The organism is Lyngbya sp. CCAP 1446/10 (genome assembly GCF_026130175.1).
Taxonomy (GTDB): domain Bacteria; phylum Cyanobacteriota; class Cyanobacteriia; order Cyanobacteriales; family Microcoleaceae; genus Microcoleus.
Map to the genome: position 1 here is coordinate 1 of NZ_JAIGNI010000043.1, position 52,673 is coordinate 52,673.

The window sequence follows — 52,673 nt, forward strand, 5'->3', positions numbered from 1 at the left end:
TTATCTGTTTTTGTTGTGAATTATTGGCTAAACCCGCCCCTACAGAATCGGGTGGGTTTAGATTGCATAGTTGACTGGTTATTTGTTCGACATAACGGCGTAAAATCGGAGACAAATAAGCATCGACAACCGCAGTATCTCCCCGCGAAACTAATTTCATTAAAGGGCTGACTTCGTGAGATACTGAAATTTGAGTAAAGCCAATTTTTTTCGCTATTTGAGCAACTTGTTTTTCGTGTTCCGAGTAGCGGTAGCCGTGCATAAAGACGATCGCACAACTGCGAATTCCCTCATCGTAGGCTTGCTGCAAAGATGGGATAAAATCCAAATTCACAGCCATTAACTCCTCACCTCTGGCGCTGTAGCGTTCCGCAACTTCGATCGCGCGATCGTACAGCATTTCTGGTAAAATAACGTGACGGGCAAAGATATTCGGGCGGTTTTGATAGCCAATTCTCAGCGCATCGCCGAAACCTTTGGTAATTAGCAGAATAGTGCGATCGCCCTTACGTTCCAGCAAAGCATTTGTCGCCACCGTCGTACCCATTTTAATCGCTGCAATCTCCCCCGCCGGGATCGCTGTGTCGGCGGAAATCCCCAAAATATCGCGAATTCCTTGCACTGCTGCGTCGGTGTAGCGATCGGGATTTTCCGACAGCAGCTTGTGAATTACGAGCTTACCATCGGGATTTTGGGCTACTATATCGGTAAAAGTACCGCCGCGATCGATCCAGAATTGCCAGGAAGTGCGATCGGGAAAATCAGCATTCAGATTTTTATGATGGATGTTTTGCATGAATTTTTGATAGATAAGTCAACCGCAGATGAAAGGCAGATGGACACAGATTAACGCAGATAATTTTAAGTTAAATAAAACTACTATCTAATGTTTTTAATCGCCTCAACCAAACCCCGACAAACACCCGCAAGAAAATCCAAATCCAAAGTCTCAATCTTATCACTCGCTTGATGATAATGCGGATTCCGCATATTAGCCGTATCCGTCACCATAATAGCCGGATAACCATTATCCCAAAAAGGAGCGTGATCGCTGCGGCGAGTATCCGGTACAATTAAACCTCGATTCGGCACCGGCAACCACTCGCAAGGCTGACCAGATTTGCGAATATTCCCGCTCAAAGTAATCATATCGCGAACAGTCCGCAAGTTCCCAATTAAAGCAATAAAATTGCCAATATTCGGATAAAAATATTTTAGTCCCGCCGGGTAGCTTTGGGAGTTGGGAGTGCGATCGCAATAACCCAACATTTCCAAAGAAATCATCAACCGAATTGACTGTTTCTGTTGCTTGCATTTAGCTGTATAATGCTTGCTTCCCCAACAACCAGCTTCTTCCATATCGAAGGCAACTAATTGTACTGGATATTGTAGCGGTTGAAGTGCGATCGCCCTAGCGAGTTCCAGCAAAACAGCAACACCCGTAGCATTATCATCAGCCCCAGCCGTCCCCGGCACTGTATCATAATGAGCGCCTATTATAATCGGCAGCAACCCCTGCTTCGTCCTCTTTTCGGAGGGGGGTAAATCCAAAATAAAATTGTGATGAATTCGCCCGCGCACCGCAAAATCGTCAATTTCTACAGTTCCCCACTGTCCCAATTGTTCGCGGATGTATTGCTGGACATAGAAATGCCCTGCGGATGCCAAGTAAGGATTGCGATCGCGTACAATTTGAATTAGGTGGCCATGCAGGCGTTCTTTGAGCTCCATGCGATCGCAGATACAATGAGTACACTCAAATTATATGAGATTGAATTATGATTGGAGAAGTCAGAATCCAAAATTACAAGTCTATTCAAAAGCTGAAGCTGGAATTAGGACGAGTCACCGTATTGATTGGGGAAAATGGCTGCGGTAAGAGCAATATTTTGGAGGCGATCGCCCTGGCTTCTGCGGCGGCGAGTGATAAACTTGATAACGAGTTCCTAGCTGCACGGGGGGTTCGGGTGACAGAACCTCGATTTATGCGATCGGCTTTTGAAAAGGATAATCTTACTAAAGATATCAGCATTGAATTAAAAGGGAATCAGGAACAACCATTCAGTTGTATTTTAAAAAATGATAATTCTCCCTATTCTCAGTGGGTTAGTCAAACCTTTTTTGGCAAGAATGAAACCTCTCTCAAGAAGGCTGCTAACCTGGTTGTTCAAAAATATGGGGGAGTAGAAAAATTAAAATCTCTATTAGAAGAAACTGACTCACAACAAGTATTTTTAAGCTTCAAAAAAGATGCCGAATCATTTATTCCCATATTTCACTTAAATAAATTTATAATTTACTCACCAGAAAACCCAGCCTTACGAACTTTTGAAAAAGAAGGGCAAATTCAACCATTAGGCATTAATGGCGAAGGCTTATTTAAACTTATAAATGTCTTGAATGCAGATAACCCAGATAAACTCAATCAAATCAAAGAAAAGCTCCGATTGATAGATTGGTTTAAAGATTTTGAAGTTCCTAAAAATTTAGCAGCAATGCAAACTTCTATCCAAATCCAAGATAGGTACTTAGATGCAGATTTAAGTTATTTCGACCAAAGAAGTTCTAATGAAGGCTTTTTGTTTTTACTTTTTTACTTTACCTTGTTCATCAGCGAACTCACACCTAATTTTTTTGCAATTGATAACATTGACGCTTCTCTCAACCCCAGATTGTGCCGCCGGTTAATCCAAGAATTAGTCGAACTAGCAAAAAAACACGATAAACAAGTCATCTTTACAACTCACAACCCGGCAGTTTTGGACGGTTTGAATTTAGATGATGACGAACAGCGGCTGCTTGTAATTTCCCGCAACCAATTAGGTTATACTAAAGCTAAACGCATTCTCAAACCTCAACCTTTGGAGGGACAAGAACCTGTGAAATTATCAGAGGCATTTTTGAGAGGCTATATCGGCGCACTTCCTAAGAATTTTTAAGATGATTAGTTTTGGATTGATTACAGAGGGACTTACCGATCAGATTGTGATTGAGAATATTTTAGCTGGATATTTCAATAGTCCTGATCTAGATGTCCAACCACTGCAACCAGAAAGAGATAAAGACAATCAGAATAAATCTCAATACGGCGGTTGGACTCTAGTTTTTGATTATTGCAAGTCAAAAGATTTTCGAGAATCATTTCAATTTATTGACTATATCATTATTCAAATAGATACTGATGTTTCAAAAGATTATAATATCGCTCATCAAGATGAAAATGGTGAGTTTACTCCTCAGCAGTTGATTGCAAAAGTTATTGAGAAATTTAGAGGCGCGATAGGTGAGGATTTTTACAATACAAATCAACAGAAGATAATTTTTGCAATTTCTGTACATTCTCTTGAGTGTTGGTTACTCCCACTGTATTATGCAGAGAAAAAGAAAAAAGCTAAATGCAAAGAATGTCTCAAGAAATTAAATGAGCAGCTTTTGAAGAAACACAAGTTTACAATTGACAAGAATGCTAAAAAACCTGATTATTATCGAGAGATTTCCAAACAATATGGCAAGCATAAAGTTTTGATGAAGCATTACCAAGATAATCCTAGTTTACAAACTTTTATAGAAGAGATTCAAGGTAGAAATATTCAAATTGTTGAAGAGGATGAGTGGTAACGATCAAGATTTTTATGTCGTATAATAGAGACAAAAATTAGGAGATTAGTATGCAAGTATACAAACTTAGAGGTAAAATCGATGCCACTGGCAACTTGGTACCTTTCGAGCCACTGGATATGCCGCCCGGAGATGTGGAAATCATCGTTTGGCCGGTGGCTGATGCTGTTAAACTGGCTAGCGAGTCGAAAAGTGCGATACCTGAGACACCTCAGACAAAGTTTAAAACTAGAGTGAAGGCATTTCAAGCCTGGTTTGAGAATACTGAGCCTGTCCCGCCTGACTTCGATGCAGACGAAGCTAGATGGGAAGCTTTGAAGGAGAAACACAACTTGTGAAAGTCCTCATGAATACTCATGATTTAAGACTTAACGAATTCTTGCCACAGCAATTATAAATCGAATAAAATATGGACACGGCAGTGCCGTTTCCCTACCCGAAAAGGGCTATAAATTTCTCTGAAATACAGGACACGGAAGTGCCGTGTCCCTACCTGAAAACGGCTATAAATTTCCCAAAACCCTAAACTTCCGACTCCAATTCTGTAGCCCGCACTTGCACTGGAAATTCAACTTTCTTCAACTCAGACGACTCTAATAACTGCACTTTTTCCTCAGAATTAGCTTCACCATTCCGCCCTTTTCCCAACTTCTCCGCCAAAGTATCCCGCTGGTTGATTAAATAAATACTTACCAACGTCAGCCCGACTCCCATCGATTGCAGCGGATTCAATACCTCACCCAAGAACAAATTGCCGAACAGCAAAGCAAAAACTGGGGTAAGAAAGGTAAGAGAACTTAAACTTGTCAGACTGCCACTTGAAGCAAAATAAAAGAATAAACCGTAGGCGATCGCACTTCCGAACACTGTAGAATAACCTAAAGCCATCCAACCCGAAAAATCGATATTCACAAACTGCTCGGACTCAGTAGCCGCCGACATCGCCAACAACGGCAAACCGCCTAAAATCATGTGCCAGCCCGTCGCCACAATCGGGTCAACATAGCGACAAACCCAGCGCACCAAAACCGTACCCACAGCCATCGACAAAGCCGCCAACAGCATCAACCATTCCCCGCCCTCAAACACACTTTCGATACCCGCAGAAACCTGCGCGCTTTCAGGATGAAACAGCCCTAAAATAAAGCCATCCGGCAACCCAATTAAACTAATCCCAACTACACCGATTGCTAGTCCCAACCAGCCCCAAAAACCAATTTTTTCTTGAAACAGCCACAAACACAAAATCGCCACTGCTAGCGGTTGAGAATCAATCATCACCGAGCCCAAACCCGCACCGGTTCTCGCCAAACCTTCGGCTAAAAAGCCTTGAAACAAAGTACCGTCAACTAACGCAAACAACGAAATCCACAGCCAAGCTTTCCAACCCTGCGGTTGCTGTTTTCCCATCAGCGCCGCCGCCAGCAACACCAACACGCCCGCAGGTAATAAACGCACGAATGCCACAAACAGCGGTGTCGTGTGCGGCATGACTCCTTTCATCGCTACCATCGCGGTTCCCCACAGGAAAAACGGCGCGATTAGCAACAGCGGCGCAAAGGGCAGTTTAGAATCGGTAATTTTTAGCTGCATGGCGGGACTCCAAATAATTGATGAGAGTGGCTCTCACGGGAATGATGTAGATTTGTTAAGCAATTTTTACAATTATAGATCGAAGGTGGGTTAAGTGCGATCGACCGATCGGCAAGAAACCGGGTTTTTTCACCCAGATATTCGCTTCAAACCCTGAATCTCTGCAAAAAACCCGGTTTCTTCAGTCTCATCGAGTAGCCTTCTTCCCTCTTCCCTCTTCCCTCTGACAACTGTCAACTGTCAACTGTCAACTCTTCCTTCAGATGAGTCACACTATAAGTTAGCTACAAAAAATCGTAACATTGCCTGTAAACTGCCCATGATTTGGCCATTAAAGCCCCGCTACCGCAAACAAATCGCCCGCATCGAAGTCACCGGAGCCATTGCCGGAGAAACGCGCAAACGAGTTCTGGAAGCTCTCAAAACCGTTGAAGAGCGCAAATTTCCCGCCTTGCTGCTGCGGATAGACAGCCCTGGCGGCACAGTCGGCGATTCCCAGGAAATTTACAGCGCGCTCAAGCGTTTGCAAGAAAAAATCAAAATAGTCGCCAGTTTCGGCAATATTTCAGCTTCTGGCGGAGTCTATATCGGCATGGGAGCTCACCATATCGTTTCCAATCCCGGTACAATTACCGGCAGCATTGGCGTGATTATCCGCGGCAACAATATAGAAAAGCTGCTAGAAAAAGTCGGCGTTTCTTTTCAGGTGATTAAATCGGGGCCGTATAAAGATATCTTGGCATTTGATCGACAATTGACCGATCCAGAACAGCAAATTCTGCAAGACTTAATCGACACCACATACCAGCAATTCGTCGAAACCGTCGCCGAAGCGCGGAAACTCCCAGTTGAAAAAGTCAAAACCTTTGCCGACGGTCGCATTTTTAGCGGTCAGCAAGCCTTAGAATTGGGTTTAGTCGATCGACTGGGAACCGAAGAGGACGCTCGCCGCTGGACAGCCGAACTCGCAGGTCTCGACCCCGAAAAAACCGAATGCTGCACGCTAGAAAAAGCCAAACCTTTCCTAAATCGGGTATTGGGGAGTAGTCTGGATACATCCGGGCTTTCAGCTTACAAAAACTTGCTGGAATTCGAGCTTTCTACTAGCGGTTTACCGCTGTGGCTGTATCGCCCGTGATTTAATAGTCAGTTGGCAGTTGGCGGTTGGCAGTAGTCAGTTGGCAGTTGGCAGTTGGCAGTTGGCAGTTGGCAGTTGGCAGTGGTAATTGGTAATTGGTAATTGCAACTAACAACTAACAACTAACAACTAACAACCAACAACTAACAACTAACAACTAACAACTGACAACTGACAACTAGCAACTGACAACTGACAAAAAAATGGAGAATATTTGCGTGGAATGGCAAGTGCGGGCGATTCGCGGGGCAACAACTGCCAGCGAGAATTCGGTAGAAGCAATTCGAGAATCGGTGAGAGAATTGTTAGATGAATTAGAAACAAGAAATAATTTAGAGCCGGAATTAATGATTAGTGCTACGTTTTCAGTCACCCGCGATTTGGATGCTGTCTTTCCGGCCGCGATCGCCCGCGAACGTCCCCGCTGGTGCAATGTTCCTTTGTTGGATGTCCAACAAATGCACGTTAAGGGTTCTTTAGAACGCTGCATCCGTTTTTTAATTCACATCAATTGGCCGGCACATACCGAAATTTATCATCCTTATTTGCGCGGAGCTCAAAATTTGCGCCCCGATTGGAATTTAGCCGTCGCGCTTGCCGCAGAAAAATAAGAAAATCACTTTTTGATTGATTCAAGAGTTAACCCACCAGCAACGGTGGGTTTATTTTTAACTGAGTTAGCCCACTTTTCAGAAATGGGAAACGATACAGACGCTCTTCCGTTTCTCTACAAACGCTCCTCTATAAACTTTATAAAAATTAACCCAAAAGAAATAAAATTGAGTCAATTTTATGGTATAATTAGTGTTTAAAATTAGTAATTAAATCATTAAATAACCATGATAGCTGAACTTATGGTACAACCTTCCTACTGGATTGATAGTGACATATCAATTCAGAAAGTCAGAAATCTTTGCTTATTCAAATTTACCGAAAATCTGCAAGCTAGATTGGAAGAACTGGCCGAGGGAAAAAAGGCTAATGTTTTAAATTCAGAAGAGGTTGTAGAACTAGCAAGCCTACTAGAACTGGATCGGATTTTTACCTTAATTAACGCTAAAGTTATAGCAGCCTCATGTCCATAAACCGTGCTACTCGAAATTTAGTAAGAAGTAGGGCTAGTTTTTTTTGTGAATATTGCCATTCTGCCGAAGAAAGTAGCTCTACTTTATTTACGATAGATCATATTTTACCTCGATCAATTGGTGGTAGTGATGAACTCGAAAACTTAGCTTTAGCTTGTCATCGCTGTAATAATAATCGCTATAACTTTATTACTGGTACTGATCCAGCAACTGAACAGGAAGTAACTTTATTTAATCCACGTCAACAGCAATGGTTAGATCATTTTATATGGTCTGTAGATGGTTTAGAAATAATCGGTATTACTCCAACAGGTAGGGGGACTTGCGATCGATTAGACCTTAACGATCGATATCATAATGAAAGAGCGATTATCAAAGCTCGTCGTTTATGGATTAGTGCAGGGTGGCATCCTCCTAAGCGCGATCCTCGCCAAAATTAATAAGATCGATCTTATATCCATAGCGTATTGCGCCATAGTAAGCGGTAGGGTGCGTCAGAAACATTAATTCTCAATCATTACTCCTAATCTAATTCGCTCCGCACCATCTATTCCAGAGGTGCGTCAGTTGTGAGATTGTGAGGAAAGTCACGAAAATTTAATTCTTCCCTCTTCCTTCTTCCTTCTTCCTTCTTCCCTGTTCCTTCGCAAAAAAACCGGCTTCTCAAAGAAACCGGATTTTTCGTCAATCATTAGCCTTCTTGTGATGCAGCCTAATCCCTAAAAAGATGTCATATATAAAACTCCAAAAATCCTTTTTACCTTCCAATATTCCCAGACTTTGAGGAGAACCCTTTTCATCTAATAGCGGCTTCACAGCTTCGTAAGCTGGCTGGTAATTGTACCAAGGAATTGAAGGCCACAAATGATGAATCAGGTGATAGTTCTGCCCCAAAATTAAAATATTCAGAATTGGACTTGGATATACTCTGGCATTTTTCCAGCGATCGCGCTCGTGAAACGGACGGTGCGGCAAATAATCAAAAAATAACCCCAAGGCTAATCCCACCACCAAAGCAGGAGAAAACCAGAAATTCAGCACGTAACCCAAATGGTCGTATTGAATTGAGATATAAACCACTCCGATTACAAACAAGCGGCTAAAAAACCATTCCCAAAGTTCGTATTTCCGCCACAGTTTACGCTTAAAGAAGAAAATCTCGTGGTAAAAGAACCTTGCAGCAATCAACCACAGAGGCCCGCCAGTAGAGACATAATGGTCTGGATCGTTTTCTGGGTCATTGACGTGGGCGTGATGCTGCATATGTACCCGCGTAAATACGGGGTAAGCAAAGCCCAACATCAGCGCGCTACCATGTCCCAAAATAGCGTTAATTGTGCGATCGCGATGCGCTGAATGGTGAGACGCATCGTGAATGACTGTTCCGGCCATATGCAAGGCCAGCACGTTCAGCGAAAAACAACACCAATCTGGCCAGTTTCCGTACCAGTAACCCACAAAGGAAATCGCGATAATCGCTAATGCACTCAAAAACAACAGCAGCGTCGGATTCAAGTCACCCGGAGGACTCAGAAACTCTTTCGGCACTGTCAGTGGCCGTCCTGCCTCCGACATCTTTGTTAACACTCCTTAATATTTCACCCTTGCGTAGTATAAGATATCAAGTCTCCAAATAGTAAAGTTTGGTAAAAAAACTGAGTTGGCTCAGAAGACACTAGCGCCTGCACCACAAGCAAAGTATTGCTGCTCGGAAACCATACCAATGCTAGATTAGTCAAAGGGCAGAGCAGCCCAACTCAAATAAATGGGTATATCTGTATTTATGTCAAGCCTGGAATCGGAAATATTTTCAAAAAAGGGCGATCGCCAAGAAAAGATTACCGATCGGTAAAAAGTCAGATATTGTATATATTGGTCAATGCCTGCTGTTTTGACCACTATCAAAATTTTTAAGACTTGAGACTAGCGTCATTCCTTGTAGTAAAAGATGAAACGTTAGCCGAAATTTAAACAAGAAATCCTCCAGCCACCCCATCTCAATTCATGCAACCGTCAAAAGCCCTACGCCGAACTAAAATTGTCGCCACCATTGGCCCAGCCACATCCAACCCACAAGTGCTGCGGAACCTCATAGAAGCTGGTGCGACAACTTTGCGACTCAACTTTTCCCACGGAACAGAAGAAGACCACCAGCGCAGCATTCGCTTAATCCGGCAAACCTCCTTTGAACTCAACCAGCCGGTCGCCATCCTCCAGGATCTCCAAGGCCCAAAAATTCGTTTAGGGCGCTTTGAAACAGGCTCTATAGTTGTCAAAAACGGCGATCCTTTCATTTTGACCAGCCGCCCGGTTGTCGGCACAGAGCTCATTTCTTCCGTCACCTACGAAACCCTAGCTTCGGAAGTCCCAGAGGGAGCCACGATTCTGCTCGACGACGGGAAAGTGGAAATGCGCGTCGAAAAAGTAGACCGTGGCGCGGGAGAACTCTACTGCCGCGTTGTCGTTGGTGGGCCGCTTTCCAACAACAAAGGCGTGAATTTTCCGGGAGTATACCTGTCAATTAAGGCGCTGACTGATAAAGACCGCAAAGATTTAATGTTCGGCCTCGACCAAGGTGTCGATTGGGTAGCCCTGAGTTTCGTGCGGAATCCCCAGGATATGCTCGAAATTAAAGAACTGATTGCCAGTGCGGGTAAGCAAGTACCGGTGATTGCTAAGATCGAAAAGCACGAGGCGATCGAACAAATGGAAGAAATTCTCGCCCTTTGCAACGGCGTGATGGTCGCCCGCGGCGATTTGGGCGTGGAACTACCCGCCGAAGACGTGCCGATTTTGCAAAAGCGGCTGATTGCGACTTCCAACCGCATGGGGATTCCGGTAATTACCGCTACCCAGATGCTCGACAGCATGGTCAACAATCCCCGTCCTACCCGCGCCGAGATTTCCGACGTGGCTAACGCCATTCTGGACGGAACTGATGCGGTAATGCTCTCCAATGAAACCGCTGTCGGCAACTTTCCTGTCGAAGCGGTGGCGACGATGGCGAGAATTGCCGTCCGCATCGAGAGGGAAGGAATTAGGGGCAATATTAGAAATGTAGAAGATGTTGGTCGATCGATCACCAACGGCATCAGCCAAGCAGTCAGCCAAATCGCCGAACAGTTAAACGCCGCAGCGATTATGACGCTGACCAAAACCGGCTCTACAGCCCGCAATGTCTCCAAATTTCGACCAAAAACTCCAATTTTGGCAATTACTCCCCACGTAGACGTAGCCCGACAACTGCAATTAGTCTGGGGAGTAAAACCCCTGTTGGTGCTAGATTTGCCCTCCACAGGCCAGACATTTCAATCTGCGATCAATGTCGCCCAAGAAAAAGAATTATTGTCCGACGGAGATTTAGTGGTGATGACCGCCGGTACTCTGCAAGGGGTTGCCGGATCGACGGATTTGATCAAAGTTGAAGTAGTGACAGCGGTTTTAGGCAAAGGCACCGGTGTCGGTTTGGGCTCGGTAAGCGGGATGGCCAGGGTTGCTCGCACTGCTACGGATGTGGCGAATTTCCGCGCTGGCGACATTTTGGTAGTGGAGCGCACCAGCGCCGATTTTGTGGAGATGATTCGCAAAGCCGCTGGTGTGGTGACGGAGGAGGAAAGTTTGACTTCTCACGCTGCGATTATCGGTTTGCGCTTGGGCGTGCCGGTGATGGTGGGTGTGGAGAATGCGATGCGAATAATTCGGGACGGCACTATGCTGACGCTGGATATGCAGCGGGGTTTGGTTTATTCCGGGGCCAGAGCCGGCTCAAATGACGGGGAACTGGTTGTTTAACAAGTTCTGAGTTAGGAGTTGTGGAGTTTTGAATTTAATTCTACAGCTTCTTGCTTTTTTATCGAAGTTATGCTATAGTCAAAAGTTGTTTGTGCCGATGTAGCTCAGGGGTAGAGTATTCGATTCGTAATCGAACGGTCGTGGGTTCAAATCCCACCATCGGCTTTAAAAAATTTCGACCTTTGGGTATTCTGGGGGTTAGCTGTTCCGCGAGGCGCTGGATCTGGATTTTGACGGGTAAGTTTGTTGTGTCGGTGTGGTTGGATGTGATTTATGGGCGATCGCGTGAGAGAGTAAAGAAGTAGGGTGCGATCGCTCCAAATGGTAAAGTTTGATAGGTCGAGGGCGATCGTATGACTGAAAACAGGTGAGCCTGTGATTCCGGTATGGTTATATCGGATACAGCATTTGGCAAGTAGGTTAGCAGGGGAGAACGAGAGTGCTATTGCCTGTGTTGGGAGTGCTATTGCCTCTGTTGGAATAGTGCGCCTTGTCAGAGATACAAGGCTAGAGATACCAGAAAAAAAATTTAGCTTTTAAGCCTTTTTTAGGTTAAGATTAAGAAACAATAAAAGCCACTATATAGAAAAATGTCTCTCGCACAACCCCCAGAAGCAAAAGCCACTATCCGCTTGATGGGTCAGGAAATGGAGAATTGTGAAGTCCCCATCGAAATTTTAGTGCGTGTTCTAGGTGGATTGCAACAAATTATTTACCTACTCGCTACTGTCGAAGAAAAAGAGACAGTGAAACAACGATTTAAAGTGCCTTTGGAAATGCAGCAGCGTTATGCTTTACGTGCTAGCATTCCTCAACCTGGAAGCTATACCCTTCCTGTTGTGCTGAACTCAGGTTTTAATAGTCACGTGGGCAATTATACAGCAATTATGGACAAACTGGAGGAATTTTTTTCCAGTTTAATCCATTCAAACTTTAACCAAGTTCAGGATATTTTCCCCGATTCTAAACTCAGGAATAGAGCTTTATTAGAAAGTAAAAGAATCCTACCAAAAGCCGGAGAAAATTGGAGTTTAGGATTTTCACTAGCTGATAGACCTGAATTAAATCTCACCAACGAATCTACCGCTTATATCAATGATTGGCTCAATCAAGAATCCTCTGAAGATACTGTAATGACAGTCACAGGAGAACTAATTCGCATTGACTTTGATAAACACACGGTAGTTTTAAAGTATCCACCTACTCATCAGGAAATCGAATGTTTTTACCTGGAAGAGTTAGAAGATTCAATGATTAAAAATCGTCGCCTGCCAATCCAGGTAACAGGTCAGTTTACTTTGGATGCTGAGGGTCATCCTACTAAACTAACAGATGTTACCAGAATAGAACCTGTAGAACTATCTCCCATTATTCTGCGAGAAATTTCCTGGTTAGATAGAAAGCTTATTTGCAAAAATCCCCTAAGACTGACCCCTAAAATGGATGAAGATACCAGTCAATTATTTGTTGTTGAAGAACCTAACATAGGGATTGACGTTTTTGCTTATACTCGTAATGATTTAATTAATGAAATTAATGAACAAATTGTGATGATGTGGGATGAATATGCCAAAGCGAGTGTTGAGGATCTAGCCTCAGATGCTCAACATTTAAGAAAGCAGTTACTCAACCAAATTGAAGAGGTCTAGAATGCCACGCCCGAAATCAAAAGTTGAGTCTGGATTATTAAAAAAGGGATTTCAAGAGTCAGAAGGAGATCATCATTATTTCATTTACTTTACCCGAGACGGCAAAAAAACAGCAGTAAAAACTAAAACAAGCCATACAAAGAAGATGAAAGATATTCCTGATAATCTTTTGGGTCAAATGGCGAAACAGTGTTTTTTAGCAAAGCAACAATTTTTAGATTTGATTGATTGTCCACTGACTCGAGAAGACTATGAAAAAATTCTCCAAGTCAAAGAAATTATAAATACTTCTGATACTTCACCATTTCCCCAAACTCCAGAAAACAATGCTGACACTGGCCATCCACCCAAAGGGCCGACACCTTAAACCGCGCCCCACAATGAGGACACTCCGATCGCAACCTTAACCCATGCCTCCCACAGCCCTGCATCCCCTTAAACTGCCACTCAATCTTCTGACAAGGCGACTCCCCATAACAAGCCCCACATAACTCGGCTCTATTACTTCGGAGGGCGAGGGACGCGAGAACTCAGCGGGCTGAGGATTTGATTCAGGGCTCGCAATTGTTCAGCAGTACCCAAACAAATCAGCATATCTCCTCCTTCGATCGCAGTTTCTCCAGTTGGCCCCACAATCAAATGGCCGTCAGCCCGCCGCACTGCTAAAACTAAGGCCCCGGATTGCGATCGCAATTTGGCATTTCTCAAAGTTTCTCCGACGTAAACACAACTATTCGGATCTACCAGAAATTCTTCCATGTAAAAAGAACTATCGGTTCCCGTCAGAACCCCATCTAAAAAATCCATCACTTGAGGGCGCAAAGCAGCCGCCGCCATGCGTTTTCCGCCCGTAATGTAGGGGGATACGACGGCATCGGCGCCGCCACGCTGCAACTTCTTTACAGCTTCTTCTGTGGTGGCGCGGGCGATCGCCCTTACCTTCGGATTCAGAGTTTTCGCCGACAGCACAGTGTATAAATTCTCAGCATCCGATGGCAAAGCTGCTACGATACAAATTGCGCGATCGATCCCCACATTCAGCAAAATTTCGTCCAGCGTCGCGTCTCCCTGCACCGCCTTGTACCCCAGCGCCAAGGCAGCCTCGATCGAATGTATCGCCAAATCTACCACCACAAAAGGGATTTTTTCTGCTTCAAATTCCAAGGCAATCTGCCGGCCGGTGCGCCCAAAACCGCAGAGAATATAATGTCCGATCAAAGAATCTACCAAACGCCGCTGCTGCCTAATTCTTGCTCCTTCTTGAAAATACCCTTGAATCAGCGCTTCTGTAAAGCGGTTAACGATATAACCAATCACCATCACACCCATCAAAATCAAACACATGGTAAACATTCGCCCGCGGCTGCCCAGGGGGTGAATTTCGCCATAGCCGACAGTTGCTAAAGTAAATACAGTCATATAAACTGCATCCAGCAAAGACCATTTTTCTACTTGCCAATACCAGAGAGTACCCGTGCATAAAACGCCACCAAGGGCGATCGCGCCGCCCCTTAACTCTTTTTCCAAATTCTGATACTTTTGCTCTTGAGTTGAATACACCGATCGCCCTGACCTATTATTTATTAGCTGCTACATCTTAGACCAAGTTTCAAACTCCCAGATTTATCTGTGGAGTAAATCTAAAATCTCAAATCGACTGACTGAGTTCCAATCCCGTCGCAGAGGTAGCGATTGTTTTGATTTGCGATCGGATTTGTCTGAAAATAATTGCGGGCAACCTTGCAACCCTGCACCAACAAATCGTCAAGATTAAAATTCCACAGCATCACCGTACCGTCAGCACTAGCACTAGCGATCGCCTTACCGTCAGGACTAAAACTCGCACTCCAAACAGCATCCTTGTTACCTTTTAAAGTTCCGATCAATGTGCCATCAATTTTCCACAACCTCACCATTTTGTCTGTGCTTGCAGATAGCAACATTTGACTGTCGGGACTAAAGCTAATATTTGTCAATCCACTTGTATGTTGCAAAATACTCACCGGCGTGCCGTCTTTGCTCCAAAGTCTTGCCGTTCCCCCAGCACTTGCAGCCGCCAGCATTGCTCCGTCTGGACTGAAAGTTACACTCATAATTTTATCACTTCCTATCTGTAAAGTTCGGAGCAATTTGATATCCCTACTTGCCTCGATTGACTGCTGTTTTTGCAATTGTTCCACAACCTTTGTCAAGCTCCAAAGTTTAACAGTGCCATCAGTACCAGCCGCAGCAAGTATCTGACCGTCTGGGCTAAAACTAGCACTGGTTATCCAACCTCGCTCCACTTTTAAAGTTAAAAATTCTGCACCGTTTATTTGCCATAGCTTAAGAGTTCCATCGGTACTTGCTGAAGCAATAATTTTACCATCTGGACTCAAACAAACGCTGGTTAATTTAGCGCTATGTCCTTTTAAATTGTGCATCAATTTTCCGTTGTTTTGCCAAATTTTGACAGTTTGGTCGTCGCTGGCGGAGACAATTATTTGACTGCTAGGATTGAAGATTGCACTTATAATTTTATCTGTATGCCCTGTCAGTGTTGCTTGCAAAGTTCCATTAGTTTGCCAAAGTTTGATAGTATTGTCATCGTTAGGTGTAGCCAGTATCTGACTGTCGGGGCTGAAACTGACGAAAGCAAGGGTACTGGTTTCACCCTGTAAGTGGCGGCGTTCCCGAAAGCTGTAAACTATTTGTTCTAGGGCGATCGCCACTCGCGTCTGAATTTCTGAACTCACTCCGAGCGATCGCTTAATTTCAGTAGCCGCCCTGATGCTTTCTAGCAAAGCTTCATCTTTTTTGCCAGCAGCAAATAGCGTTTCTGATAGTACGCTGAGAGTCAGAATTTTGTTATTTCTTTCTTCGATTGACGGTTTCACCCAAAATGCTACAATCAGGATTGATATTAATATTCCTGCGGCCCCTGTAATAGTTGCTAATCTGAGGTTGTACTCGCGCCATAACTTATATTGAGTAATTCTTTTCTGTTTTTGTGCTTCTGCTAGTTCCTCTAGTAACTTTTTTTCGCGGCGCAGTTGCTCCATTTCAGCTTTAGTTTGTTTTTCGCGATCGCGAAATCGGGCAAATTCCGCTTCTTGACTAGCACCTAAAAATTGATAATCTTGCGCGCTCAAGCTCTTATTTGCAGACCACTCTCTAGCCTCTTCCAGCGCTTGACCGCGCAACAAGCGAGATTCGTCTTGACAATCTGATGCTATCCATGCTGTTAGCGCTTCGGCATAGGGGCGTAAGTCGCCGAGTGCTTTTTCTACCCAGGTTTGATTGAATATAGCTGCATAAATGCGGTTGGATACGGTTAATTTGCCACCTCGTTTTACCACTAATCCGCTCAGCCGCAATTCTGTTTCTTCGGGAGTATCATCGGCCCCGATCTCCCCTGCCCCCCTTAACAAGGGGGGTTCTGAAAGTTCCTCATTCCTGGTTAATTTGACTGAGGGGAATTCTGGCATTTTCTCCCCCCTTCTTAAGGGGGGTTGGGGGGGATAGACTTGCATTTTCTCCCCCCTTCTTAAGGGGGGTTGGGGGGGATCGGGTTGCAAGATTTTTTGATACAATCCCAATAACCTACTAGCGCGGTGCTGACTTCTCAAAAGGCGATCGCGAATTGTTTTAAGGTGTACCGGTTCATCGGATGATTCCCAATTATCAATAATCTGAGATTGCACTATCTCAGCAATGAATAGGTTCGTAGTAAGGACTTCAGTCCTTCTTTCCTCCAGGTTCGTAGTAAGGACTTCAGTCCTTCTTTCCTCCATTGCACCATAAATAGTAGAAGCATCTTCTAAGCATTTGATATTTTGAAGTATAATTTTGCAAAGCTTTTGAGTCAGAAATGGTTGCCCTCCCGTCCAATCCAAAATCTCTTGCAAAACCTCTTGAGGATTGTCAACTTTTCCCTCAAATCCCTTAGCTAAAGGCAGAGCTTCCTGTAAATTAAAACCGTACAATTCTATAGCTAAACCAATATTAAATGGAGTGCGACTTGCATCAGAAATCAAATCAGACGGCGAAGCTACTCCCAGCAAAGCAAAAGTTAACCGCCGGTATTCTGATTTGTGAGCGCGTTTGTTGTAGCAAGCTCTAATTAACGCAAAAAAATCATCTAGCGGTTCTTGGAAACTGAGAATACTATCAATTTCATCAATAAAAATGACAATCGGTTGAGCAATTTTTGCCAGCAGCAACTCCTCAATTAACTCTCCTAAACGCTGCACGGGCGGCATCAACTCTCTCTCCCGCCACCAAGTCATAAACTCGACGGCGTTAAATAGGTTGAAGCTGCACAAAAGCTTGTAAGCGACGCCGCCGTACCACTTATCCAGAGAGACTTGCTGGCTGCCAATGTCCGAAAGGTCGATCGTAGCACAAGAAATGCGATCGGCCGAGAGCTTTTGTACCGTTTGAACTAATAAGCTGGATTTGCCCATTTGTCGGGAATTGAGAACATAACAAAACTCTCCGGCTTTGAGAGCTTCATAGAGTTCTAAATCAGCTTGTCGCACTACATAAGTAGGTGCATCTTGCGGGAGACTGCCGCCGATTTGATATTGATAATCGACTGTCATAATGTTGCCTATAGTTAGATTATTTTGTCACTTCTGTTGTGCCTTTACCACACATCAGTTTGCCATTTTGATAAGTTGGTTCCGCTGGTTCAATTGTACCGGGAGAATCAGCTTTGCACAAGATTGTGGATGATGTTATCATTGCATTTTTAGGAGCATTGGGAGCGGCAGGAACTAGAAAAACACCGCCCACATAACTTTTTGCTTTTTTTTGCTTGGATACTCCATAATTAAAAGCAGCTTGCTTTGTCACACGAAGTGAATATTTGTAGTTGGTGGTTTCTGTTTTAAGTCCAAGTCCTAAAGCTTCAATGGAAGTGGAAAAAGCATTTTTTTCTGCATAATAAGCTTGCTGACCTTTGTTCAGCGAACTAACATACTGTTTGCCTTCCGACTGCTTAGCCTTACTTGCCATACTCAGAACAGACGGAAGAGCGATCGCACCCATTACTCCAATGCACATCAAAAGCACTAAACATCCACAACCATCAACTGAAATTATAGCTGGCTTAGAATTTTCTTGACGCATGGTATTGTCTCCTTTTTGTTTGTAGTAAGGACTTTAGTCCTTAAATAGTGAATTAAATGCCGATTCTAACTCGCGATCGGCTGTCATTATCCGCCCTAAAATTCGATTATTCTGTTACTTCTGTCGTGCCTTTGCCGCAAGCAGTTTTACCATTTTGATAAGTGGGTTCTGCTGGTTAAATTGAACCGAGATAATCAGCTTTGCACAATATGGCTATTGTCTTGAGTTCATCTTTGGCAGCATTTGGTTCAACTTCTTTAGCAGGAACTACAAAGACACCGCCCACATAACTTGTACTTTTTGGGTGCTTGGATACTCCATAATTAAATGCTGCTTGCTTGCTGGCGTGAACTGAATAGTTGTAATTTGGGGTTTCAGTTTGAATGCCTGTTCCCAATACTTCAACAGAATTAGCAAAAGTATTTTTTTGAGCGAAATCGGCTTTTTGTTCTCTGTTCATTGAGCTAAGATACTGTTTTGGTTCCGATGGTATCTCCAGAATTTCTTCGTTAATAAATGAGGGGCTAGCTAGCACGCCAATTACTCCGACGTAGATTAAAAACAACAAGCATTCATAACGATAAAGTGAAAGGCTAGATAACTCAAATTTTTGTTGACTCATGGTAGTTTGCTCTCTGTGTTTCTAGTAAAACCGATATTCCGACAGTCCGGCAGGGGTTTAAACCCCTGCTGGAATGTGGGAAAGCGCGTGTTTGTTGTCAGGAATGGGCAGGTACTGGGAACAATGAAAGGAGGAAACATTAATTCCTAATATCGCAACTTTTGTGCTTATTTTTTGGCGGAATATTCTGGTTTAATCGCTTTAGTACCGATCGCAAAATCGCGCAATTCCACCCTGGTAAACTTGACCCCCCACGGATCGGTGGTTGTATCCAACTCCTCCACTAAAGTATTATTGAGTTGATGACGAGCTGTATGAAGTTCCTCGACGGTTAATTTAGCAATCTGAGTCCGAATGGAAAGAATCAGCATATTGAACATGGCTTCTTTGAGATTCTGAACTTTGTAAGAAGCTTTTTCTAAGTCAATGATTCGCCAGTAAACAATAAAATCAAGGGTGACAAAAACCCGATCGCTAGTTGCACATTGTTGCGGTGGCAGTTTTAACATTTGCTCCCGCAGAGTTTGTTTATAGGCGACTGTTTCGACAAACGGAATCAGAAATGTCAAGCCAGGTTCGAGTTTTTTGCGATCGTACTTTCCGAAAATTTCAACTAAGGCTTCATCTCCTTGACGGACGATTTTCACGCTGCTGACTAAAGATACTCCGGTGATTGCAAACAACACCATCAAAAAATACTGATACATAGTGAATCTCCTGGCAAATAGTTGACAGTTGAAAGTTGATTTGTTAGTCCGCGAAGGCGGACTTTGTTTGTGTAGAAGCGATTTCAATCGCCGATTGATTGAGGAATCAACAAACCCGGATTTAGCTGTTGATGTTAATTAATCTGTCAGGTATCACAATCAGCGTGTTGCCTTCGCGGCGCAAAACGTAAACTTTTTGTCTGGGTGCGATTACTTGGTTATCTTCATTGCGAGCTTTCCAGGAAGCACCTTCATAAATCACCATTCCGATTTCTCCAGATAAAATTTCTGAGATAGTTGTTGCTGATGTTGCTTCGGGAATCACAAACTTTTTGCGAACAATGAAAATCGGTCGAATCCAGATACTCAGCGCGAGGGCTATCCCCATCCAGTAGGATATCTGCCAGTCAAAATCTTCATACATTACGTTGGCCCAACTAAACTCAAATGCGACTGAGCCTCTCCACAAAATAAAGGATGAAATTAGAGCAGCAACTCCCATCATCAGCAGGTAAAACCTGTATTTTTGGGGCTGAGTTTTTTGGATGAATAGATCGATCGCACTTAGCACAACTCCCAGCACAAACCAAAACATCGGCGGTGTGAAAGCGAAAGTTGGTTGATTAGTGGCTGACGCCAGCGACCAAATTAGGATAGAATGCACAATGCTTTTACCTCGTTGTGATGGGATGCAACCTTGTTATTTCTAATCTAATCAGGCCGCTATTTGAGTTGGTGAGTGAGTTATTTGAGAATTCATCGACTTGTCATCGACTTGTCATCGACTTTGGGGACGTTTAGCAGTCAATTTAAGGTCAAACGCGCATTGAGGCAGGGGTTTAAACCCCTGCCTCAATGCGAAAGTCGGTTAAAACCGACTATCAATTTGAGATTTGAGATTTGAGATTGGTAATTATTGATTTGAGATTGGAGTTTTTAGATTTAAAATTGAGGATTAAAAGGTTTATTTAATTAGCTCTTCAGTCCTCTTTGAGAGGACTTTCACTATGAGACAGGGAATTAATTCCCTGTCGGACTGTCGGACTTACAAACGATATCGGTACAGGTACAGCATTTTAATTCCATAACAATCGGCGGTTGAAACCGCTACTACACAAACAAAATCGGCCTGCGCCGATTAAAGAATAAAGGAGATGAAAAACCTGGTTATGGTATCAGTTATCAAGCTGAAATATTCTGGAAATTGCTTAGTTAGATTATCTGGTCAATTCTGTTGTGCCTTTACCGCAAATAACCTCTCCATTTTGATAAATTGGTTCTGCTTGCTCATCCGGCTCATCTGTTCGTTTAACTCTAAAGAAAGGGCGCTTTTCAGTTTCGCAAAGTATGGTTACAGTCATCATTTCATCTCGACGGGCGTTTGGATCTAATTTTTGAGCAGGAACTAGAAAGACACCGCCGACATAATTTTTAAGAGTCTTGTCCTTGGCAACTGCATAATTAAATGCTGCTGTTTCAGTGGTATGAGTTGAATATTTGTAGTTGTTAGTTTCTGTTTTAATGCCAAGTCCTAAAGCATCAACAGAAGTGGCTAAAGCATTATTTTCGTAAAAATAAGTTTGCTGGACTCTGTTCATTGAACCAACAAACTGTTTGCCTTCCACCTGCTTAGAATTAGTTACCATACTTGCAGATAACCCTAGCAATATCTCAACTTGCTTATCCCTAATTCCAAAAGAAAAAAATAATGGCATGACAAACAGGGTGAAAAATGCAATCAATCCAATGTACGCAAGCAATAAGCATCCACCAACCTTGAGTAAACCGCTAAAAACCTGGAGTAAAATGCTATTTGACTTAGACTTTTGTTGACGCATGGTATTTTTTCCTCTATGTTTACGATCGCAATTTTATCTGGGCGGGTGAGTTGTGAGAATGAATAGATCGATCGCACTTAGCGCAACTCCCAGCAACAATATCGGCGGTGTGATGGCGCAACCTGGTTGATCTGTAGCTGATGCTAGCGAACAAATTAGGAGAGAATACACAATGCTTTTACCTCGTTTTGATGCGATCCAACGTTGTTATTTCTCATCTAATCAGGCCACTATTTGAGTTGACGAGTGACTTATTTGAGAATTCATCGACTTTTCATCGACTTTTTATCGACTTTAGGGACAATAGGCATTTATGATGGTTTCAATGTCTCGATCGTTATAACCAATGCCTCGATCGCTCAGGCTGCATCTCCAGTACATTCCCACAGTTAAATCGTCTCTGCTGAGAAATGGCTTTCCCAGTCAGAAAATCTTGGCTGAGGATTTAGGGATAGCCCAATCTACTGTCAGTCATTTCCTGAATGGCAAACCTGTGGATTATGCTAATTTCATCGAAATTTGTCGCGGCTTGGGCCAGGAATGGCGCGATATAGCCGATTTTGAGACTCAGTGCGAATCGGTAGAAACACAGTCGATCGCAGCCAAAATAGCCAAAATTGCGATCCTCTTCGTTGATCAGCCTCCCGTAGGGGCGGGCAACGCTTACGCGCGATCGAACCCAAACCACACCCTGATTCAACAATTGCACCAAGCTTTGACTTTTGCTAGCCACGAAGTCTTTTTAGTTAACAACAGCAGCAAAGATAACTCATATTTAAAGCTTTGCGATTATTTGCTGTTACCGATATCCGCAGAATATGCCGCTAGCGAAATGATATTAGAACAAGTACAGCTAGCCCAAGAATTGCACAGTTTCACTAATAAAAAACCAGCCATATTACCAATTTGCATTGAATTAAATGCACCATTTTCTTTTGATTTATTGCATTATTTAGCAGGAGTCCAGTCTTGGCATTGGCGGTGTGCGGCCGACTCATCAAAGTTAATTTCAGAAATTTTAACCGTAGTTAAAGAAGGTCGCACATCCTTAAATGCAGACCATGAATTAGCTGTCAATTTGAGCGAAATTCCTAGCACAAAAAATTCGATAATTCAACCCATACCAGCAGCAGCGCCAGAATTGCCGGGAGGACAAGTAGATTTAGTTTCTCACTTTTATGTCGATCGCCCTCCGATAGAATCCCGCTGTTACGAGGCGATCGCCCAACCGGGAGCCCTGATCCGCATCAAAGCACCCAGACAGATGGGCAAAACTTCATTGATGGCGCGGATTTTGCATCATGCAGAAGCGCAAGGTTCTCGCACGGTAGCGCTGAGTTTTCAGCTAGCAAATAGGAGAGTTTTCGCGAATTCAGATACATTTTTGCAGTGGTTTTGTGCTAGCGTCGGTCAAGAGTTGGGAATGCTGGATCAGTTACCTAAATGCTGGGAATTAGCAGATTTGATTGGCAGCAATCAGTGCTGTAAAGCTTTCTTTGAACAGTATTTGCTGTCGGAATCGTCACCACCTCTGACATTAGGCTTGGATGAGAGCGATCGCCTGTTTGAATCGCCGGAAATTGCCGATGACTTTTTTGGGTTATTGCGCGCTTTGCACGAAGAAGCAAAACGGCGAGATATTTGGAAAAAGTTTCGTTTAATTGTGGTACATTCCACCGAAGTTTATATTCCGCTGGATGTGAACAAATCGCCGTTTAATGTCGGATTGCCGATCGAATTGTCGGAGTTTAGTTCGCAGCAAGTGCAAGAGTTAGCAGCGCGACACGGACTGAATTGGAATGCGGTAGAAGTTGAGGAATTGATGGCGTTAGTGGGAGGACATCCCTATTTAGTGCGGCTGGCTATGTATCGCATTGTCTGTCAAGATGTGACTTTAAATAATTTGCTTAAATCGGCGACAACGGAGGCAGGAATTTACAGCGATCATTTGCGTCGGCATTTGTGGAATTTAGAAAAATATCCAGAATTAATCGAGGCGATGAGAGAGGTTGTGAGTGTCTCAAATCCGGTTAGATTGAAGTTAGAATTAGGGTTTAAATTAAATAGTATGGGGTTGGTGAAACTGGAGGGAAATTATTGCAGTGCGAGATGCAGTTTGTATGAGGAGTATTTTCGCGATCGCCTAGAATGCAAATAATCCCAATTTAGCCGATCGCCAAATCCACACTAACTACAAATTCTGGAAATGCCAGCGGCGAAACTTCGTCGCCCCGCCAAAACCTGAGAATTACACTGTAACCGTTAACCGTTGGCTGGCGGTATACTTCCAAGCAATTTTCCTGTAAATTGACGATCCAGACTTCCTGAATTTGCGATCGGGCATAAATAGGAAGTTTCACATCTCTGTCATAATCTATTGAAGTGTCAGCTACTTCTATTAACAGCAAAACTTCCGATGGTAGGGGATGGGCGGTTGAATAGTAATCGGCGCGAGGTTGTAACAATACTAGATCGGGTTGCGGTTCAGTGCGATCGCTCAACTGGACGGGGTTCTGCACATCAAAAGTAGCCAAATTTTCGGGAATTTGGCTGCACAGTCTGGCTAAGCGCCTCACAGAGGAAGCATGACGAGTTCCAATAGCGGCCATTTCAACAAATTCTCCTTCGATCAATTCTACGCGATCGCCCTCCGAAAGAATCCCAGCTTTACTCATTTGATGGTATTCTTCTACTGTGAAAAGTCTTTTGAGCAACTGCACAGCCATAACTTACCGTTCCTCTAATCATTTCTTCAATTATAGTCAGTCGCACCATTAAATACCACTAATTTCTAAAGTCGATGAGAAGTCGATGAGAAGTCGATGAGAACTCACTCATGTTCTCAAATAGCCTGGTGATTTAATAGAGATAGAGTAGAAGCAAGGCACAATATGCGAGGTTTACAAACCTCACCGCACTCAAATGAGGCATTTACCTAAAACCTAAATATGCTCGCGCATCTCCTCTAATTGTGACTTGCTTGGAAACTACTCTGCTAACTCATTTGGAGAACAATCATGTTGCTTAAAATAAATCCTCGACTCGATCAACTCAAGAAACAAGCAAAATTTTCACAAACAAACATTACTCGCAACAAAAAAAACGATGGGGGATTCACTTTAGTAGAACTCACTATTATACTCATGATAATTACAATCCTTTCTGCGATCGCCCTCCCTGAATTCGCCCGTTGTAGGCCGTATAAAGCTATGCAGTCAGAAGCTAAGCAATATGTTAGCTCAATTAACCGCGCCCAACAAGCTTATTTTGGGGAAAAAGGTGCATTTTCTAATTCCATTAATCCTTTGGCTATCGGCATTAAAACTGAGACAACCAATTATAACTATTCAGCCATAGCTACCAAAAATGCTGCGTTTAGTTATGGGGTATCCCGTAGCAATAATATTCGTAGTTATGTCGGGGCTGTATTTTTACTACCTGTTTCCCCAGCTAACAACGACAAGACTACTGTAGGCATTCTGTGTGAAGCAAATTCTCCTGGGAAGATCCAACTGCCTAATCCTATCCTTCAGAATAATGTTCCTGTCTGCGCTGCTGGTAGTAGTGAAGTGACTAAGTAAATATCGACATTACCGAGAAGCTCATGTTACCAGAAATTGTCAAAGGCTTCATCATCTTAGCCTGCATCTTCATTCCCCTAGAAAGAATCTTTTCCTTGCACAAGCAAAAGATATTTCGTCTCGGATGGGCAACCGATGTCACCTATTTTTTTACAGGTCACTTTATTGGCAGATTTGGTGCCATTGTTGTGACACTAACTTGGTCACTGATGACGAATTTTCTCAACTCAGAATTGCAAAGCAAAGTAGCTTCTCAACCTATTTGGTTGCAGTTTGCAGAAGCAGTTATCGTTTCAGATATGGCATATTATATCGCTCACCGTCTGCTCCATGAAGTACCCTGGCTTTGGCAATTTCATGCAGTCCATCACAGCATTGAACACATGGACTGGTTGGCAGCAGTGCGGGTGCATCCCTGCGAGCAACTCTTTACTCAGATTTGCAAAATTATGCCTCTTGTCTGGTTGGGATTTAGCAAAGAAACTTTTGTGGTTTATGCTCTTTATTCGGCGGCGATCGCCTTTTTGATTCATGCTAATATTACTCTCAAATTTGGAGTGCTAAAATGGTTTGTGGCTACCCCGCAATTTCATCAATGGCATCACACTAAAATTCCGGAGATTTACAACAAAAACTTTGCGGTTCAGTTGCCACTCTTAGATTTACTATTTGGCACTCTGTATATGCCAGCAGGGAAAAGACCCCGAAAATATGGTGTCTCCGATCGCATACCTGTTGGCTATCTCGGACAATTACTCTATCCGTTTTTCGGAAACATTAAAATGGTAAATAACCAATTAAAACAAGGCATGAGTCGCTATTTTCGCCCTTTGCCTGTAACGCTTGGTGCGATATTAGTTGCGGTTAGTTCTCTGAGTGCAGTTTCCTTAATTAATCACATGGATATTCCTACTTTTATTGCCAGTTTGAATTCCCAAAAAATAACTGTTGCCGAATTGCAGCAGGGTAAGTTGAAACCTGTGATTTTGATTGACGTGCGATCGCCCGAAGAGTACGCAGAAGATCGCATCGGTGAAAGTCCGCTGGTTCCCCTCATTGACATTGAAGCTGGATTCGGTGTCAAGCAAGTGCAAGCTATTGCTCGATCGAGCGTCAAATCTAATCAAACTCAGCCAACTATTGTACTTTATTGCGCGCGGGGAGGGCGATCGGTTAAAGCTTACCAAAAATTGCAAAAAATAGGCTTTAATTTAGCTTTTCTATCGGGAGGAATCGCCGCGTGGCGGGAAGCTGTGCCTGCCAAACAAGACTCTGAAGTATTAGCGCCAATTATTCGATCGCCAAAAGAGACTGTCAGAAGTAATTAGTTAGTTAAAAGAAAAGCAGAGAACAAGGGAAACTCAAAAATATCTATCAATAGAAAGGTGTATCCGGCTGACTGATTCGCTATCTTGAAAACAAGTAGCCAAAATCTTCAGCAATCTGCAAAGGTTGGCTGTTTTGGCAAGCTCCACAATAATCTGAGTTAGCATAATTTGATTCCATGCAAAACACCCTAGAGATACTTTCTACTTCTGAGTCGCCGAGTCTTCCCAAAAATCAGCAGGCACTCCCAAATTATGAAGCAGCCGATCGCCAATTTGTCAATTTGCTAGAGGTAGAGGATTTAGACAAGACAGTGGCGGCTAAACCGTTACTCGTCAGCGATTTTGAAAGCGCGATCGCCTATGCACTTCAAGCAGCTTACCAACAGGAACCGGGCGACGAAGCCGCGCACCGTTTCTTGCAGCGCGTGCTCTACCGCATCAACCGCCTCAACTTGTTTTGGTACGACGATTTGCGCCGCTACAACAACGAGCGATCGCACTATTTGCGAGGAGTGCGCGATCGCATCGAATCACCCTGGCAGCAATGGGAAAGCGCCCAAATCGACGTTGCAGCGCTGCAAAACATCGAGGATGTCAAGCAAGCCCTGCGCGATCGCGCGGCCGCTGATGTCGATCCAGAGCTCACTGAGATCGATCGCTACCTGCGGGAACAGATGACTGAAGAGGGATACAAGCACTTGCTGGCGATCGCCTCCTTCGACGGTTTAGTGGAAGCCAGCCGCGTTTCTCGGATCATCGGCGGTGCTGGCAACGAAATTCAGTCAACGCTGACGCGGGTGCTGATCGAAGAATACGGCGGCGGTCGCTTAGCCCGCAAACACTCGACCTATTTTGCCCAAATGCTGGCAGAATTCGGGATGAGCACGGAACCGGAAGCCTACTTCGATTTAGTGCCTTGGCAAGTGCTCGCCAGCATCAACCACAACTTCTTGCTTACCGAACGCAAGCGCCATTTTCTGCGCTACAACGGCGGACTCACCTATTTTGAGGTGGCGGGGCCTGTCGCTTACCGCAATTATCTAGCCGCGGCGCAGCGTCTGGGCCTCTCGCAAGCCGCGATGGGTTATTGGGAATTGCACATCCGCGAAGATGAACGTCACGGGCGCTGGATGTTGGATGAGGTGGCGCTACCGCTGGTTGACAGATACCCGCAGGAAGCGTGGGAATTGGTGTTGGGGTACGATCAGGAGAAGTCGATCGGCGATCGGGCTGGGTTGGCTGTAGTGCGATCGATCCAAACCGCAGAACAAAATTAACCGCTATGCGCGGGTGCGTCAGTCTGTGGCACACCCGCACCCAGGCTAGATATTAAAAAGCAGTCAATAACTGAATTAGCTCGATCGACAAATCTCTTTGCGACTTTTGCTGCTTCTGAAACAAAACTCCAGCCAGCAGATAGATATTTTCCGAATAAAAAGCCATTCCCTGTTTTCGGAGATTGGCGATCGCGCTTTTCACCTTGGGCTCCGAACTGTAATAGCCAAAATTTAAAGGTGCAATCTCAAAATTCGCCACCGAGTAGCCTAGATCCAAGGCATAATCTATCAAACCCACAGGATTAGAATAGCTAGAAACCATCAGCAAAACTCGATCGCAGTCCAAAGATAAAAGTTTCTTAGCAATTGTCGAACCATCAGTCCCGCCGTGCAACAGCGGCTGATAAATCTTGTCATCCACCGCAGGCAAATAAGGCGGATTTGAGATAACACAATCTGCCGACTGATATAAAAGCGAATCAAAAAAAGAGCAATTGTTGACCGTATATTTTTCGCTGATTTGATATTGCTTAATTTTAGATTGAGCAATTTTCCAAGCTACATTATTTAACTCAAATCCTTGTATTGTCCCGTTAAAATCTGTTCTCAGCAAAGACTTAATAACTGGACTTCCTTCACCAGAACCAAACTCTACGATACGTCTAAATTGGTCGCTGGCATTTAACACTAAACTTTCCAAGCAGTGCGAGTAAAAATTCGATTCTTCCGGGCAGTGGAATACCTGTTTGAGTGGATTTGAGGAAGTGATCATAAATTCTGTAACAAGGTTTACTATTATAAAAATATCTAAGAAGCAATAGTGCAGCCATCTGTCGCAAGAGCTATTTAATCAACTTTGATAGCAGTTCTATCTAAAGATGAGAAATATATCTCAATACGGTTCACTTAACATATTTATGCCCCGGAGATCCCCCTCGCATCCCCCTTAAGAAGGGGGACTTTGAGAGCATTCTTGTCCCCACCTTGGGAAGGGGGGTTAGGGGGGATCTGTCTTAAGTGAACCGTATTGGAATATATCTCTCCCTCATCTTTCGTTCGATTCTCCCATTTAAAATCTCTACTCAAAAAATGAAAAATCTATAGCAGTTCGAGCCAAAGATGAGGTATTGAGCGATCGAGTTCTCAATCCCTCAATTCTTCAATCTCAAATCGAAAAATGGAAAATCTCTTCCTGTTTGAGTTGGTGCGATTGTAAAATTATTACTTTCGAGCGATCGTAAAATTAATAATATTCATCCTATTGATAGATGGCAATTCTCTAGCAATCCGTTCATAAATTTAAATAAGTGGTTCCCAGTTCGAGCGAAAGGAAACCATGCAAGTGAGGAAGAGCCTCAGCACACGACTAGATCCGCTCTTCCTCGCCTGTGGGTTCTGCTTTCCCTCGAACTGGTAACGAGCATTCCTACAAATCCTGCGAGGATTGCTATAGTGATTAACAGGTTTTAGATAAAATTTATTGTGAGCCGATAGTCCCATTTTCTTGCTCTTGCTTTATCAGCAAAATTTGGGTAATTTCCCTGCTCAAACAGGCCTTAATCTGACTTGGACTTTTTCACCTGCGAATTCAAAAAATACGTCAGTGAAGCGATTACTAAAGCGATACTTGCTCCCAAGGGAAGGATGTTATCCGCACCGTTCCACTTAACTACCTGACCGAGATATAATACGCTCAATACGACGACGATCACGCTGGTGAGTTTGCTTTTGAGGTCGTCTATGGTGTGAATTTCTAGCCAGTCTGGTACTTTGATGCGCTCGTCAATAAACAGTTCGTAAAGTCCGAGTGCCGTAATATAAAATACTGTGGCTAGCAGAAACAAATCTACAACTTCGACAAAGGACAGAATCAGTGTTTTAGAGTTTTCGCTGGAAATCGGCCCTGTAGTGATAATGTAGCCGATGGTAGCGATCGTTTCCAGGGCACCGTAGATCAAAAGCGTCACAGAGGCTACAAAAGAACCGAGTACAGCAATTATCATTAGATACCGACTTTTGGCAAGAATTCGATGCAGCATAGTTGATGTCCGCTGGGGAAATTTGTGAGAGAAGAACCGCTCTCTGGCATACCTTTGGCTTTACTATATCAAGGTTTTGCCCGATCGCCCGAATAACTTCGGTTGGCTGGGCACCTTGGGCGCGTTGGGTTTGCTCAACTTGCTTCGGAAATACCGTGCAGCGTCCGATCGCGTGAAAGTGCGATCGGACTACCACTAAATTTGTAGGGTGCGTCAGAACCTCGCCTTTTCTCCCCTATGTGAGGCAAAATCTCTGACGCACCCTACCACTTTCCCTAAATTAATCATAATTTTCTCACGGGCGATCGCACTTCAGGGCTGATTTATTCAAACAACACAAAATTAGTCCTCAGCGTCCACAAAAACAGTCACAGCCGCCACAGCGATTAACATTTCATCATTTTTATCATTCAGAGAGGCGATCGCCCTTCCTGGTACAATCATCCCGCCCTGCTCCACAATCAGAGTTTTGCTACCAAAAGGCAGCGCCGCCAAAACTTCGTCGTGACGCACTTGTTCCGGGTAAGGAACAGCCACCTTTACCTCAACAATCATCTGATTCGGATCAGTCAAACCCGCCACTTCCCAGACACCTAGGAGAGCATTATGGGCGATCGCATTCCGTACAGCCCTAGCCGCCGCTACAGTCGGTTCCTGCCCGTGCTGGTCGATACCCATCCCCATTTCAATGATGAAACATTTACGTGCCACAGTTACCCCTTCGTTGATATTTGCTTGCAGTCGTTAGCGAAGCCCCCAAACAGGATCGCACTCTTGCTCAAAACAATCCAATTATCTCCCAACCTGACCGCTATTTATATTATTTTATCGATCGATACAACCACACAACAATCATCCCAGTTTAAACAAATAATGCAACTGTCTGCAAGCGCCAAAGCCCGATAGTCATCAATCAGTCTCAATTTAAAATATAAAATCTAAAATCGTCTAACTTATGGTAGTATAACCCAATTCACGACTCCTCGCGGAAAGCCAAACTCATCTCCAGCTTAAATCATGGATAGTTTTCTACCAATTGCCTACTTTCAAAACCAATTTCTCCCATTTACCGACGCCAACATTTCCATAGCCACCCACGCCCTGCACTACGGAACCGGAGTTTTAGGCGGGTTGCGAGGAATTCCCGACCCCGAAAATGCCGATCGCATCTTACTATTTAGATTAGACCGCCACTGTCAAAGATTAAGTCAAAGTGCCAGCTTCCTCCACTGCGATCTCCCCGCCGACAAAATCCAACAAGTAATCACTGATTTTGTTAAAAAAAATCAGCCCAAAAAATCATTTTACATCCGCCCCTTCATCTACACATCAAGTTTAGGAATAGCCCCCAGACTGCACAACGTAGAAACAGACTTTTTTGTCTATGGATTAGAACTCTCAGACTATTTGCCAAAAGAAGGAGTCAACTGTAGAATTAGCTCTTGGTATCGCCAAGAAGACCGCAGCTTACCCTTAAGAGGTAAAATTAGTGGCGCTTACATCACCTCAGCTTTAGCCAAAACAGAAGCAGTAGAATCCGGCTTCGACGAAGCGATTATGATGAACACCCAGGGAAAAGTCAGCGAAGCTTCAGGAATGAACATATTTGTCGCCAGAAACGGTAAATTAATTACTCCAGGTTTCGACCAAGATATTCTCGAAGGAATCACCAGAGATAGCGTGATGACAATCGCCAAAGACTTAGGAATTGAAGTCATAGAAAGACCAGTTGACAAATCAGAACTATTGATTGCAGACGAGATTTTCCTATGCGGAACCGCCGCCAAAATCACCCCAATTAACCGAATAGAAAACTATCAACTGCCCAAAAACCGACCCATCACCGAAAAACTCTTGCACAAAATCACAGGGATTATGGAAAATCGCGATAGTAAGTACAAAGAGTGGGTATTTGCGATCGATCTGAATTAAGCTGTTCTGCCTTTAAATCGTATATCAAGAAATAATCAAACTCTTGTGGGGTGGGCTTCGACGCTGCCCCGAATATGCAATTTCAATACGCAACAACTTAATTTGTAACTAAAAACAAGTTTTACTCACACAAAGCAGCCGCATGATGGCGAATATGATCCTCCATAAAACTAGCGACAAAATAATAGCTGTGATCGTAACCTTCCTGCATCCTTAAAGTCAGCGGCTGTCCCGCTTTTGCACAAGCATCCGCGAACACATCCGGCAACAATTGCCCCTCAGCAAGATAGGAATCAGCAGTGCCACAGTCAATCAGAATCGGGCGGTTGTATTGCTTTTCCCGAACTAATTCGCTCGCATCCCAAGCCCTCCAACTCTCTCGATCGCCCCCAAGGTAGTGTCCGAATATTTTTTGACCCCAAGGGCAGCGCACGGGCGCGCAAATAGGCGCAAACGCGGAAACTGAAAGATAGCGATCGGCATTTTTTAACGCACAAATTAAAGCCCCATGTCCGCCCATCGAATGACCAAAAATTCCCTGTTTTTCCCGTATCGCTGGGAAATTTTCAGCGATTAAATTTGGCAATTCATCAACCACATAACTGTACATTCGATAATGAGAATTCCAAGGTGAGGCTGTCGCATCCACATAAAAACCCGCGCCACTTCCCAAATCCCAATTGTCGGCCTCCCCAGGAATGCCAGTATCGCGCGGGCTAGTGTCTGGTGCAACTAACATTAACCCGTATTTTGCCGCAAATTGCTGCGCCCCTGCTTTTGCCATAAAGTTCTCTTCCGTGCAGGTTAAACCTGATAGAAAATACAGGACTGGTACGGGTTTAGTTTGAGCTTGGGGCGGCTGATAAACAGTGAATTTCATCTCGCTGTTGCAGGCTGAGGATTGATGGCTGTAAAATCCTAGTTTGCCGCCAAAACTTTTATATTGTTTTTCCAGTTTGAGGGATTTAGAGAGCATATTAATTCTCTTTCATTTCTGAATTAGATTTTTTTTACCGCAGAGAGCGCAGAGAGCGCAGAGGAAGAGAGAAGAGAGCAAGATTTTTGTTCAAAATGTCAAAACTGTGCGAATTGACTTGCCTTGGTGCATCAAATCAAAGGCTTGATTAATTTGCTCGATCGGCATTACTTGAGTTATCAAGCTATCAATATCAATTTTACCATCCATGTACCAATCAACAATTTTTGGAACATCAGTTCTGCCCTTCGCCCCGCCAAAAGCCGAGCCTTTCCAAACCCTACCAGTTACTAGCTGAAATGGGCGGGTACTAATTTCTTGACCTGCTCCCGCTACTCCAATAATCACGCTGACTCCCCAACCTTTGTGACAGCATTCCAAAGCTTGCCGCATCACATTAATGTTGCCGATACATTCAAAAGTGTAATCAGCTCCGCCTTTGGTTAAGTCTACCAAATAAGGCACTAAATCGCCTTCGACTTCGCGGGGATTGACAAAGTGAGTCATGCCGAATTTTTCCGCCATTTTTCGCTTGTCTGGATTCAAATCTACGCCGATAATCATGTTAGCTCCCACCATGCGAGCCGCTTGAATTACATTCAAACCAATCCCGCCCAATCCGAAAACTATGACATTAGAACCTGGTTCAACTTTCGCCGTATTGATGACAGCACCGATTCCCGTCGTGACGCCGCAGCCGATTAAACAAACTTTATCAAAAGGAGCATCATCGCGAATTTTTGCTACGGCAATTTCTGGCAATACTGTATAATTGGCAAAGGTAGAAGTTCCCATGTAATGGAAAATTTTTTCACCGTCAATTGAAAACCTGCTCGTGCCGTCGGGCATCACTCCTTGTCCTTGAGTGAGGCGAATTGCTTGACAGAGATTCGTTTTGCCGCTCAAACAATATTCGCAGTTGCGGCATTCGGGAGTGTAAAGTGGAATTACCCGATCGCCCTTTTTGACACTCGTTACTCCCGCTCCAACATCTGCGACAATCCCGGCTCCCTCGTGGCCTAAGATAGCAGGAAACAAACCTTCGGGATCAGCGCCGGAAAGAGTGTAAGCATCGGTGTGACAAACACCCGTCGCTTTAATTTCCACCAGCACCTCACCAGCCCGCGGCCCATCCAGATCAACCGTCTCAATAGTCAAAGGTTTGCCGGCACTGCGAGCAACTGCTGCTTTTACTTTCATGCTTTTTCCCCGTGCGATCGATTTGTCAACTGACCAGTCAATATGTATTGTATTACTTAATCACAAAATTGCACCAACTCTATGACAAAATTAATTGTAATTACCGGAGTCAGTCGCGGTCTAGGTCTCGCCATGACCGAAAAATTTATAGAATTGGGACATACAGTTCTCGGATGCGCCCGTTCTTCCGAAGCCGTTGAACAACTCAACCAAAAATATAGTGCACCCCACCATTTTACTTGTTTGGATGTCGCCAGCGACGAGCAAGTCAAAACTTGGGCAACAGAAATTATCGCCAAAAAACAGACTCCCGACTTGCTGATTAACAATGCAGCTTTAGTCAACAATCCCGCGCCGCTTTGGTTAGTCAGCAGCGAAGAATTTTCGCAGCTAATAGATGTTAATATTAAAGGTACTGCTAATGTGATTCGCCACTTTGTCCCGGCAATGATTGCGAGAAAAAGTGGCATAATTGTCAACATTAGTTCCGGTTGGGGAAGGTCAACTTCGCCGGAAGTCGCGCCCTATTGCGCTTCCAAATGGGCGATCGAAGGACTGACGCGATCGCTAGCCCAAGAACTCCCGCGAGGGATGGCCGCAATTCCGTTAAATCCCGGCATAATTCACACCGATATGCTGGACATTTGTTTCGGAGAAGAAGCAGCAAATTACACGCCAATCAAAGCGTGGGTGGAAAAAGCAGTGCCTTTTTTGCTGAAATTGAAACCTTCAGATAATGGCGTGCCAATGACAGTTCCAGGATAATAATAGACTGCTTACACTCACGCCGAAATCATCTAAAAATTATCTGTGTTAATCCGTGTTAATCTGCTTGACATTTGCGGTTCACCTATCAATTAAAAACTCATGCAAGAAGGATCATAAAATAGTAAAATAAGATTCCTGTCAGATCCAACGCCAGAAATTTCTCCCCAAATAACCACTGTGAACTTGCCGCTAACCTCGCCCTCGCAAACCGAAACCCGCAAAGCAGACCACCTCAGGATCTGCCTCGAAGAAGATGTACAATTTCGCGAAACTACCAGCGGACTAGAAAACTACCGTTTTGCTCACTGTTGTTTGCCAGAACTCGATCGCACCCAAATCGATTTAACCTCCACATTCCTCGGCAAAAAACTAGCCGTACCCCTGCTAATTTCGTCAATGACAGGCGGCACCGAACTAGCCCAGACAATCAACTATCGCCTCGCCGATGTCGCTCAAACATACAAACTGGCAATGGGAGTCGGTTCCCAGCGATGCGCTGTCGAAAACCCTCAACTAGCTCCTACATTTGCCGTGCGGCGCCGCGCTCCCGATATTCTGCTATTTGCTAATATTGGAGCGGTTCAATTAAACTATAATTACGGTTTGGAAGAATGCCAAAAAATCGTTGATATTCTCGAAGCAGATGCCCTTATTTTACACTTAAATCCGCTGCAAGAATGCGTTCAAACTGAAGGTGATACTAACTTTAAAGGACTGTTAGATAAAATTGCCAAATTGTGCGCTAAATTACCAGTACCGGTGATTGCGAAAGAAGTCGGCAACGGTATTTCTGGAAAAATGGCACAGAAATTGCTCGCGGCTGGAGTAAGTGCGATCGACATTGCCGGCGCCGGAGGCACTTCTTGGGCGAAAATAGAAGGACAGCGAGCCACAGACGACAAGCAGCGCAGGTTGGGCGCAACCTTTGCCGACTGGGGAATACCCACAGCCGAGTGCATTGTCAGCACCCGCGCCGTAGCGCCGGATGTTCCCCTGATTGCCTCTGGAGGCTTGCAAAACGGCTTGGATGCAGCAAAAGCGATCGCCCTGGGTGCCGATGTTGCGGGACTGGCGCGGCCGTTTCTGCAAGCCGCAGCAGCATCGGAATCAGCCGCAGCCCAGCTAGCTGAGGTTTTAATTGCAGAAATCGCTACCGTGATGTTCTGTACTGGCTGCGCTAACTTGGATGAGTTACAACATTCTGGGGTTTTGGAAAGGTTAAGATAGAAAGATGTCAGTGGGCAGTGGGCAGTGGGCAGTCGTTAGTTGTTAGTAGTTACTGATTATTGGGAGAGATTCAAAAATAACAAATAACAACGGCCAATCACCAAATGTTAATTACCAAATGTTAATTATCAACGGTCAACTGCTAATTACTAACTATCAACTGTCAACTGTCAACTATCAACTGTCAATTATCAACTATCAACTATCAACTATCTAAATGAAAGATTTCCTAAAATATACTTGTGCAAGTTTGCTCGGAACCTTCCTCGGACTGTTGCTGCTGGGCGGCGTTGGATTGGGAGGACTGGTACTGTTAATTACTGTCGCGGCATCGTCATCTAAAGATTCAGGCCCGCAAGTTAAAGATAAGTCTGTATTGGTATTAGACCTTTCTTTAAATATCACGGACAGCAAACCGAGTCGCAGCACTAGCGCGGCGATTCAAGAAGCGCTTTCGGACGAGTCCGGCGATGCTGTGACGCTGCGGACTGTTTTAAATGCGATCGAATCTGCGAAAAAAGACCCGAAAATCGTGGGTATGTATCTCGAAGGCAGTTCGGATGCCAGCAGCAGCGGGTTTGCTAATCTCAAAGAAGTTCGATCGGCATTACAGCGCTTTCGAGATGCCAAAAAACCCATTATTGCTTACGAAATGGACTGGAGCGAGCGAGATTATTACCTCGGTTCAGTTGCAAATACAATTGCAGTCAATCCTTACGGATCTGTAGAAATCAACGGTTTTAGCAGTCAGGCAATGTTTTGGACTGGTGCTTTGGAAAAATACGGCGTGGGAGTGCAAGTGACTCGCGTCGGCAAATACAAGTCAGCCGTTGAACCATTTTTGCTCAAAAAAATGAGTCCAGAAAATCGCCAGCAAACTCAAAAATTGCTCGGAGATATTTGGGGAGAATACCTAAAAACTGTCGGGCCAAGTCGCAAATTGACCGTTCCGCAACTGCAAGCAGTGGCAGATAATGGCGGAACTTTGATGGCTGATGAAGCTCTCAAAGGCAAGTTAGTTGATAAAGTTGTATACTTTGACGAAATTGCCACCGAACTTAAAAAACTGACAGGAACTGATGCAGAAAATAAATCTTTCAAACAGATAAGTTTGAAAAATTACGCGAGAATTGCTGAGAATAAAAACTCAACTCGCGCTAACAAGAAAAATCAGATTGCTGTACTTTACGCTGAAGGAGAGATTGTAGACGGGGAAGGCGGCCCGACTCAAGTAGGAGGCGATCGCATCGCTCAAGAAATGCGGAAAATCCGCGAAGATGACGACGTAAAAGCAGTAGTTTTGCGCGTTAACAGCCCCGGAGGCAGCGCGACGGCGGCGGAAGTCATCGGGCGCGAAGTCGCGCTGACGGGCAAAAAAAAGCCAGTTATCGTGTCGATGGGCAACTTAGCAGCTTCCGGCGGCTATTGGATTTCGATGGGTTCTAGCAAAATCTTTGCCGAAGCGAGTACGATTACTGGTTCGATCGGCGTTTTTGGAATGCTGTTCAATGCCGAAAAATTGGCTGCTAACAACGGCATAACTTGGGATGTGGTGAAAACTGCTCGTTTTGCCGATACTAACACGGTTTCCCGCCCGAAAAATCCTCAAGAATTGGCAAATATTCAGAAAATAGTCGATCGCATTTACGATCGATTTGTTACTAAAGTCGCCGACTCCCGCAAACTGCCGAAAAACAAGGTGCAAGAAATTGCTCAAGGCAGAGTCTGGTCTGGTACGGCAGCGAAACAGTTGGGTTTAGTCGATGAAATTGGCGGGCTAGAAGATGCTGTTAGAGAAGCGGCGAAGCAAGCTAAACTCGGCGACGATTGGCAGTTGGAAGAATATCCAAAACGCCGCAGTTTCGAGGAGCAAATTTTGGAAAGAATTTCCGGCGTTCATGTGTTAAAACCAGCCACCAAACTCGACCCGCTGACGGCAGAAGTTAAGAAAATGCAGGATGAATTGGCTGTTGTCAAGTCGATGAACGACCCGCAAGGAGTTTACGTTCGCTTACCTTTCAACTTGCGGATTGATTAACCTTACTCTTCAACCCGCGCACCATCCGGGTTTTGTTTGTGTAGTCGCGGTTTCAACCGCCGAGTCCGATCTTCAACCCGCGCACCATCCGGGTTTTGTTTGTGTAGTCGCGGTTTCAACCGCCGAGTTTCAACTGAAAAACTGAAAAACTGAAAAACTGAAAAACTGAAAAACTGAAAAACCCGGTTTCTTCAAGAAACCGGGTTTATGAATACCCTAAAAGTCGATCGACTGGGAATTGGCAATATTTATTATGCTGCACGCTGAGTCAACAATCCCCAGATGAAAAGTACCACGATCGCGCCGATGACTGCAAAAGCTATGCTGGGTAGAGTTAATGCTCCGAAGGATGCCCCCGCGCTAGTCCCCACAAAGACTTGACCTAGATAACCTCCCACTAGCGCACCCACAATTCCTAAACCTGTTGTTGCCAGGAAGCCACCGCCTTGAGTTCCCGGATAAATGGCTTTGGCGATCGCACCGGCAATCAGTCCTAAAACGATCCAAGCAATAATTCCCATTTCTCTTTCTCCTGAGTGCTTAACTTTTGTCTGCCTTGTCTTATGTTCTAAGAATAACAACAGATATCCCGTCCTTTCCTCTACCGTAGGGAGGAACCAAAAGTGGTAGATTTTTTGATGAATCGTCGGATTTTGAGGCTTTTTAATCAGTCAAAAGAGTTAAGCCATTTTTTTTCGCGCCGAAAGATACTTATACTTGAAGCCGAAGCGAAATAAAAGAATTTTTTCTGGGACTTTTTGTGTTTTACTGGTAAAAAAAATTACAATATTTCTGTCAAACTAGGAAAATTGACCGCCGATGAATCTAAGTCTGTGCACGATCGTGAAAAATGAAGAAGCAACACTGTCGCGGACTTTGGACAGCGTTAAGGGTGTTGTTGACGAAATTGTGGTGCTAGATACCGGTTCGGGCGATCGCACCCGTGAAATTGCCCGAGCATCCGGGGCCAGAGTTTATGACTTTGAATGGTGCGACGACTTCGCAGCCGCGCGCAACGAGTCTCTCAAGTACGCCCAGGGCGACTGGATTTTGGTGTTGGATGCCGATGAGGTGCTGGTACCGGAGATTGTACCTCAACTTAAGCAGGCAATTAAGAGCGATCGACTGCTGCTAATCAATCTCATCCGCCAAGAAATCGGCGCATCTCAATCTCCCTATTCCCTAGTGTCGCGCTTGTTTCGCAATCGCCCCAACCTCCGCTTTTCTCGCCCATACCACGCAATGGTAGACGACAGCGTGGCTGAGATTTTGCAGCGGGAACCGCAATGGAAAATAGCTTCTCTCCCCGATGTGGCGATTTACCACTCTGGTTATCACAAAGATGCGATCGCAGCCAAAGGTAAATTCCAAAAAGCTCAAGCAGCAATGGAACGCTACATAGCTTATTATCCAAACGACGCTTATGCTTGTAGCAAATTAGGCGCGCTGTACGTAGAAAGCGGGGAACTTCAGCGGGGAATTAATTTATTAATAAAGGGCTTGACTGCTGCGACAATTGATGATTCTATTGTTTACGAACTCAACTATCATTTGGGAATTGCTTACCGCCAGCAACAGCAATTCGCCAAAGCAAAAGAACACTATCAAGTCGCAATTAATACAGATGTCTTCCCGGCGCTCAAGTTAGGTGCTTACAATAATTTGGGCAATTTGCTCAAAGATGAAGGAGATTTGCCAGCCGCTGAAAAAGCTTACAAAGCAGCCTTAAAAATTGACCCCAATTTTGCAGCAGGTCACTACAATTTGGGACTGACGCTGAAAGCAGCCGGAAATTTAGCAGATGCGATCGCCTATTACCGACAAGCCATTAAACTCGCTCCCGAACACGCCGAAGCTCATCAAAATTTGGCAGTAGCGCTGCTGAAAATTGGTAAAATGCCAGAGAGTTTAGCAGAATTCAAAAGAGCGATCGCCCTTCACGAACAGCGCCGCCCCTTTGAAGCCGAACGCCTGCGCCGGGGACTGCAAGAAATGGGTTTAATCTAAACTTGCATATCTACTTTATTGACTAATGACCACTCTTCGACTTCGCGATCGGGCAAGATGACCAATGACTAATGCCCAATGCCCAATGCCCAATCCCTCCGCTTCGCTTCGCCCAATGCCCAATGCCCAATGCCCAATGCCCAATGCCCAATGACTAATGACTTACAGCAAAATCAAGCAATTATCTCCACTTTTCCGCTATCCAAATCGTAGCGCGCCCCAACAACTTTAAGCTTACCCGCTTTAACTGCTTCAGCTAAAATAGGCGACGAGGATTGTAACTTATTTACATTCATTTTCACATTGGCTCTGACTGCGTTATCCCACGCATCACCTGTTTGACCTTTAGTCGAATCAACTACCGGTTTAATCGCCGCCACCAAAGTGCTAAGGTGACCTGGAAGAGCTTTGCCATCTAAAGCTGCTTTAACAGCACCGCAGCGTTCGTGACCCAGAATTACTAATAGCGGAACGCCTAATTCTATTACGGCATATTCCATATTCCCGAGAACCACATCATCGAGAAAATTTCCAGCTATTCGGATATCAAATAAATCCCCCAATCCTTGGTCGAAAATAATTTCGGGAGCAGCCCGCGAGTCAGAACAAGCCAGAATGGTTGCAAACGGATGTTGACCCTCTGCTACTTCTACAATTCGCGATCGAGTTTGGTCGGGAAATGTCCGTTTTTGCTCAATGTAGCGTTGATTCCCCTCCATCAATTTTTTGAGAGCACCGTCGGGAGTAATGTCAGAGATTCCCTCTGCCTTTGCGACTTGAGCTTGTAAAAGCACAGGTGCAATGCTTGCCACCAGCATCCCTGCACCAGCCCTCAACATTAGATTACGTCGCGAAATCATACCTGTTTTTTGGCTTTGTGTCATTGGCTGCAACTCGGTTCAATTGTTTGTATTTTTTAGCATAATATATACCACAAGCTTAGCCAGACTTGTTTAATTTTTCTTTACAAGCAGCTACGGCAAAATGTAAACTTCAAAAAGTTGCCCCTTTTTATTTCATAAAGCTAACAGCAGTCATGCTTCTGCCTGCAAGGGATGCTAGAATGTATCTAAAACGACAATTATTTATCAATGAATCGCAATGTCTTACGTCGCCAGCATTCATATCTATCCGGTCAAGTCCCTTGACGGTATAGCTGTCAGTCAAGCCACTATTCTAGCCAGCGGAGCTCTAGAAGGCGATCGCTCTTTGGCAATCTGCGATCAAGCAGGAGAATTGATTAACAGTAAGCGCAACAGCGGAGTCAATTTTCTGCACTTATCATTTGACATCAAACAGAGAATTGCCTGCCTGAAAATTAAAGACACCGAACAAGAATTTTTTTTTCATGTAGATAGAGAACGCCCAGGCATAGAATGTTGGTTGAGCAGCTACTTCGGTTTCCCCGTCAAGTTAATTGAAAACTTGCTGACAGGCTTTCCCGACGATACCGCTACACCGGGGCCAACCATTATCAGTACCGAAACAATTGCCGAAGTAGCATCTTGGTTTCCGAGAGTTTGCGTTAACGAGATGCGCCACCGCTTGCGAGCTAATATTGAAATAGGAGATGTCCCGGCTTTTTGGGAAGACCAACTTTTCCCAGAAGCCAATGAAGTTCTCAGGTTTAAAATAGGGACAGTAATATTTGAAGCTATTAATCCCGGTCAGCCCTGTATCCGATCTACGCGAAATTATGCGGCGACAGAAGCTTATTCAAACATCAAAAATGTACTAGCAGCCAAGCAAAAAGAAATTATGCCTGACTTGGTAAAAATAGGGCGTTTAAATAACTTTAGTCGGCTGATAGTTAACACGCGAGTGCCACATCAAGCAGCCGGACAAATAGTACACATAGGAGATGAAGTTCAAATCCTCAGCGTCAGCAAATCCCTATTTAATAACATTCCTGATTAGTTCTCAAATTTTTATGAGAAATTCCATTCCTCACCGATCGCTAAATCCTTCTGACTTAAACGTCGCAATGACAGTTGACAGTTGACAGTTAACAGTTGACAGCTTGCGAAAGAGAAGGGTTGACTAATGACCAATGACCAATGACCAATGACTAATGACTAATGACCAATTACCTTTGATTTCGGTTGGTACTATAAACCACAATCGGTCTGTCAATTCCTTTAAAACGGAAATCTCCCATCGGCTCAAAACTTTGGGGCGATCGCAGCAACTTGTAAGTAGCTTCGCTCACCACACATTCCCCTGGCAGACAAATCCCCTCCATCCGAGCGGCCAGATTAATTGTCGAACCCAACACAGTATAATCAACTCTTTTAAAACTGCCGACATCCCCAATTATCGCCTTGCCACTGTTAATAGAAATCCGCAATTGCAGCGGTTCACTCAAACTGTTATTGGCATTGAGTTTGTCAAGACGGTTGAGCATTCCCAAAGCAGCGGCCACAGCCAGATCGGCATGATCCGGTTGAGGTTCCGGCGCTCCAAAAAATGCCATAATACAATCTCCAATAAACTTATCTAAAGTTCCTCCTTCGCCAAAAACTTCTTGCAACATTTCCTCAAAAAAATTGTTGAGCAACCGGGCAATTTCAGGTGGACTCAACCGCTCCGACATCGCAGTAAAGCCAACAATATCTGCAAACAAAATGCTGATTTCGCGTTCCACAGGCGGCAAGCGGTGATTGATTAAAGTTCCCGTATTCATTAAATGCTGGACAACAGCCGGAGAGTGATAGCGTTCCAATCTTTGCCGCATAGTTTCTTCGGTGCGGAGTTTCTGTGTCAGCAGCCACCGCTGCACGCTGGAAGCGACGATATTGCCTAAAGCTGAAAAAAAGCTCAAGTCTTCATCTCCGCCCTGATGCCACTCTCTAGAAGTCAGTTGAGCGTCGCCGTAAAGCACTCCAAAAACTGTATTTTCATCCCAGAGAGGAACAGCTATCGCCGTGCGAATTCCTTTATCGATCATACTCAGATTGTCATCAAACTGTTCGTCAAACTGAGCATCCGCAGTTTTGAGAGCAACTTGTTCTTCCAATACTTTGCGGCAAATAGTGCGGCCGATCCAACTGCCGTCAGCGGGGATATATTTATTTTTAGCTGTGTTTCTGGCAGCAGTTTTAATTACTTTCAATTCGCCGTTATTTTGGAAGTGTATTAATAGTGCCAAACGTTCAATGTTTTTGATGTCCCGGAACACAATTTGCTGGACTTGATCGAAAATTGCTTCGATGGATTCAGCGGTGTTCAAATACTTGGCAATATCGACTAAATATTTTAAACGCGAGATCGCTTGTTCGTAGTTTTTTTCGATTTTTGTGTCGGGTTCTATCCACTGCTTTTGCAGTTCTTTGGCTTTGCCGAGGATGGTAAATCCTTCGGGCATGGTGCCGATTTCGGGAAGTTGGGGGTCGGAGCGATCGAGTAAAACGACAATCAAATTAATCCGGTGTCCCAAATAAATCACATCGCCCTGATTGACTACGTGAGGTTGGTTGAGGGGACTGTTGTTGAGTAGTGTCCCGTTGGTACTGCCCATATCCTCAACTAGCCAATCCCCTGAAGCTATTTTAAACAAGCGGGTGTGGTGCCGGGAAATGTCAGAAAAAGGCAGTTGTAAATCGCATTTTAGCAATCTACCGATAATAAATTCCTCGCCCTCGACAGGCACGGTTTTTTCGATGATTCCATTAATTTGAAGTTCCAGATTCAATTCATTCATACACAGCACCGCTGTTGAATTTTCAAGACTTTGATAAGAATTGAATTCATCAGATAAAATCTTCCACCAGTCCGATCAAGTAGGCGGCAACTCCAAATTAAGCTGACCCAACACACCTGTTCTAAAATCGTTTAACATCTGCCGCGCCGTTCGTTCCACATCTCCTTTATACCTGTCTTTTGCTACCTCGTGCAAATAATCTTCGCCATTACTAGATGCTATATCTAATTTATACCTGGATTTGAAACCAGATACTGACATCAAAGTTTCATCAGCAGCCTCAAGCTCTAGGAGCAAATCTACCATAGCTGCGGCTACTACCTGATTGTCGTAAGCTGCTTCGCCAATATCTTCGCAAATAGCTAATTTTATGGCATTTTCTTGATTGTTAATGCGGGTGGGGATGATTCCGGGGGCATCTAATAACTCAATTTCGTCAGAAATGCGAATCCATCTGAGTGATTTAGTTACTCCAGCTTTGCGGGCACTGTCTACCACTCTCCGCCCTAACAGCCGATTGATTAAAGCAGATTTTCCGACATTTGGGAAGCCCATTACTACGGCGCGGACTGGACGGGGTAGCATACCTCGATCGAACCTGCGTTTATTTAGCTGCACCCCAGCTTCCTGGACAGCATCGGAAACATCGTGTACTCCTTGCCCGTGCTCGGCATTGGTAAAATAGGCGGTTTCTCCCTGGGACTCAAACCAGGTTTCCCACGCCTCGCGCGATCGACCAGTAATCATATCCATACGGTTAACGACCAATACTCGCGGCTTACCGCCCACCCAGCTCGGCATTTGGGGGTGGTAAGTAGCCAATGGAATGCGCGCATCTCGGACTTCGAGCACCACATCTACGCGCTTTAGTTGTTCTTTTAATGCCCGTTCAGCTTTGGCAATGTGACCGGGATACCAGTGAATTTTCATAATATGAAGGAAGAAGGAAGAGGAAAGAAGGAAGAGGGAAGAGGGAAGAGGGAAGAGGGAAGAGACTTATTACATAAATCTTTGATCGAGCCAGTCAACCCCAGATGAAAGGCAGATAAATGCAGATAATTTCCTAATTGGAAAGCGACTTTTACAATAAATCTAAGGAATAAATAAGAAGGAACTAACCACAGAGGGCGCAGAGAGCGCAGAGAGAAGAAAGCAGAGGGAAGAAGGAAGAAATCAGGAAAATGGAAAAGGGATCAATAAAAATGCAAGAAGCAATAAGAAAGAGTTGTCTTACTTCTTCCTTCTTCCCTCTTCCTTCTTCCTTCTTCCTTCTGTTAAGGCACAATCAAAACTGCACAAGGAGACAGATTGATCACTCGACTGGTAACGCTGTCAGACGCTCCATCATCGGTTAAACCCATCCCCCGACAGCCCATCACAATCAACTCGGCCCCAATTTCGTCAGCCACATCACAAATCGTGAAAGCGGGTTTGCCTTCTCGTTCTATGATTTCAGCTTCGATTCCCTGCTGGGAAAACATCGATTGGGCCTCAGACAGCAGTTTGGCGACGGCTTCGGGGGAAGTCATCACCTCTGGCGGCTGGGTGTCGCCCTCCTCGGCTGGGGGTTCGACTACCGACAGAATAACTAAACGAGAGCCGTAGGTTTTCACAATGTTGACAACCTTTTCCGCGGCTTCGCGGGCTTCTTGGCTTTGATCTACAGGAAATAAGACAGTCTTGAACATAGTTCGCATTTCCCGGACACGGACTCCGATAAAATGTTTACGTTGAGCCAAATCAGTGCCGTTTGTTTCATCTTCCGTTTTGTGTGCGGGCGCGGTTGAATGCGTCCGAGGCGCCAAGTGCAAGTGACGAGTGCTGCCATTTCAACGGAATTAGACAAAAACACAAATATTAGGAGGTTAATCCTGTGACAAAAAAAACTGTAGCAAATTTATCAGCATCAGACTTATCGGGCAAACGGGTATTGGTGCGGGCGGACTTTAACGTGCCGCTCGACAACGGCAATATCACTGATGATACTCGCATCCGGGCTGCTCTGCCGACTATTCAGGATTTAGCGTCGAAGGGCGCTAAGGTCATTTTGTGCAGTCACTTCGGGCGTCCCAAGGGTGTGACGGAGAAGTTGCGCTTGACTCCGGTTGCTAAGCGGCTGTCGGAATTGTTGGGGAAGGAAGTCAAAAAAACTGACGACTGCATCGGCGATGAAGTGGCTGCTACAGTGGCGGCGATGGCTGATGGCGATGTGGTTTTGCTCGAAAATGTTCGCTTCTATCCTGAAGAAGAAGCAAATGACCCGGAATTTGCCAAGAAGTTAGCTTCTGTGGCCGATTTGTATGTCAATGATGCTTTTGGTACGGCTCACCGGGCTCACGCTTCTACTGAGGGCGTTACTAAGTATCTGAGTCCTTCTGTGGCTGGGTTTTTGATGGAGAAGGAGTTGCAGTATCTCGGTAGTGCGATCGACAATCCTCAGCGTCCCTTAGCTGCTATCATCGGTGGTTCTAAGGTTTCCAGCAAGATTGGAGTCATTGAAAAACTGCTCGAAAAGTGCGACAAATTGCTGCTGGGAGGCGGCATGGTGTTCACGTTCTACAAAGCTCGCGGTTTGAACGTGGGTAAGTCTTTGGTGGAAGATGACAAGTTGGAACTGGCTAAGTCTTTGGAAGCTAAAGCAAAGGAACGGGGAGTTACTTTTCTGTTGCCTACTGATGTGATAGTTGCTGATAAGTTTGCTGCTGATGCTAACACTCAAACTGTCTCCGTTGAAAACATTCCCGACGGTTGGATGGGTTTGGACATTGGCCCGGATTCAGTGAAAACTTTCCAAGATGCTTTGGCCGATTGCAAAACGGTAATCTGGAACGGGCCAATGGGCGTGTTTGAGATGGAGAAGTTTGCTGCGGGTACTGAAGGTATTGCTCATTCTTTGGCGGGAATTACTAAAACTGGTACTACCACAATTATCGGCGGCGGTGATTCGGTAGCGGCTGTGGAACAGTTGAATTTGGGCGCAGAAATGAGCCACATTTCTACTGGTGGCGGTGCTAGTTTGGAACTGCTCGAAGGTAAGGAATTGCCTGGTGTTGCTGCTTTAGATGAAGCTTAATTAAGTTAAGTAGGGCGGGCAAAGCCCGCCTTGCTGGAAGCAGGTCTAAATTGTTGGCTGCGAATCATGTTTTTGAAGATTTACCGCAGAGGGCGCAGAGAACGCAGAGCAAGAGAAAAGAGAGAAGGATATGGGTTTAAAGTCTACAGTTTGCTAGTATAATTTGTTTGAAGTAGCAGTGAGGTTTGTTTGTGAAACTTAAACTCTTGGCAACTGTAACGGCTTGTTTAGCTTTGTTTGGGCTGGCAGCTCCCGTCACAGCTCAAAATCCAGATCATGTTAGGCAATTGCTGGAAACTAAAGAGTGCGAAGGCTGCGATTTGAGAAATGCTGATTTGTTTAAGGCGAGTTTGTACAGAGCTAATTTAAGAGGAGCTGATTTAAGCGGAGCTAATCTCTACGAAGCTAATTTGCTAGAAGCAGATTTAAGTGGCGCTAATTTGGCGAATGCTAATTTAGTTAATTCGGAGATGTATGGGGCTGACTTGGACAGTGCTAATCTGCGTAATGCGGATTTGTCTAATGCTTTTTTGGGGCGGGCAAATATGACGAGAGCTGATTTGCGCGGTGCTAAACTTTTTAATGCTAATTTGGGCGAAGCTTATCTGCTACAAGCTAATTTATCGAATGCTGATTTGCGGCGTTCGCTGCTGTTTAGGGTTAATTTGAGTCGCGCTAATTTAAGCGGTGCGGATTTGTCTTTCGCTGATGTGCGCGATACTAATTTGCAGAGTGCTATTCTGTCTAATACCAGGCTTCCTAGAGCTCAATTGAGCGGGACAAATATCGATGCGGTTAATAACCTGCGTCAGGCTGATTTGGAGCGTGCAAATTTGCGGGGTACGAATTTGGGGCCGGTTGTTTGTGTAACAACGAATTTTCCTTCTTGTGTTTTCAGTGTGGAATAATATCATTTCCAAAGAGAACTACCACAGTCTGATTGGTTTGTAGTGAGGAATTTAGTCCTCACTACAAACCGTTTTCTATTACGGGTAATTAAAGGCTGGCGCGCCCTAAGTTGTTGAGATATCAGCTAAGTTTGAGGTGGTTTGTATCCCCTTTCTAGGGCGAATTTCACAAGCTGGGCGCGATTTTCTAACTGTAGTTTGCTGAAAATGCTGCCTAAATGAGCTTGGACAGTTCGGGGACTAATAAATAGTCGATCGCTAATTTGTTTGTTAGTATAACCCTGGATCACCTCCCAAAAAACTCTTTCCTCGGCTGGTGTCAGAGGTAAAGGTGCAGGGTTAGGCAATACTGCGACAACTTTTGGTTCCGGCGCCCAGGCGGTAGAAGTTTGCAACAGTCGGACAATCTCAGCGTGAATGCGGTGAGAGCGTTCTAACTGCGCTTTCACTTTAGCCAAGATTTCTTCAGAATGAAAAGGTTTTACCAGATAATCGTCCGCGCCGATCGCATGACCTTCAACTTTTGCCTCAATTTCGCCTTGACCAGACAAAAATATAAACGGCACCAATTGTCCCAAACGTGTAGTGCGCAAGCGGCGACAAAACTCAAACCCGTCCATTTCCGGCATCATCACATCGGAAATTACTAAATCTGGGGGGGCATTCTCAAAAATCGAGAGTGCCTCAGCGCCAGAAGTAGCGCATTCAACGCGGTATCCTTGACTTTCCAGGTACATTGCTAAGACTGTTTGACAGTCTGCTTCGTCGTCAACTACTAAGATTCTTTCCATTACAGCCTTGCACCAATTCGTCAGTTGACAGTTCTTGAAACTGCGGTTCCCAAACTAGGAACTTAAATGAGTTTACTTGCTGCAACTTGATCAAGGTTCCCAATTTCAAGACGGCACAATTCCTCAAATAGTCCAATTACGGGCGTCAAGCGAATAAAATGGGAAGAAGTAGAGGAATATTGGGGAAAATTTCCTTTTTTTATTTGCCTATCCAAAAAAGTTACAATTTTTTATGGGGCATCGTCAACTTTTCCGCAGAAAATAGCAGCTAAAAGCCAGAATTTTGTTTTATTATACACAAATCCTGCTAACGTTTACACTATTCCTAGACTCGACATGGAAAGGTTTTTAGATTTTTCTGGTTCGGACAGGGGTACAAAGGGCATAACGCGAGCAGTTGCAGCAGCAGCGGGCGGCGCGAACAAACGCTGGTCGGCAACTAGGATACTTTCAAATATCGTTGCGGGTTCGGGGCGGCTGAACAGATACCCCTGGATGATGTCGCAGTTGTGCTGTTTCAAGAAAGCTAGTTCTGCTTCTGTTTCCACTCCTTCAGCAATTACTGTCATATTTAAGCTGTGACCCAGTAAAATTACTGCTGTGGTAATAGCAGCATTTTGAGCGTCTTCGTTGGCATTTCGCACAAAAATACGATCGATCTTTAAGCCGTCAAAAGCAAATTGCTTGAGATATCCTAAAGTAGCATAACCTGTGCCGAAGTCGTCAATGGCAATCCGAATTCCGAGAGCTTTAAGTTCGTTTAAAGTTGTGCCTGCGACTGTGGCATTTTCTACCAAAGCGCTTTCGGTCATTTCTAATTCTAAATTAGCAGGCTCCAAGCCTGTAGTTTCCAATATTTGCACGATTCGGTTCTTGAGTTCCGGGTCGGACAACTGCCGGGCCGACAAATTTACTGATATTGTAAAGGGCGAAAACCCCGCCGCCAGCCAACTAGCGGCTTGAGCGCAAGCTGAAAGCAGTACCCACTCGCCAATCTGAATAATTAAACCTGTTTCTTCGGCTAAGGGAATAAATTCGGCGGGAGAAATTATACCTCGATCGGGATTTTGCCAGCGCACCAAAGCTTCAGCGCCGATAACTTGTCCGGTAGCAATATTCACCTGCGGCTGATAGTATACCTGAAACTCACCTTGTGCCAAAGCGCGGCGCAGCAGAGCTTCCAGAGCCAATTTTTCGGGAGAAAGGACACAAACCTTGGTAGAGTCGTTAACTAAATCTTTGAGTCTGGCTTCTGCTTGGTGAAGTGCGAGTGTCAGCGGTTGGGTAATTGTTTGCCGTTTAGAGACGCGAGAAGAAATGGCCCCCAGCAATTCAGCCTTAGTAAACGGCTTTGTCAGGTAATCGTCGGCCCCCAATTCCATCCCCCGACGAAAATCGGTTTTGTCACTTTGAGCTGTGAGGAAAATAAATGGAATTGTTGCAGCCAGTGAGTTTTGCCGCAGAGTCCGCAACACGTCATAACCGTCTATCTCCGGCATCTGCACGTCGCACAAAATTAAATCGGGGATCTCCGAAAGTGCCATCTGCACACCAAATCGACCGTTTTCTGCCACGATGACCCGGTAGCTGTGAGATTCCAGGAGTTGTACAAGAGTTTCCCGGATTAATTCGTCGTCTTCAATGACTAAAATTTTGAGCATGATACTTAGATTACAGATGGCACTATATATCAGAACCTGACTAACTCTAGCATACTCAAACTAGCGATTTACTGATTAGGCCAATTAGCCAATAAATTATTAGCCATTTGGCTAATGATTTATCTTCGGTTTTTAAGTCACATTAAAGAAGTGGCTAATTTGGGAAGAGTTCGAGGAGAGAAAACTGCTGCGCCAGACTATTTTGATAAATTTTTATGACAAATTATCGGTTGTTTCTCATAAAAAATGCCGTCAACACTTTCACTGCGCGGATGGCGGCAAGCTCTATACAATGTCCGGTCAATTCGCTCTAAAAAAGTGTTCGCTCGTTCTGACTTTAGTCCTATGATGAATACGGACTAAAGTCCGAACGATCAAATCAATTTTATTGGATAGTTCGAGGGGACATCGTAGGATGCACTGGATTAATTCACAGGCTTAGTGGAATTTGTGCAAAACTTGTCATCTACAATTGCAGAATTGATCCTGACAGCCTGCATTGATGACGGAATGATCAGGTTTTGCGGAACTATAACTGTCTTTTTGCAAACCAGTTCGCTGCTGCCTACAGAGGCAAAGTTCCAAGCATAAAATTCGGGATTGCTGACTGTCGCACTGGCGGGATATAAACCAAATGCAGTCACTAATACTAATCCCAAAGTTACTAAAGCTATGATCGCGAATCTCAGCATATTCTTTTTGTAAACCGGAAAATTTACCCGATCGGGATTACTTGATTATCGCCCGATCGCACTTCCTGCGTCAATAGCCCTTATTTGATCGCCAGATTCAATTCGTAGGCGATCGCCTCGGATGACTGAGAAACCACCACAAATTCATAAAAACCAGCCTCATCCAGAGTTCCAGACCAACTTACCTCCTCTGCATCTTCCAGCAGAGCCTTGGCTTTGTTTGTCCGCCCAGGAGAATAAATTGATAGCAGAGTCGATTTGCCCGCAGCTTGCAAATTTACACTCAAAATCTGATTTTGGGCGAACCGGGCTATGTAAGCTTTGCCTTCTCCGGGCTTGAGATTGCCCGTGAGGGCTTTGCTGTTGGAGCGGCGGTCAAATTCAACACTTTCGAGAGTTGCTCCCGCTTGCAAAGCTGTGAGGGCGTCGGCGGTAATTGCTTGCCAAATTTGTCCGATCGGCAAACCGATGATATTTTTATTCCGTGACTGCTGTGGAAACCAATAAAAGAACTTAGCATCAGCCAAATCGTACAGCGCCCGACTGCTCAAATTCAGCTTGTTAACCTCCGTTTTCCAGCGCTGGATATCGGCGGTGTCGTAACTGCCCAACCGCGCTCTAGCGTCGCTGCTGAGGTTTTCGAGCTTGTCGAGCAAGTCGTCGCCGATTTTCTGCCATTTTTCGCGCCATTGGCGATCCTCGTCGCCTTCTTTTAACAGCCGCCCGTTCAATTCTGGGTATTTGGCATAGAAATTTTCATCTACAAGATTGACGTAACCGTTGTAAAATCGATCGTCTATTTTAAGTTGAGAGTAGCGATCGCGCAAAGCATCCTCTTGCTGCTGCTTCGGGCCCGGAGTCACGGGAATCTTCTGCACTTTTGATTGCAGATTTAACACATAATTGCCCGCAAACCAGCCAACTCCGCCCATACTTGAAAGCACTGCCACTACGAACAAAAACATTTGCCAAGCAGGCATCTTTTGCTGATTGCCAATCATCGCAACTCGCACCGGAGTTCCCGGCAGTTTCGGGGCGGGGGCGGGTATGGGTATGGGCGCGGTGAGAGGTGTGTGATCCGGTGGTGGCTGCGTCAGCCCAAAATCCGGCGGTGGGGATGGTTGTGCCTGTGGCTGTAACAGCGGATTACCTTCGAGAGCGAGCAAAACCTCGCGAGCCGAGGAGTAACGCTGGCTCGGCTGGTGAGCGAGCATTTTATCCAGCACCAAGGACAAATTCGGGGATAGAGAACAGTGCGATCGCCAGTTCCAATTCAACGTCTGACTGTCGAGCAATTGATGCGGTTCCTTCCCCGTCAGCAACACCAAAACCGTAGTCGCGAGAGCGTACAAATCGCTGTGCGGATAGACAATCCCCATTTGCATTTGTTCGACGGGAGCATAGCCGAGTTTGCCGATGCGAGTCGCGGGGGCGGGAGTGGCATTAGCTTCAGTTTCAGCAAATAGAGATTCTACGGTGGCGGCGACTTCTTTGACTCCGCCGAAGTCAATCAGTACGGGCATTCCGTCAGATAGGCGCAGAATCAGGTTGTCGGGGGAGATGTCGCGGTGAATCACTCCCAAGGAGTGAATGTATTCGAGGACTGGTAAAATTTGAATCAGCAGTTGATTTATTTCTGCTTCTATAAACCGCAAACCCTGACGTTTGCGGGCATCCAGCAGAAAGCGGTAGGTTTGGCCAGGTACGTAGTCTTGGACGAGAAATAGATAGCCTCGATCGACTATACTGACGCGAAACAGTTCGCGGAAGCGCGGGATTTGATTGTGTTGCAGCTTGTAGAGCACTCCGGCTTCGCGCTCGAAGAGTTCCTCGGATTTTTGTAAGGCGTAACTTCCTTGTACTTGGGGCGCAAATTCTTTTAAAACGCAGGGTTCGTTAAATCGGTGGGCATCTTCAGCGAGGTAGGTGCGCCCGAAGCCTCCGTGTCCCAATTCGCGGACTATGCGGTAGTGGTTGTTGAGAGTTATGCCGGGGTAGATGGGATTGTTCATTGGAACTTGCTGCGTCGGATGTTTACGCTTGATTGAGATTGGGAGTTTTGGGCGATAGCGCTAATTAATCTTGACATAGTGTGTCAGTGTTGATTAGTTGATCGGCAGCTTGGCTATCCCCTGCGGTTATTCTTAAACAAGCGGTTGTCTGCGATACAAGTTTATGGATTGTGCCGTGTGTGCGATCGACCTCAAAATGCGATCGAATTTTTAGTAAGCTGTTGTGCAGTTAAATGATATATTGAAGTTCCCTATTCCCTACTCATCAAATCATCTCCCCCTCTCCCCATCTTTCCCCTTAGCTGCAAT

Annotated in this window: 48 protein-coding genes and 1 tRNA gene; 23 read left to right on the forward strand and 26 right to left on the reverse strand. The window is 44.8% G+C overall.

Going from position 1 to position 52,673, the window contains the following annotated elements:
• Positions 1-796: hydantoinase/oxoprolinase family protein (locus tag K4039_RS18070; RefSeq protein WP_265237127.1), on the reverse strand; the 796-nt coding region annotated here is incomplete at its 3' end.
• A gap of 83 nt (positions 797-879) precedes the next feature.
• Positions 880-1,731: a M20/M25/M40 family metallo-hydrolase gene (locus K4039_RS18075; RefSeq protein ID WP_265237129.1), complete on the reverse strand. Its 852-nt coding sequence runs from the start codon at positions 1,729-1,731 to the stop codon at positions 880-882.
• 47 nt (positions 1,732-1,778) lie between these two features.
• On the opposite strand from K4039_RS18075, the gene K4039_RS18080 reads away from it, so the two are divergent.
• Genes K4039_RS18080 through K4039_RS18090 form a run of 3 tightly spaced genes read left to right on the forward strand, consistent with a single transcriptional unit; the run spans position 1,779 to position 3,956 of the window.
• Positions 1,779-2,939: an AAA family ATPase gene (locus K4039_RS18080; RefSeq protein WP_265237131.1), complete on the forward strand. Its 1,161-nt coding sequence runs from the start codon at positions 1,779-1,781 to the stop codon at positions 2,937-2,939.
• Position 2,940: 1 nt separating this feature from the next.
• Positions 2,941-3,618: a phage tail protein gene (locus K4039_RS18085; protein ID WP_265237133.1), complete on the forward strand. Its 678-nt coding sequence runs from the start codon at positions 2,941-2,943 to the stop codon at positions 3,616-3,618.
• Between the two features lie 50 nt (positions 3,619-3,668).
• Positions 3,669-3,956 (forward strand): hypothetical protein, encoded by a 288-nt coding sequence (locus K4039_RS18090; protein ID WP_265237135.1) that lies wholly within the window; start codon positions 3,669-3,671, stop codon positions 3,954-3,956.
• A 184-nt stretch (positions 3,957-4,140) separates the two neighbouring features.
• Here the strand turns inward: K4039_RS18090 and K4039_RS18095 are convergent, their stop codons facing one another.
• Positions 4,141-5,211 carry a DMT family transporter gene (locus tag K4039_RS18095; RefSeq protein ID WP_265237137.1) on the reverse strand — a complete coding sequence of 357 codons (1,071 nt, stop codon included), beginning with the start codon at positions 5,209-5,211 and terminating at the stop codon, positions 4,141-4,143.
• Positions 5,212-5,530: 319 nt separating this feature from the next.
• Here K4039_RS18095 and sppA (K4039_RS18100) point away from each other — a divergent pair, with 319 nt between their 5' ends.
• The 4 genes from sppA (K4039_RS18100) (at position 5,531) to K4039_RS18115 (ending at position 7,874) form a co-directional block, all read left to right on the forward strand.
• On the forward strand, positions 5,531-6,349 hold the full coding sequence (sppA, locus tag K4039_RS18100; RefSeq protein WP_265237138.1) for a signal peptide peptidase SppA: 819 nt from the start codon (positions 5,531-5,533) through the stop codon (positions 6,347-6,349).
• Positions 6,350-6,552: 203 nt separating this feature from the next.
• Positions 6,553-6,960: a chorismate mutase gene (gene aroH, locus K4039_RS18105; protein ID WP_321161626.1), complete on the forward strand. Its 408-nt coding sequence runs from the start codon at positions 6,553-6,555 to the stop codon at positions 6,958-6,960.
• A 228-nt stretch (positions 6,961-7,188) separates the two neighbouring features.
• A complete protein-coding gene (locus K4039_RS18110; RefSeq protein WP_265237140.1) occupies positions 7,189-7,434 on the forward strand; it encodes a hypothetical protein in 246 nt (81 codons plus the stop codon).
• Positions 7,425-7,874, forward strand: a complete 450-nt coding sequence (locus K4039_RS18115; RefSeq protein WP_265237142.1) for an HNH endonuclease — start codon at positions 7,425-7,427, stop codon at positions 7,872-7,874. The genes K4039_RS18110 and K4039_RS18115 overlap by 10 nt, the downstream gene beginning before the upstream one ends.
• A gap of 244 nt (positions 7,875-8,118) precedes the next feature.
• Here K4039_RS18115 and crtR read toward each other — a convergent pair whose 3' ends face one another.
• Positions 8,119-9,009 (reverse strand): beta-carotene hydroxylase, encoded by an 891-nt coding sequence (gene crtR / locus K4039_RS18120; RefSeq protein ID WP_265237216.1) that lies wholly within the window; start codon positions 9,007-9,009, stop codon positions 8,119-8,121.
• Between the two features lie 429 nt (positions 9,010-9,438).
• Between crtR and pyk the strand changes: the two genes are divergently transcribed.
• From pyk to K4039_RS18140, 4 genes are all read left to right on the forward strand, one after another.
• Positions 9,439-11,226: a pyruvate kinase gene (pyk, locus tag K4039_RS18125; RefSeq protein ID WP_265237144.1), complete on the forward strand. Its 1,788-nt coding sequence runs from the start codon at positions 9,439-9,441 to the stop codon at positions 11,224-11,226.
• Positions 11,227-11,319: 93 nt separating this feature from the next.
• Positions 11,320-11,391: transfer RNA gene (locus K4039_RS18130), tRNA-Thr, on the forward strand.
• Positions 11,392-11,816: 425 nt separating this feature from the next.
• Positions 11,817-12,875: a hypothetical protein gene (locus K4039_RS18135; RefSeq protein ID WP_265237146.1), complete on the forward strand. Its 1,059-nt coding sequence runs from the start codon at positions 11,817-11,819 to the stop codon at positions 12,873-12,875.
• A 1-nt stretch (position 12,876) separates the two neighbouring features.
• Positions 12,877-13,242, forward strand: a complete 366-nt coding sequence (locus K4039_RS18140) for a hypothetical protein (RefSeq protein WP_265237148.1) — start codon at positions 12,877-12,879, stop codon at positions 13,240-13,242.
• Positions 13,243-13,376: 134 nt separating this feature from the next.
• On the opposite strand, the gene K4039_RS18145 is transcribed toward K4039_RS18140, so the two are convergent.
• The 7 genes from K4039_RS18145 to K4039_RS18175 form a co-directional block, all read right to left on the reverse strand.
• Positions 13,377-14,435, reverse strand: a complete 1,059-nt coding sequence (locus K4039_RS18145; protein ID WP_265237149.1) for a TrkA family potassium uptake protein — start codon at positions 14,433-14,435, stop codon at positions 13,377-13,379.
• An 80-nt stretch (positions 14,436-14,515) separates the two neighbouring features.
• Positions 14,516-17,458, reverse strand: a complete 2,943-nt coding sequence (locus K4039_RS18150) for an AAA-like domain-containing protein (protein WP_265237151.1) — start codon at positions 17,456-17,458, stop codon at positions 14,516-14,518.
• A 19-nt stretch (positions 17,459-17,477) separates the two neighbouring features.
• Entirely contained in the window at positions 17,478-17,987 is a 510-nt protein-coding gene (locus tag K4039_RS18155) for a type IV pilin-like G/H family protein (RefSeq protein WP_265237153.1), read from the reverse strand.
• A gap of 175 nt (positions 17,988-18,162) precedes the next feature.
• Entirely contained in the window at positions 18,163-18,609 is a 447-nt protein-coding gene (locus tag K4039_RS18160; RefSeq protein WP_265237154.1) for a type IV pilin-like G/H family protein, read from the reverse strand.
• A 167-nt stretch (positions 18,610-18,776) separates the two neighbouring features.
• On the reverse strand, positions 18,777-19,316 hold the full coding sequence (locus K4039_RS18165) for an SPFH domain-containing protein (protein WP_265237156.1): 540 nt from the start codon (positions 19,314-19,316) through the stop codon (positions 18,777-18,779).
• Positions 19,317-19,437: 121 nt separating this feature from the next.
• A complete protein-coding gene (locus K4039_RS18170) occupies positions 19,438-19,980 on the reverse strand; it encodes an NfeD family protein (RefSeq protein WP_265237157.1) in 543 nt (180 codons plus the stop codon).
• Between the two features lie 553 nt (positions 19,981-20,533).
• Entirely contained in the window at positions 20,534-21,154 is a 621-nt protein-coding gene (locus K4039_RS18175; protein ID WP_265237159.1) for a type IV pilin-like G/H family protein, read from the reverse strand.
• A 346-nt stretch (positions 21,155-21,500) separates the two neighbouring features.
• Between K4039_RS18175 and K4039_RS18180 the strand changes: the two genes are divergently transcribed.
• Positions 21,501-23,312 carry an AAA-like domain-containing protein gene (locus tag K4039_RS18180; protein ID WP_265237161.1) on the forward strand — a complete coding sequence of 604 codons (1,812 nt, stop codon included), beginning with the start codon at positions 21,501-21,503 and terminating at the stop codon, positions 23,310-23,312.
• Between the two features lie 7 nt (positions 23,313-23,319).
• Here the strand turns inward: K4039_RS18180 and K4039_RS18185 are convergent, their stop codons facing one another.
• Positions 23,320-23,880, reverse strand: a complete 561-nt coding sequence (locus tag K4039_RS18185; RefSeq protein WP_265237163.1) for a Uma2 family endonuclease — start codon at positions 23,878-23,880, stop codon at positions 23,320-23,322.
• Positions 23,881-24,171: 291 nt separating this feature from the next.
• Here K4039_RS18185 and K4039_RS18190 point away from each other — a divergent pair, with 291 nt between their 5' ends.
• From K4039_RS18190 to K4039_RS18200, 3 genes are all read left to right on the forward strand, one after another.
• The gene (locus K4039_RS18190) at positions 24,172-24,735 is read left to right on the forward strand and encodes a type IV pilin-like G/H family protein (RefSeq protein WP_265237165.1); all 564 of its coding nucleotides are present in this window, start codon (positions 24,172-24,174) and stop codon (positions 24,733-24,735) included.
• 23 nt (positions 24,736-24,758) lie between these two features.
• The gene (locus K4039_RS18195; RefSeq protein ID WP_265237167.1) at positions 24,759-26,063 is read left to right on the forward strand and encodes a sterol desaturase family protein; all 1,305 of its coding nucleotides are present in this window, start codon (positions 24,759-24,761) and stop codon (positions 26,061-26,063) included.
• 176 nt (positions 26,064-26,239) lie between these two features.
• Positions 26,240-27,340, forward strand: a complete 1,101-nt coding sequence (locus tag K4039_RS18200; RefSeq protein ID WP_265237169.1) for an iron-containing redox enzyme family protein — start codon at positions 26,240-26,242, stop codon at positions 27,338-27,340.
• A 52-nt stretch (positions 27,341-27,392) separates the two neighbouring features.
• Here K4039_RS18200 and K4039_RS18205 read toward each other — a convergent pair whose 3' ends face one another.
• The 3 genes from K4039_RS18205 to K4039_RS18215 all read right to left on the reverse strand — a co-directional run bounded on the left by K4039_RS18205 (position 27,393) and on the right by K4039_RS18215 (position 30,090).
• A complete protein-coding gene (locus K4039_RS18205; protein WP_265237170.1) occupies positions 27,393-28,112 on the reverse strand; it encodes a methyltransferase in 720 nt (239 codons plus the stop codon).
• Between the two features lie 784 nt (positions 28,113-28,896).
• Positions 28,897-29,379, reverse strand: coding sequence for a YqhA family protein (locus K4039_RS18210; protein WP_265237171.1), 483 nt, complete (start codon positions 29,377-29,379; stop codon positions 28,897-28,899).
• A 342-nt stretch (positions 29,380-29,721) separates the two neighbouring features.
• On the reverse strand, positions 29,722-30,090 hold the full coding sequence (locus tag K4039_RS18215; RefSeq protein ID WP_265237172.1) for a Lin0512 family protein: 369 nt from the start codon (positions 30,088-30,090) through the stop codon (positions 29,722-29,724).
• Between the two features lie 306 nt (positions 30,091-30,396).
• On the opposite strand from K4039_RS18215, the gene K4039_RS18220 reads away from it, so the two are divergent.
• A complete protein-coding gene (locus K4039_RS18220; protein ID WP_265237174.1) occupies positions 30,397-31,311 on the forward strand; it encodes a branched-chain amino acid transaminase in 915 nt (304 codons plus the stop codon).
• Between the two features lie 121 nt (positions 31,312-31,432).
• Here K4039_RS18220 and fghA read toward each other — a convergent pair whose 3' ends face one another.
• Together fghA and K4039_RS18230 are read right to left on the reverse strand one after the other, a co-directional pair.
• Positions 31,433-32,287 (reverse strand): S-formylglutathione hydrolase, encoded by an 855-nt coding sequence (gene fghA, locus K4039_RS18225; RefSeq protein ID WP_265237176.1) that lies wholly within the window; start codon positions 32,285-32,287, stop codon positions 31,433-31,435.
• Between the two features lie 90 nt (positions 32,288-32,377).
• The gene (locus K4039_RS18230) at positions 32,378-33,487 is read right to left on the reverse strand and encodes an S-(hydroxymethyl)glutathione dehydrogenase/class III alcohol dehydrogenase (protein ID WP_265237178.1); all 1,110 of its coding nucleotides are present in this window, start codon (positions 33,485-33,487) and stop codon (positions 32,378-32,380) included.
• Positions 33,488-33,568: 81 nt separating this feature from the next.
• Here K4039_RS18230 and K4039_RS18235 point away from each other — a divergent pair, with 81 nt between their 5' ends.
• The 3 genes from K4039_RS18235 (at position 33,569) to sppA (K4039_RS18245) (ending at position 37,520) form a co-directional block, all read left to right on the forward strand.
• Positions 33,569-34,252 (forward strand): SDR family oxidoreductase, encoded by a 684-nt coding sequence (locus K4039_RS18235; RefSeq protein ID WP_265237180.1) that lies wholly within the window; start codon positions 33,569-33,571, stop codon positions 34,250-34,252.
• Positions 34,253-34,432: 180 nt separating this feature from the next.
• The gene (gene fni / locus K4039_RS18240; protein WP_265237182.1) at positions 34,433-35,482 is read left to right on the forward strand and encodes a type 2 isopentenyl-diphosphate Delta-isomerase; all 1,050 of its coding nucleotides are present in this window, start codon (positions 34,433-34,435) and stop codon (positions 35,480-35,482) included.
• A gap of 217 nt (positions 35,483-35,699) precedes the next feature.
• Positions 35,700-37,520 (forward strand): signal peptide peptidase SppA, encoded by a 1,821-nt coding sequence (sppA, locus tag K4039_RS18245; RefSeq protein ID WP_265237184.1) that lies wholly within the window; start codon positions 35,700-35,702, stop codon positions 37,518-37,520.
• 251 nt (positions 37,521-37,771) lie between these two features.
• On the opposite strand, the gene K4039_RS18250 is transcribed toward sppA (K4039_RS18245), so the two are convergent.
• Positions 37,772-38,041: a GlsB/YeaQ/YmgE family stress response membrane protein gene (locus K4039_RS18250; RefSeq protein ID WP_265237186.1), complete on the reverse strand. Its 270-nt coding sequence runs from the start codon at positions 38,039-38,041 to the stop codon at positions 37,772-37,774.
• Positions 38,042-38,339: 298 nt separating this feature from the next.
• Between K4039_RS18250 and K4039_RS18255 the strand changes: the two genes are divergently transcribed.
• Positions 38,340-39,527: a TPR domain-containing glycosyltransferase gene (locus K4039_RS18255; RefSeq protein ID WP_265237188.1), complete on the forward strand. Its 1,188-nt coding sequence runs from the start codon at positions 38,340-38,342 to the stop codon at positions 39,525-39,527.
• Positions 39,528-39,700: 173 nt separating this feature from the next.
• Here K4039_RS18255 and K4039_RS18260 read toward each other — a convergent pair whose 3' ends face one another.
• Complete coding sequence (locus tag K4039_RS18260; protein ID WP_265237190.1) at positions 39,701-40,411, reverse strand: carbonic anhydrase; 711 nt, start codon at positions 40,409-40,411, stop codon at positions 39,701-39,703.
• Between the two features lie 217 nt (positions 40,412-40,628).
• Here K4039_RS18260 and K4039_RS18265 point away from each other — a divergent pair, with 217 nt between their 5' ends.
• Complete coding sequence (locus K4039_RS18265; RefSeq protein WP_265237192.1) at positions 40,629-41,444, forward strand: MOSC domain-containing protein; 816 nt, start codon at positions 40,629-40,631, stop codon at positions 41,442-41,444.
• Between the two features lie 169 nt (positions 41,445-41,613).
• Here the strand turns inward: K4039_RS18265 and K4039_RS18270 are convergent, their stop codons facing one another.
• From K4039_RS18270 to K4039_RS18280, 3 genes are all read right to left on the reverse strand, one after another.
• Complete coding sequence (locus tag K4039_RS18270) at positions 41,614-43,227, reverse strand: adenylate/guanylate cyclase domain-containing protein (RefSeq protein WP_265237194.1); 1,614 nt, start codon at positions 43,225-43,227, stop codon at positions 41,614-41,616.
• A gap of 75 nt (positions 43,228-43,302) precedes the next feature.
• Entirely contained in the window at positions 43,303-44,157 is an 855-nt protein-coding gene (gene ylqF, locus K4039_RS18275; protein ID WP_265237196.1) for a ribosome biogenesis GTPase YlqF, read from the reverse strand.
• A 344-nt stretch (positions 44,158-44,501) separates the two neighbouring features.
• On the reverse strand, positions 44,502-44,915 hold the full coding sequence (locus tag K4039_RS18280) for a universal stress protein (protein WP_265237199.1): 414 nt from the start codon (positions 44,913-44,915) through the stop codon (positions 44,502-44,504).
• A 185-nt stretch (positions 44,916-45,100) separates the two neighbouring features.
• Here K4039_RS18280 and K4039_RS18285 point away from each other — a divergent pair, with 185 nt between their 5' ends.
• Both K4039_RS18285 and K4039_RS18290 read left to right on the forward strand, forming a co-directional pair.
• A complete protein-coding gene (locus K4039_RS18285; RefSeq protein WP_265237202.1) occupies positions 45,101-46,300 on the forward strand; it encodes a phosphoglycerate kinase in 1,200 nt (399 codons plus the stop codon).
• A 191-nt stretch (positions 46,301-46,491) separates the two neighbouring features.
• Positions 46,492-47,208 carry a pentapeptide repeat-containing protein gene (locus tag K4039_RS18290; RefSeq protein ID WP_265237204.1) on the forward strand — a complete coding sequence of 239 codons (717 nt, stop codon included), beginning with the start codon at positions 46,492-46,494 and terminating at the stop codon, positions 47,206-47,208.
• Between the two features lie 125 nt (positions 47,209-47,333).
• Here K4039_RS18290 and K4039_RS18295 read toward each other — a convergent pair whose 3' ends face one another.
• The 4 genes from K4039_RS18295 to K4039_RS18310 form a co-directional block, all read right to left on the reverse strand.
• Positions 47,334-47,999: a response regulator transcription factor gene (locus tag K4039_RS18295; RefSeq protein ID WP_265237206.1), complete on the reverse strand. Its 666-nt coding sequence runs from the start codon at positions 47,997-47,999 to the stop codon at positions 47,334-47,336.
• 314 nt (positions 48,000-48,313) lie between these two features.
• Positions 48,314-49,660, reverse strand: coding sequence for an EAL domain-containing response regulator (locus tag K4039_RS18300; protein ID WP_265237208.1), 1,347 nt, complete (start codon positions 49,658-49,660; stop codon positions 48,314-48,316).
• Between the two features lie 425 nt (positions 49,661-50,085).
• Positions 50,086-50,352, reverse strand: a complete 267-nt coding sequence (locus tag K4039_RS18305) for a hypothetical protein (protein ID WP_265237210.1) — start codon at positions 50,350-50,352, stop codon at positions 50,086-50,088.
• An 80-nt stretch (positions 50,353-50,432) separates the two neighbouring features.
• Positions 50,433-52,364 (reverse strand): serine/threonine-protein kinase, encoded by a 1,932-nt coding sequence (locus K4039_RS18310; protein ID WP_265237212.1) that lies wholly within the window; start codon positions 52,362-52,364, stop codon positions 50,433-50,435.
• Positions 52,365-52,673 lie beyond the last annotated feature (309 nt).

Excerpts from the sequence above, each read along its gene's own strand:
- sppA (WP_265237184.1), top strand. The coding sequence starts at position 35,700 with ATGAAAGATTTCCTAAAATATACTTGTGCAAGTTTGCTCGGAACCTTC.
- K4039_RS18165 (WP_265237156.1), bottom strand. The coding sequence starts at position 19,316 with ATGTATCAGTATTTTTTGATGGTGTTGTTTGCAATCACCGGAGTATCT.
- ylqF (WP_265237196.1), bottom strand. The coding sequence starts at position 44,157 with ATGAAAATTCACTGGTATCCCGGTCACATTGCCAAAGCTGAACGGGCA.
- crtR (WP_265237216.1), bottom strand. The coding sequence starts at position 9,009 with ATGTCGGAGGCAGGACGGCCACTGACAGTGCCGAAAGAGTTTCTGAGT.
- K4039_RS18075 (WP_265237129.1), bottom strand. The coding sequence starts at position 1,731 with ATGGAGCTCAAAGAACGCCTGCATGGCCACCTAATTCAAATTGTACGC.
- K4039_RS18295 (WP_265237206.1), bottom strand. The coding sequence starts at position 47,999 with ATGGAAAGAATCTTAGTAGTTGACGACGAAGCAGACTGTCAAACAGTC.
- K4039_RS18110 (WP_265237140.1), top strand. The coding sequence starts at position 7,189 with ATGATAGCTGAACTTATGGTACAACCTTCCTACTGGATTGATAGTGAC.
- K4039_RS18235 (WP_265237180.1), top strand. The coding sequence starts at position 33,569 with ATGACAAAATTAATTGTAATTACCGGAGTCAGTCGCGGTCTAGGTCTC.
- K4039_RS18270 (WP_265237194.1), bottom strand. The coding sequence starts at position 43,227 with ATGAATGAATTGAATCTGGAACTTCAAATTAATGGAATCATCGAAAAA.
- K4039_RS18175 (WP_265237159.1), bottom strand. The coding sequence starts at position 21,154 with ATGCGTCAACAAAAGTCTAAGTCAAATAGCATTTTACTCCAGGTTTTT.
- K4039_RS18230 (WP_265237178.1), bottom strand. The coding sequence starts at position 33,487 with ATGAAAGTAAAAGCAGCAGTTGCTCGCAGTGCCGGCAAACCTTTGACT.
- K4039_RS18260 (WP_265237190.1), bottom strand. The coding sequence starts at position 40,411 with ATGACACAAAGCCAAAAAACAGGTATGATTTCGCGACGTAATCTAATG.
- K4039_RS18200 (WP_265237169.1), top strand. The coding sequence starts at position 26,240 with ATGCAAAACACCCTAGAGATACTTTCTACTTCTGAGTCGCCGAGTCTT.
- K4039_RS18300 (WP_265237208.1), bottom strand. The coding sequence starts at position 49,660 with ATGCTCAAAATTTTAGTCATTGAAGACGACGAATTAATCCGGGAAACT.
- K4039_RS18155 (WP_265237153.1), bottom strand. The coding sequence starts at position 17,987 with ATGCGTCAAGAAAATTCTAAGCCAGCTATAATTTCAGTTGATGGTTGT.
- K4039_RS18220 (WP_265237174.1), top strand. The coding sequence starts at position 30,397 with ATGGATAGTTTTCTACCAATTGCCTACTTTCAAAACCAATTTCTCCCA.
- K4039_RS18095 (WP_265237137.1), bottom strand. The coding sequence starts at position 5,211 with ATGCAGCTAAAAATTACCGATTCTAAACTGCCCTTTGCGCCGCTGTTG.
- K4039_RS18255 (WP_265237188.1), top strand. The coding sequence starts at position 38,340 with ATGAATCTAAGTCTGTGCACGATCGTGAAAAATGAAGAAGCAACACTG.
- K4039_RS18115 (WP_265237142.1), top strand. The coding sequence starts at position 7,425 with ATGTCCATAAACCGTGCTACTCGAAATTTAGTAAGAAGTAGGGCTAGT.
- K4039_RS18280 (WP_265237199.1), bottom strand. The coding sequence starts at position 44,915 with ATGTTCAAGACTGTCTTATTTCCTGTAGATCAAAGCCAAGAAGCCCGC.
- K4039_RS18210 (WP_265237171.1), bottom strand. The coding sequence starts at position 29,379 with ATGCTGCATCGAATTCTTGCCAAAAGTCGGTATCTAATGATAATTGCT.
- pyk (WP_265237144.1), top strand. The coding sequence starts at position 9,439 with ATGCAACCGTCAAAAGCCCTACGCCGAACTAAAATTGTCGCCACCATT.
- sppA (WP_265237138.1), top strand. The coding sequence starts at position 5,531 with ATGATTTGGCCATTAAAGCCCCGCTACCGCAAACAAATCGCCCGCATC.
- K4039_RS18310 (WP_265237212.1), bottom strand. The coding sequence starts at position 52,364 with ATGAACAATCCCATCTACCCCGGCATAACTCTCAACAACCACTACCGC.
- fghA (WP_265237176.1), bottom strand. The coding sequence starts at position 32,287 with ATGCTCTCTAAATCCCTCAAACTGGAAAAACAATATAAAAGTTTTGGC.
- K4039_RS18180 (WP_265237161.1), top strand. The coding sequence starts at position 21,501 with ATGCCTCGATCGCTCAGGCTGCATCTCCAGTACATTCCCACAGTTAAA.
- K4039_RS18080 (WP_265237131.1), top strand. The coding sequence starts at position 1,779 with ATGATTGGAGAAGTCAGAATCCAAAATTACAAGTCTATTCAAAAGCTG.
- K4039_RS18305 (WP_265237210.1), bottom strand. The coding sequence starts at position 50,352 with ATGCTGAGATTCGCGATCATAGCTTTAGTAACTTTGGGATTAGTATTA.
- K4039_RS18205 (WP_265237170.1), bottom strand. The coding sequence starts at position 28,112 with ATGATCACTTCCTCAAATCCACTCAAACAGGTATTCCACTGCCCGGAA.
- K4039_RS18195 (WP_265237167.1), top strand. The coding sequence starts at position 24,759 with ATGTTACCAGAAATTGTCAAAGGCTTCATCATCTTAGCCTGCATCTTC.
- K4039_RS18135 (WP_265237146.1), top strand. The coding sequence starts at position 11,817 with ATGTCTCTCGCACAACCCCCAGAAGCAAAAGCCACTATCCGCTTGATG.
- K4039_RS18185 (WP_265237163.1), bottom strand. The coding sequence starts at position 23,880 with ATGGCTGTGCAGTTGCTCAAAAGACTTTTCACAGTAGAAGAATACCAT.
- aroH (WP_321161626.1), top strand. The coding sequence starts at position 6,553 with ATGGAGAATATTTGCGTGGAATGGCAAGTGCGGGCGATTCGCGGGGCA.
- K4039_RS18090 (WP_265237135.1), top strand. The coding sequence starts at position 3,669 with ATGCAAGTATACAAACTTAGAGGTAAAATCGATGCCACTGGCAACTTG.
- K4039_RS18265 (WP_265237192.1), top strand. The coding sequence starts at position 40,629 with ATGTCTTACGTCGCCAGCATTCATATCTATCCGGTCAAGTCCCTTGAC.
- K4039_RS18250 (WP_265237186.1), bottom strand. The coding sequence starts at position 38,041 with ATGGGAATTATTGCTTGGATCGTTTTAGGACTGATTGCCGGTGCGATC.
- K4039_RS18150 (WP_265237151.1), bottom strand. The coding sequence starts at position 17,458 with ATGACAGTCGATTATCAATATCAAATCGGCGGCAGTCTCCCGCAAGAT.
- K4039_RS18085 (WP_265237133.1), top strand. The coding sequence starts at position 2,941 with ATGATTAGTTTTGGATTGATTACAGAGGGACTTACCGATCAGATTGTG.
- K4039_RS18140 (WP_265237148.1), top strand. The coding sequence starts at position 12,877 with ATGCCACGCCCGAAATCAAAAGTTGAGTCTGGATTATTAAAAAAGGGA.
- K4039_RS18190 (WP_265237165.1), top strand. The coding sequence starts at position 24,172 with ATGTTGCTTAAAATAAATCCTCGACTCGATCAACTCAAGAAACAAGCA.
- K4039_RS18160 (WP_265237154.1), bottom strand. The coding sequence starts at position 18,609 with ATGAGTCAACAAAAATTTGAGTTATCTAGCCTTTCACTTTATCGTTAT.